The sequence below is a fragment of the Ancylobacter sonchi genome (genome assembly GCF_018390695.1).
Taxonomy (GTDB): Bacteria; Pseudomonadota; Alphaproteobacteria; order Rhizobiales; family Xanthobacteraceae; genus Ancylobacter; species Ancylobacter sonchi.
This window is the reverse complement of the sequence record NZ_JAHBGF010000036.1, coordinates 166,813-223,233: the sequence shown is the minus strand read 5'-3', so window position 1 is coordinate 223,233 and position 56,421 is coordinate 166,813. Positions and strand designations below refer to the sequence as shown.

At 68.8% G+C, this 56,421-nt stretch carries 48 protein-coding genes, 1 tRNA gene, 1 pseudogene and 1 riboswitch (2 of these 51 cut by a window edge); of the genes and pseudogenes, 36 read left to right on the top strand and 14 right to left on the bottom strand.

From position 1 onward, the window contains the following. On the bottom strand, positions 1-132 hold the 5' portion of the coding sequence (locus tag KHC28_RS21860) for a DUF3750 domain-containing protein (RefSeq protein ID WP_214010478.1). Its footprint begins 615 nt before the window's first position; 132 of the gene's 747 nt are visible here — the first part of the coding sequence; it begins with the start codon at positions 130-132; its stop codon lies beyond the left edge, outside the window. A 164-nt stretch (positions 133-296) separates the two neighbouring features. On the opposite strand from KHC28_RS21860, the gene KHC28_RS21855 reads away from it, so the two are divergent. The 6 genes from KHC28_RS21855 (at position 297) to KHC28_RS21830 (ending at position 9,589) form a co-directional block, all read left to right on the top strand. Further along, the gene (locus KHC28_RS21855; protein WP_214010477.1) at positions 297-1,631 is read left to right on the top strand and encodes an Nramp family divalent metal transporter; all 1,335 of its coding nucleotides are present in this window, start codon (positions 297-299) and stop codon (positions 1,629-1,631) included. Positions 1,632-1,740: 109 nt separating this feature from the next. Next, positions 1,741-3,123: a malonyl-CoA decarboxylase gene (locus tag KHC28_RS21850; RefSeq protein WP_214010476.1), complete on the top strand. Its 1,383-nt coding sequence runs from the start codon at positions 1,741-1,743 to the stop codon at positions 3,121-3,123. A gap of 114 nt (positions 3,124-3,237) precedes the next feature. After that, positions 3,238-4,461: an SAM-dependent methyltransferase gene (locus KHC28_RS21845; RefSeq protein ID WP_214010475.1), complete on the top strand. Its 1,224-nt coding sequence runs from the start codon at positions 3,238-3,240 to the stop codon at positions 4,459-4,461. 89 nt (positions 4,462-4,550) lie between these two features. After that, positions 4,551-5,105 carry a biliverdin-producing heme oxygenase gene (locus KHC28_RS21840; RefSeq protein WP_214010474.1) on the top strand — a complete coding sequence of 185 codons (555 nt, stop codon included), beginning with the start codon at positions 4,551-4,553 and terminating at the stop codon, positions 5,103-5,105. Then, on the top strand, positions 5,092-7,650 hold the full coding sequence (locus KHC28_RS21835) for an HWE histidine kinase domain-containing protein (protein ID WP_214010473.1): 2,559 nt from the start codon (positions 5,092-5,094) through the stop codon (positions 7,648-7,650). The genes KHC28_RS21840 and KHC28_RS21835 overlap by 14 nt, the downstream gene beginning before the upstream one ends. A 367-nt stretch (positions 7,651-8,017) precedes the next feature. Further along, entirely contained in the window at positions 8,018-9,589 is a 1,572-nt protein-coding gene (locus KHC28_RS21830) for a 2-isopropylmalate synthase (RefSeq protein ID WP_214010472.1), read from the top strand. 98 nt (positions 9,590-9,687) lie between these two features. On the opposite strand, the gene KHC28_RS21825 is transcribed toward KHC28_RS21830, so the two are convergent. Next, complete coding sequence (locus tag KHC28_RS21825; RefSeq protein ID WP_214010471.1) at positions 9,688-11,682, bottom strand: DUF6600 domain-containing protein; 1,995 nt, start codon at positions 11,680-11,682, stop codon at positions 9,688-9,690. Positions 11,683-12,058: 376 nt separating this feature from the next. Here KHC28_RS21825 and KHC28_RS27535 point away from each other — a divergent pair, with 376 nt between their 5' ends. Continuing rightward, entirely contained in the window at positions 12,059-12,862 is an 804-nt protein-coding gene (locus tag KHC28_RS27535; protein WP_246565095.1) for a DUF930 domain-containing protein, read from the top strand. Here the strand turns inward: KHC28_RS27535 and KHC28_RS21815 are convergent. From KHC28_RS21815 to pabB, 3 genes and pseudogenes are all read right to left on the bottom strand, one after another. Continuing rightward, positions 12,840-13,697, bottom strand: coding sequence for an aminotransferase class IV (locus tag KHC28_RS21815; protein WP_312893304.1), 858 nt, complete (start codon positions 13,695-13,697; stop codon positions 12,840-12,842). The genes KHC28_RS27535 and KHC28_RS21815 overlap by 23 nt on opposite strands. Positions 13,698-13,873: 176 nt before the next feature. Further along, positions 13,874-14,443: pseudogene (locus KHC28_RS21810) on the bottom strand (anthranilate synthase component II); the annotation flags it as partial. Positions 14,444-14,472: 29 nt separating this feature from the next. Continuing rightward, positions 14,473-15,885, bottom strand: a complete 1,413-nt coding sequence (pabB, locus tag KHC28_RS21805) for an aminodeoxychorismate synthase component I (protein ID WP_214010469.1) — start codon at positions 15,883-15,885, stop codon at positions 14,473-14,475. 238 nt (positions 15,886-16,123) lie between these two features. Here pabB and KHC28_RS21800 point away from each other — a divergent pair, with 238 nt between their 5' ends. The 6 genes from KHC28_RS21800 (at position 16,124) to KHC28_RS21775 (ending at position 21,088) form a co-directional block, all read left to right on the top strand. Beyond that, on the top strand, positions 16,124-17,107 hold the full coding sequence (locus KHC28_RS21800) for a tripartite tricarboxylate transporter substrate binding protein BugD (protein WP_214010468.1): 984 nt from the start codon (positions 16,124-16,126) through the stop codon (positions 17,105-17,107). A 92-nt stretch (positions 17,108-17,199) separates the two neighbouring features. Next, positions 17,200-17,685, top strand: coding sequence for a tripartite tricarboxylate transporter TctB family protein (locus tag KHC28_RS21795; RefSeq protein ID WP_214010467.1), 486 nt, complete (start codon positions 17,200-17,202; stop codon positions 17,683-17,685). Between the two features lie 16 nt (positions 17,686-17,701). Next, complete coding sequence (locus tag KHC28_RS21790) at positions 17,702-19,201, top strand: tripartite tricarboxylate transporter permease (protein WP_214010466.1); 1,500 nt, start codon at positions 17,702-17,704, stop codon at positions 19,199-19,201. Between the two features lie 88 nt (positions 19,202-19,289). Continuing rightward, a tRNA-Lys gene (locus KHC28_RS21785) sits at positions 19,290-19,365 on the top strand. A 453-nt stretch (positions 19,366-19,818) separates the two neighbouring features. Beyond that, positions 19,819-20,094, top strand: coding sequence for a hypothetical protein (locus KHC28_RS21780; protein WP_214010465.1), 276 nt, complete (start codon positions 19,819-19,821; stop codon positions 20,092-20,094). Between the two features lie 25 nt (positions 20,095-20,119). Continuing rightward, complete coding sequence (locus tag KHC28_RS21775) at positions 20,120-21,088, top strand: transglutaminase family protein (protein ID WP_214010464.1); 969 nt, start codon at positions 20,120-20,122, stop codon at positions 21,086-21,088. Between the two features lie 75 nt (positions 21,089-21,163). Here the strand turns inward: KHC28_RS21775 and KHC28_RS21770 are convergent, their stop codons facing one another. Continuing rightward, positions 21,164-22,255: an alkene reductase gene (locus KHC28_RS21770; protein WP_214010463.1), complete on the bottom strand. Its 1,092-nt coding sequence runs from the start codon at positions 22,253-22,255 to the stop codon at positions 21,164-21,166. Positions 22,256-22,416: 161 nt separating this feature from the next. Between KHC28_RS21770 and KHC28_RS21765 the strand changes: the two genes are divergently transcribed. The 11 genes from KHC28_RS21765 (at position 22,417) to KHC28_RS21715 (ending at position 38,071) form a co-directional block, all read left to right on the top strand. Continuing rightward, on the top strand, positions 22,417-22,884 hold the full coding sequence (locus KHC28_RS21765) for a MarR family winged helix-turn-helix transcriptional regulator (protein WP_214010462.1): 468 nt from the start codon (positions 22,417-22,419) through the stop codon (positions 22,882-22,884). 9 nt (positions 22,885-22,893) lie between these two features. Beyond that, positions 22,894-24,027 carry an HlyD family secretion protein gene (locus tag KHC28_RS21760; RefSeq protein ID WP_214010461.1) on the top strand — a complete coding sequence of 378 codons (1,134 nt, stop codon included), beginning with the start codon at positions 22,894-22,896 and terminating at the stop codon, positions 24,025-24,027. Between the two features lie 128 nt (positions 24,028-24,155). Continuing rightward, positions 24,156-25,712 carry a DHA2 family efflux MFS transporter permease subunit gene (locus tag KHC28_RS21755; RefSeq protein WP_214010460.1) on the top strand — a complete coding sequence of 519 codons (1,557 nt, stop codon included), beginning with the start codon at positions 24,156-24,158 and terminating at the stop codon, positions 25,710-25,712. A gap of 194 nt (positions 25,713-25,906) precedes the next feature. Then, entirely contained in the window at positions 25,907-27,199 is a 1,293-nt protein-coding gene (gene pncB / locus KHC28_RS21750) for a nicotinate phosphoribosyltransferase (protein WP_214010459.1), read from the top strand. A gap of 386 nt (positions 27,200-27,585) precedes the next feature. After that, positions 27,586-28,842 carry an SH3 domain-containing protein gene (locus KHC28_RS21745; RefSeq protein WP_214010458.1) on the top strand — a complete coding sequence of 419 codons (1,257 nt, stop codon included), beginning with the start codon at positions 27,586-27,588 and terminating at the stop codon, positions 28,840-28,842. Positions 28,843-28,965: 123 nt separating this feature from the next. After that, positions 28,966-29,964 (top strand): Gfo/Idh/MocA family protein, encoded by a 999-nt coding sequence (locus KHC28_RS21740; RefSeq protein ID WP_214010457.1) that lies wholly within the window; start codon positions 28,966-28,968, stop codon positions 29,962-29,964. A 13-nt stretch (positions 29,965-29,977) separates the two neighbouring features. Further along, entirely contained in the window at positions 29,978-31,132 is a 1,155-nt protein-coding gene (locus KHC28_RS21735; RefSeq protein ID WP_214010456.1) for a DegT/DnrJ/EryC1/StrS family aminotransferase, read from the top strand. Between the two features lie 207 nt (positions 31,133-31,339). Next, complete coding sequence (locus KHC28_RS21730; RefSeq protein WP_214010455.1) at positions 31,340-31,933, top strand: Uma2 family endonuclease; 594 nt, start codon at positions 31,340-31,342, stop codon at positions 31,931-31,933. Between the two features lie 33 nt (positions 31,934-31,966). Beyond that, the gene (gene murJ, locus KHC28_RS21725) at positions 31,967-33,496 is read left to right on the top strand and encodes a murein biosynthesis integral membrane protein MurJ (protein WP_214010454.1); all 1,530 of its coding nucleotides are present in this window, start codon (positions 31,967-31,969) and stop codon (positions 33,494-33,496) included. Positions 33,497-33,656: 160 nt separating this feature from the next. Beyond that, the gene (locus tag KHC28_RS21720; RefSeq protein ID WP_214010453.1) at positions 33,657-34,877 is read left to right on the top strand and encodes an efflux RND transporter periplasmic adaptor subunit; all 1,221 of its coding nucleotides are present in this window, start codon (positions 33,657-33,659) and stop codon (positions 34,875-34,877) included. 17 nt (positions 34,878-34,894) lie between these two features. Beyond that, positions 34,895-38,071, top strand: a complete 3,177-nt coding sequence (locus tag KHC28_RS21715) for an efflux RND transporter permease subunit (RefSeq protein ID WP_214010452.1) — start codon at positions 34,895-34,897, stop codon at positions 38,069-38,071. A gap of 87 nt (positions 38,072-38,158) precedes the next feature. Here the strand turns inward: KHC28_RS21715 and KHC28_RS21710 are convergent, their stop codons facing one another. Continuing rightward, positions 38,159-38,779 carry a helix-turn-helix domain-containing protein gene (locus KHC28_RS21710; RefSeq protein ID WP_214010451.1) on the bottom strand — a complete coding sequence of 207 codons (621 nt, stop codon included), beginning with the start codon at positions 38,777-38,779 and terminating at the stop codon, positions 38,159-38,161. A gap of 160 nt (positions 38,780-38,939) precedes the next feature. Here KHC28_RS21710 and KHC28_RS21705 point away from each other — a divergent pair, with 160 nt between their 5' ends. Further along, the gene (locus KHC28_RS21705) at positions 38,940-39,941 is read left to right on the top strand and encodes a threonine ammonia-lyase (RefSeq protein ID WP_214010450.1); all 1,002 of its coding nucleotides are present in this window, start codon (positions 38,940-38,942) and stop codon (positions 39,939-39,941) included. Between the two features lie 199 nt (positions 39,942-40,140). On the opposite strand, the gene KHC28_RS21700 is transcribed toward KHC28_RS21705, so the two are convergent. The 3 genes from KHC28_RS21700 to KHC28_RS21690 all read right to left on the bottom strand — a co-directional run bounded on the left by KHC28_RS21700 (position 40,141) and on the right by KHC28_RS21690 (position 42,733). Continuing rightward, positions 40,141-41,214, bottom strand: a complete 1,074-nt coding sequence (locus KHC28_RS21700; RefSeq protein ID WP_281419143.1) for a glycosyltransferase family 4 protein — start codon at positions 41,212-41,214, stop codon at positions 40,141-40,143. Next, positions 41,214-42,020 carry a UDP-2,3-diacylglucosamine diphosphatase gene (locus KHC28_RS21695; RefSeq protein WP_214010449.1) on the bottom strand — a complete coding sequence of 269 codons (807 nt, stop codon included), beginning with the start codon at positions 42,018-42,020 and terminating at the stop codon, positions 41,214-41,216. Before KHC28_RS21695 ends, KHC28_RS21700 begins: the two co-directional genes overlap by 1 nt. Positions 42,021-42,139: 119 nt before the next feature. Then, positions 42,140-42,733 carry a LysE family translocator gene (locus KHC28_RS21690; RefSeq protein ID WP_312893302.1) on the bottom strand — a complete coding sequence of 198 codons (594 nt, stop codon included), beginning with the start codon at positions 42,731-42,733 and terminating at the stop codon, positions 42,140-42,142. Between the two features lie 170 nt (positions 42,734-42,903). Between KHC28_RS21690 and KHC28_RS21685 the strand changes: the two genes are divergently transcribed. Continuing rightward, complete coding sequence (locus KHC28_RS21685; RefSeq protein ID WP_214010448.1) at positions 42,904-43,752, top strand: fumarylacetoacetate hydrolase family protein; 849 nt, start codon at positions 42,904-42,906, stop codon at positions 43,750-43,752. Between the two features lie 102 nt (positions 43,753-43,854). Here KHC28_RS21685 and KHC28_RS21680 read toward each other — a convergent pair whose 3' ends face one another. After that, positions 43,855-44,667 carry a universal stress protein gene (locus KHC28_RS21680; protein ID WP_214010447.1) on the bottom strand — a complete coding sequence of 271 codons (813 nt, stop codon included), beginning with the start codon at positions 44,665-44,667 and terminating at the stop codon, positions 43,855-43,857. A 252-nt stretch (positions 44,668-44,919) separates the two neighbouring features. On the opposite strand from KHC28_RS21680, the gene KHC28_RS21675 reads away from it, so the two are divergent. The 3 genes from KHC28_RS21675 to KHC28_RS21665 are packed head-to-tail and all read left to right on the top strand — an operon-like array spanning position 44,920 to position 47,114. Beyond that, the gene (locus KHC28_RS21675; protein WP_246565094.1) at positions 44,920-45,360 is read left to right on the top strand and encodes a c-type cytochrome; all 441 of its coding nucleotides are present in this window, start codon (positions 44,920-44,922) and stop codon (positions 45,358-45,360) included. 2 nt (positions 45,361-45,362) lie between these two features. Beyond that, positions 45,363-46,127, top strand: coding sequence for a cytochrome b/b6 domain-containing protein (locus tag KHC28_RS21670; RefSeq protein WP_246565093.1), 765 nt, complete (start codon positions 45,363-45,365; stop codon positions 46,125-46,127). Between the two features lie 54 nt (positions 46,128-46,181). Beyond that, complete coding sequence (locus tag KHC28_RS21665) at positions 46,182-47,114, top strand: DMT family transporter (protein ID WP_312893301.1); 933 nt, start codon at positions 46,182-46,184, stop codon at positions 47,112-47,114. Between the two features lie 85 nt (positions 47,115-47,199). Here the strand turns inward: KHC28_RS21665 and KHC28_RS21660 are convergent, their stop codons facing one another. Beyond that, positions 47,200-47,436, bottom strand: a complete 237-nt coding sequence (locus tag KHC28_RS21660) for an Lrp/AsnC ligand binding domain-containing protein (RefSeq protein ID WP_214010446.1) — start codon at positions 47,434-47,436, stop codon at positions 47,200-47,202. A gap of 171 nt (positions 47,437-47,607) precedes the next feature. Beyond that, positions 47,608-47,731, top strand: a riboswitch (TPP riboswitch). A gap of 55 nt (positions 47,732-47,786) precedes the next feature. Here KHC28_RS21660 and thiD point away from each other — a divergent pair. After that, positions 47,787-48,647 (top strand): bifunctional hydroxymethylpyrimidine kinase/phosphomethylpyrimidine kinase, encoded by an 861-nt coding sequence (thiD, locus tag KHC28_RS21655; protein ID WP_214010445.1) that lies wholly within the window; start codon positions 47,787-47,789, stop codon positions 48,645-48,647. A 102-nt stretch (positions 48,648-48,749) separates the two neighbouring features. Beyond that, positions 48,750-49,883, top strand: coding sequence for an MFS transporter (locus KHC28_RS21650; protein ID WP_214010444.1), 1,134 nt, complete (start codon positions 48,750-48,752; stop codon positions 49,881-49,883). A gap of 16 nt (positions 49,884-49,899) precedes the next feature. Here the strand turns inward: KHC28_RS21650 and dgcA are convergent, their stop codons facing one another. Continuing rightward, a complete protein-coding gene (dgcA, locus tag KHC28_RS21645) occupies positions 49,900-50,877 on the bottom strand; it encodes an N-acetyl-D-Glu racemase DgcA (protein WP_214010443.1) in 978 nt (325 codons plus the stop codon). A 289-nt stretch (positions 50,878-51,166) separates the two neighbouring features. Here dgcA and KHC28_RS21640 point away from each other — a divergent pair, with 289 nt between their 5' ends. The 5 genes from KHC28_RS21640 to KHC28_RS21620 all read left to right on the top strand — a co-directional run bounded on the left by KHC28_RS21640 (position 51,167) and on the right by KHC28_RS21620 (position 55,524). Further along, positions 51,167-52,315, top strand: coding sequence for an MlaE family ABC transporter permease (locus tag KHC28_RS21640; RefSeq protein ID WP_214010442.1), 1,149 nt, complete (start codon positions 51,167-51,169; stop codon positions 52,313-52,315). A 9-nt stretch (positions 52,316-52,324) separates the two neighbouring features. Beyond that, positions 52,325-53,167 carry an ABC transporter ATP-binding protein gene (locus KHC28_RS21635; protein ID WP_214010441.1) on the top strand — a complete coding sequence of 281 codons (843 nt, stop codon included), beginning with the start codon at positions 52,325-52,327 and terminating at the stop codon, positions 53,165-53,167. An 8-nt stretch (positions 53,168-53,175) separates the two neighbouring features. Beyond that, complete coding sequence (locus KHC28_RS21630; RefSeq protein ID WP_214010440.1) at positions 53,176-54,222, top strand: MlaD family protein; 1,047 nt, start codon at positions 53,176-53,178, stop codon at positions 54,220-54,222. Positions 54,223-54,263: 41 nt separating this feature from the next. Next, positions 54,264-54,878 (top strand): ABC-type transport auxiliary lipoprotein family protein, encoded by a 615-nt coding sequence (locus KHC28_RS21625; RefSeq protein WP_312893300.1) that lies wholly within the window; start codon positions 54,264-54,266, stop codon positions 54,876-54,878. Between the two features lie 82 nt (positions 54,879-54,960). Beyond that, positions 54,961-55,524: a hypothetical protein gene (locus KHC28_RS21620; protein ID WP_214010438.1), complete on the top strand. Its 564-nt coding sequence runs from the start codon at positions 54,961-54,963 to the stop codon at positions 55,522-55,524. A gap of 113 nt (positions 55,525-55,637) precedes the next feature. On the opposite strand, the gene KHC28_RS21615 is transcribed toward KHC28_RS21620, so the two are convergent. Further along, positions 55,638-56,421, bottom strand: partial view of an apolipoprotein A-IV repeat region-like domain-containing protein gene (locus KHC28_RS21615; RefSeq protein WP_214010437.1) — the final stretch only. The gene runs 5,318 nt beyond the window's last position; the window shows 784 of its 6,102 coding nt (coding positions 5,319-6,102); its start codon lies off the right edge, out of view — the gene reads right to left on this strand; it ends in the stop codon at positions 55,638-55,640.

Genomic DNA, 56,421 nt, shown 5'->3' with positions numbered 1-56,421 from the left:
GCTCGACCAGTCGGCCGAGCGCCAGTTCATCGAGAGGTCGCTGGTCTGCCAGGTCACCAGTGCGTGGGCGGCGAGCGGCAGGGCGAAGAAGAAGAGAAGGCCGAGGCGGACAAGACGGGTGGCGCGCAGCATCGGCGCAGCATGTCCGTCCCGCCGCCGCAAATCCAGCGCCGGCGGACCGGCTGGCGAAATCGTGTTCGCACGGCGAGATGATGCAGCCCCGTTGACATAGTTGCGAACGGATCGCATCTTTCTTGCGACTGAGTTGCAAGAGCGGATGGGGCGCGGGCGAAATCATGTTGGACAGCATCTCCTCGGGCGGATGGCGGCGGACGCGTGGGGATCCCGCTCTCTCCGAGGTGCACGGATCCATCGCCGTGCCCAAGCGCACCGGCATCCGGCGCTTCCTTGCCTTCATCGGGCCGGGCTATCTGGTGGCGACCGGCTACATGGATCCAGGTAACTGGGCGACCTCGCTCGCCGGCGGCTCCAAGTTCGGCTACGCGCTGCTCACCGTCGCGCTCCTGTCCAACATGATCGCCATCCTGTTGCAGGCGCTGTGCTCCCGGCTCGGCGTCGCATCGGGGCGCGATCTCGCCCAGGCCTGCCGCGACGCCTTTCCCCGCCCGGTGTCCTTCGTCCTGTGGCTGCTCGCGGAGGCGGCGATCTGCGCCACCGACCTCGCCGAGGTGATCGGCACCGCCATCGGCCTCAATCTTTTGTTCGGCCTGCCGCTGGAGATCGGTGTGGTCCTTACCGCGCTCGACGTGTTCCTGATCCTGTGGCTGCAGACTCTCGGCTTCCGCTGGGTGGAGGCGATGGTGATCGGCCTGCTGGCGGTGATCGCCACCTGCTTCGGCGTGCAGATCGCGCTGGCCGATCCGAACTGGGGCGAGGTGATCCGCGGCTTCGCGCCGACCACGCAGATCGTCACCAACCCGGACATGCTCTATCTCGCGCTCGGCATCCTCGGCGCGACGGTGATGCCGCACAATCTCTACCTGCACTCGGCCATCGTGCAGACCCGGCGGCACGACAACACGCTGGAGGGCAAGCGCGAGGCGATCAGATACGCCACCTGGGATTCCACCTTCGCGCTGATGTTCGCGCTGACCATCAACGCCTCGATCCTGATCCTCGCCGCCTCCGCCTTCCACACCGGCGGAGTGGGGGAGGTGGCCGACCTCGGCAAGGCGCACGAACTGCTCAACCCGCTGCTCGGCAGCGCGCTCGCCCCGACGCTGTTCGCGATCGCGCTCCTGTGTTGCGGTCTCAACTCAACGGTGACGGCGACCATCGCCGGCCAGGCGGTGATGGAGGGATTCCTCAATTTCCGCCTCGCACCGTGGCTGCGGCGGCTGATCACCCGTGCCATCGCCATCGTGCCGGCCTCGGTCGTCACCATCGCCTATGGCGAGCAGGGCGCGGGCTCGCTGCTCATCCTCAGCCAGGTCGTCCTCAGCCTGCAATTGCCCTTCGCGGTGGTGCCGCTGATCATGTTCACCGCCGACAAGCGCAAGATGGGCACGCTGGTGGCGCCGCGCTGGCAGACCGTGCTGGCGGCGCTGGCGGCGGCGCTGATCATCACGCTCAACATGAAGCTCGTCTTCGACTTCGTGACGGGCTCGTGATCGCGGCTCGCCGAACGGCCGTCTTGCGTCCGTCGTGACGAGGGCGTCTCATATCCGGTGATTTGCCGGTCCCGTCCCCGGTCGGGACGGGAGGTGGCGGGGGACGGTCATGAGCGACACGACGAGCTTCTTCGGCGATTTGCTCGGCACCATTGCCGAGCGCGGGCGGGCACTGCTCGATCTCGGGCGCGAGCGACGCCCGGCCGGCGCGGTGAAGGCCGCGAGCCTCGTCGCCTTGTGCGAGCGATTGCTGTCCGGGCGCGGCGAGGCGTCGGGCGTGGCGCTGGCCAGCGAGATCCTTCTCGCCTATGGCGCGCTGAAGAGCGCCGAGCGGATCGCCTTCTTCGAGGCGCTGCTCGGCACGTTCGGGCCGGACCTCACGCGGCTCGACAAGGCTGCCGCCGCCTATGCCGCTAAGCCGTCCGCGGGCACGGCCAGCGAGCTGCACCAGGCGAGCGAGCCGCGCCGGCAGGAGCTGATCCGCCGGCTCAACCTCGCACCCGGCGCCACGGCGCGCCTCGTCGGCATGCGGGCGGACCTGCTCGCCAGCCTGCCGCGCCGCCGCGATCTCGCCGAAGTGGACCGCGACTTTACCCATCTCTTCGCATCCTGGTTCAATCGGGGGTTTCTCGTGCTGCGCCGGATCGACTGGTCGACACCCGCCAATGTCCTCGAAAAGATCATCCGCTACGAGGCGGTGCACGAGATCCGCGACTGGAACGATCTGCGTGCCCGCGTCGACAGCCCGGACCGGCGTTGCTACGCCTTCTTCCATCCCACGCTGGTCGACGAGCCGCTGATCTTCGTCGAGGTGGCGCTGATGAAGGACATCCCGGGGGCGATCGCGCCGGTGCTGGCCGAGAAGCGCGCCCATCTCGATCCCACCAAGGCCAGCGTGGCGGTGTTCTACTCCATCTCCAACACCCAGACCGGGCTCGGCGGCGTGAGCTTCGGCAATTTCCTCATCAAGCAGGTGGTGGAGGAGATCTCGCGCGAGCTGCCCAATCTCAAGACCTTCGTCACCCTCTCGCCGGTGCCGACCTTCCGCGGCTGGCTGGAGGCCGAGCGCGCGGCCGAACACTCCGTCGTGCTCACCGCCGAGGACCGGACGGCACTGGCGGCGCTCGACGCGCCCGGCCTGGCGGAGGACGAGGCGCGCCAGGCGGTGCTGCGGCCGGTGCTGACGGCGCTCGCCGCGCATTATTTCCTGATCGCCCGCTCACCGAAGGGGCGCCCGCTCGACCCGGTGGCGCGTTTCCACCTCGGCAACGGCGCGCGGCTGGAGCGCATCGATCCGTTCGGCGACCTCTCGGCCAAGGGGCTGAAGCAGGCGGCCGGGCTGATGGTGAACTACCGCTACATTACCGAGGACATCGAGGCCAACCACGAGGCCTTCTTCGACAAGGCGCAGGTCGTGGCGAGCCCGGCGGTGCGCCGGCTACTGCGCGCCGAGAGCCAGCAGAAGGCGCTGGTCGTCGGCACGGCCGGTTAGATTTCCCGGCCGCTGCCTGCGGTCGAGCGGCTGCATGGCGGGCGCCTCGCTTGACAGAGCGGGTCCTGCCATGCCCGATGCCGCCGGTTTTCTCCGGTCCGGGTCGTCTCGCGCATGTTCCTCCTTCCGCATCTCCTCAAGCGTTTCGTCGACAAGGGTCGGCTCGTCGTCATCGACGAGACGGGCAAGGAACACGCTTTCGGCTCGGGGAAGGACGGACCGAGCGTCACCATGCGGCTGCACGACGGCAAGCTCGACCGTGAGCTGTTCCTCAATCCCGAGCTGGTGATGGCCGAGGCCTATATGGATGGCCGGCTCACCTTCGAGAACGGCTCGACCGTCTATGATTTCCTCTATCTGTTCTCGATCAACCGCAAGGGACTGGCCTCGCACCCGGTGCAGCAGGCGCTGCGCCGCTCGTGGCGGTCGCTGAAGCGCTGGCACCAGGCCAACGCGCTCGGCAAGGCGGCGAAGAACGCCCAGAGCCATTACGACAATCCGCCGGATTTCTACCGGCTCTGGCTCGACAGCCAGATGATCTATTCCTGCGCCTATTTCCCGACGCCCGAGGCGTCGCTGGAGGAGGCGCAATGGGCCAAGCTGCGCCACATCGCCGCCAAGCTGCAATTGAAGCCCGGCATGCGGGTGGCGGAGATCGGCTCGGGCTGGGGGGCGCTCGCCATCTATCTGGCGAAGCAGGGCGCCCATGTCACCGCCATCAACGTCGCTACCGAGCAGCTGGCCGAATCGAAGAAGCGCGCCGCCGAGGCGGGCGTGCTCGACCGCATCACCTTCTTCGAGCGCGACTATCGCGAGCTCACCGGCACCTTCGACCGCGTGGTGTCGGTCGGCATGATGGAGCATGTCGGCGTCAATCATTTCGACGACTATTTCAACACCATCAAGCGTCTGCTGGTGCCCGGCGGCTGGGCGATGATCCACGCCATCGGCCGCATGTCGCCGCCCGGCTCCACCGCGCCGTTCATCCGCAAATACATCTTCCCCGGCGGCTATGTGCCGGCGATGTCCGAGGTGTTCGCCTCGCTGGAGCGCACCGGCATGTGGGTGGGCGACTGCGAGATGCTGCGCCTGCACTATTACTGGACCATCCACCATTGGCGGCTGAACTTCGAGGCCAAGCGCCCGGAAGTGGTGGCCATGATGGGCGAGCGCTTCGCCCGCATGTGGGAGTTCTACCTCGTCGCCGTCGAGCTCGGCTTCCTGCACGGCTCGAACATGGTCTACCAGCTGCTGCTGGCCAATGAGCGCGACGCGGTGCCGGTGATCCGCGACTTCATCACCGATGACGAGCGCGCGCTGGCCAAATCGGAAATTTAGTTGGTGGTCGGGGAACGCTTCAGCGGCTAGATCGTTTTTACGGGTATTCCACGCCGGGCGGTTCCGGCGGCCCCAATTTGTGTCTGCCGATGCACCACGATTCCCGGCGCCATGCCCTGCGCGCCCTGACGAAAGACGCTCACGCCGAACTCGACGCCAGTGTCGGCGGCTTTGACAGCCGGCTCGACTATGTCCGCTATCTCAAGGGACAATATGTGTTCCGCCACGCGGCGGAAGCCGGACTCGACCGGGTGACCTGGCCCGCCGAGTTCGGCGACTGGCGGCCGAAGCCGCTGACCGCGCTGCTGCGCGCCGATCTCGATGATCTCGACGTCGAGCTGCCGCCCGCCCCGCCGGCCCTCGACATCGCGCCGGCCGATCTGCTCGGCGTCCTCTATGTGCTGGAGGGCTCGGGCCTAGGTGCCCGCGTGCTGCATCGCCGCGCTGCCGAGATCGGCTTCGACGAAGCGACCGGCGCCCGCCACCTCGCGGCGCAGGCGGGGGATCGCGATAGCTGGCCCACCTTCCTCACCCAGCTCGAGGCGGCCGAGCCGTTCGACATGGACCGCACGGTCGGGGCCGCGCTCGCCACGTTCGCCGCCGCCGGGGCGGCGTTCGAAAGGCCGGTCGATGCCGTCGGCTGAGGTCGTCGACCTCACCAATTGCGACCGCGAGCCGATCCACATTCCCGGCAGTACCCAGCCCCATGGCTGCCTGCTGGTCAGCGCCCTCGATGACGGCCGGCTGCTGCGCTGGTCGTCCAACGCACCGGCCTTCCTCGGCTCCGACGAGGCGATGCAGGGCCGCAGCCTGGCCGATCTCGTCGGCGCGAAGGCTGCGGCCCGCATTGGCGCCGTGCTGGCCGACACGCAGGAGGGCATGCCGCCGCGCCTGATCTTCGGCGTCGCCGCCGAATCGGGCGCCAGCTTCGACGTCGCCGTGCACCGCTCCGGCGGGGCCGGCATCGTCGAGTTCGAGCCGCACTGCGACGAGCACGGGCCGGCGCTCGACATCGCCCGCACCATGATCGCCCGCATCGCCCGGGAAATCTCGGTCGACGAGTTGCTTACCCAGACCCCGCGCGTGGTGCGCGAGGCGCTCGGCTATGACCGGGTGATGGTCTACCGCTTCTCGCAGGACGGCGCCGGGCAGGTGGTCGGCGAGGACAAGCTGCCGGAGCTGGAAAGCTTTATCGGCCAGTGGTTTCCTGCCGGCGACATCCCCCGGCAGGCCCGCGAGCTCTACATCCGCAACATCATCCGCGTCATCGGCGACGCGCGGGGCGAGCGCTGCGGCCTCGTGCCGGAGCTCGACGATTTCGGCCGGCCGCTCGACCTGTCGCACGCGCATCTGCGTGCGGTCTCGCCGATCCACCTCGAATATCTGAAGAACATGGGGGTCGCCGCCTCCATGTCGATCTCGGTTCTGGTCGACGGCGTGCTGTGGGGGTTGATCGCCTGCCACCACTATTCGCCGCGCGCGCTGCCGATGGCGCAGCGCGCGGCGGTGGAGATGTTCGGCGCGTTCTTCTCGTTGCACCTGCACGCGCTGAAGCAGAAGCGCACGCTGGCGGTCGCCACCGCCGCCCGTGCCAGCCTCGACCGCTTCCTGCGCCGCGCTTCGCAGCATGCCGATGTCGGCGAGCTGCTGCGCGGCAATATCGAGGAGTTCGCCAGCCTGATGCCCTGCGACGGCGTCGGCCTGTGGCTCGGCGGTCAATGGACCGCGCATGGCGTCACCCCGCCGGCCTCGGCGATACCGGAGCTGGCGGCCTTCATCGGCACGCAGGCGCAGGGCCGGGTCTGGTCGGTGGATTCGCTGGTCGAGGTCTGGCCGGCCGCCGAGGCGTTCTGGGAATCGGCCGCCGGCGTGCTCGTCCTGCCGCTGTCGCAGCTGCCGCGCGACTACCTGCTGTTCTTCCGCCGCGAGATCGTGCAGACGCTGGCCTGGGCCGGCCGGCCGGAAAAGCACTATGAGACCGGACCGCATGGCGATCGGCTCACCCCGCGCAAGAGCTTCGCGATCTGGAAGGAGACGGTGCGCCGCCGCGCCAGCCCGTGGACCGACGCCGACCGCGAGATCGCCGAGGCGGCGCGCTCCGCGCTGGTCGAGATCGTGCTGCGCCACAACGAGATCATGGCGGAGGAGCGGGAGCAGGCCGACACCCGCCAGCGCCTGCTCAACGAGGAACTGAACCACCGGGTGAAGAACATCCTGGCGGTGATCAAGTCGCTGGTCGAGCATTCCGCGCAGGACGGGCGCACCGTCGAGGACTACGTCGCCTCGCTGCGCGGGCGCATCCAGGCGCTGGCGCTGGCCCATGACCAGGTGGTGCGCGGCGCCGGCGGCGGGGCGCTGATCGACCTCCTGCGCGCCGAGCTGTCGCCCTATGGCGGCGGCGCCGCGCGCACCAGCCTGCGCGGGCCGGCGGTGTGGCTCGATGCGCGCGCCTTCTCGGTTATGGCGCTGGTGCTGCACGAGCTCGCCACCAATGCCGCCAAATATGGTGCGCTGTCACGGCCGGGCGGCCAGGTCGAGGTGCATTGGAGCGTCGATGCCGGCGGCGACGCCGAGATGTTCTGGCGCGAGCGCGGCGGCCCGCTTGTGCGCCGGCCGGGACGCAACGGCTTCGGTACCGCGCTGATCGAGCGCAGCATTCCCTACGATCTCGGCGGTGACAGCGAGATGCGCTACGAGCCGGAGGGGTTCTCCGCACGGCTGCGGCTGCCGGCCCGCCACATCGCCACCGGCGATGTCGGCGAGGATGACGGGGCGGGTGGTGCCGACGCGGCGTCGGCGGAGCCGGTATCGCTCGCCGAGGCCTCGGTGCTGCTGGTCGAGGACCAGATGATCATCGCCATGGACGTCGAGTTCATGATGGGCGAGGCCGGCATCTCCCGCATCACCACCGCCGCCTCGGCGGCCGACGCGCTGCGCAAGCTGAGCGACTACACGCCAGACATCGCGGTGCTCGACGTCAATCTCGGCTCCGGCACCTCGGCATCGGTGGCGGAGGAGCTGAACCGCCGCGGCGTGCCCTTCGTCTTCGCCACCGGCTATGGCGACCGCTCGATGATCCCGGCCGATAGCGGCCATGTCCGCGTGCTGGCCAAGCCCTATGACCGCGACGTGCTCATCGCGGCGCTGCGCGAGCTCTATGGCGTGCGCCCGCTGCCGGCGGCCGGTTGATCCGTCGGCGGCGCGGGCGGGTGCGCGGGCGGGCGTTTGCGAGAGGGGGATCCGAGAGGGGGATCCGAGAGGGCTTGCCAGCCCCGGCCTGTTTCCATTATGACGAAGCCAGAGAGCAACCTCGCGAGAGCCGAGCCGTGACGAATTCGTCCGCCCGCTGCACTTCCGCGACCCCGACCGCCAAGCGGTTTGCGGGGAACGCTCTCCTTCTGTCCGGCCTGCTTCTTCTTAGCCGCCCCTGAGGGCCGGCCGGGCTGCGTGCCTGGGCGCTCAGGGGATGACGCCCGCACCGCTTCAGATACCCAGATCCGAGCCGATGAGAGACCCCAAGCGGGGCGCCGGCTGCGTGACAGAAGGAAGAACGCCAATGTCCAACGATATCGCCCATGACCGCGTGGTGATCTTCGACACCACCTTGCGCGATGGCGAGCAGTGCCCCGGCGCCTCGATGACCTTCGAGGAGAAGCTGGACGTCGCCGAGCTGCTCGACACGATGGGCGTCGACGTCATCGAGGCCGGCTTCCCGATCGCCTCCAATGGCGATTTCGAGAGCGTCGCCGAGATCGCGCGGCGCACCGAGCGTGCGGTGGTCGCGGGTCTCGCCCGCGCCATTCCCGGCGACATCGCCCGCGCCGGCGAGGCCGTCCGGCACGCGCGCCGTGGACGCATCCACACCTTCGTCTCCACCTCGCCGATCCATCTGGAGCACCAGATGCGCAAGACGCAGGAGCAGGTGATCGACATCATCACCGCCACGGTGACGCAGGCCCGCAACCTCGTCGCGGATGTCGAGTGGTCGGCGATGGACGCCACCCGCACCCCGATCGACTATCTGTCGCGCTGCGTCGAGACGGCGGTGAAGGCCGGCGCCACCACCATCAACCTGCCCGACACCGTCGGCTACGCGACGCCGTCGGAATATGAGGCGATGTTCCGCCAGGTGCGCGCCTATCTGATGGACCGGGTGCCCGGCGGCGACAAGATCGTGTTCTCCGCCCATTGCCATGACGACCTCGGCCTGGCGGTCGCCAACTCGCTGGCGGCGTTGGCCGGCGGCGCGCGGCAGATCGAATGCACCATCAACGGCCTCGGCGAGCGCGCCGGCAATGCGGCGCTGGAAGAGATCGTCATGGCGATTCGCACCCGCGCGGACGTGCTGCCCTTCGCCACCGGCATCGAGGCCGGCATGCTGACGCGCGCCTCCAAGATGGTGTCGGCGGTGACCTCGTTCCCGGTGCAGTACAACAAGGCGATCGTCGGCCGGAACGCCTTCGCGCATGAGAGCGGCATCCATCAGGACGGCATGCTGAAGAACAACACCACCTACGAGATCATGACGCCGGAAAGCGTCGGCGTGACCAAGACCTCGCTGGTGATGGGCAAGCATTCCGGCCGCGCCGCCTTCCGCGACAAGCTGAAGGCGCTCGGCTACGAATTGGGCGAGAACGCGCTGAACGACGCCTTTACCCGCTTCAAGGATTTGGCCGACCGCAAGAAGGTCGTCTACGACGAGGACATCGAGGCACTGGTCGATCAGGGCATCGCGGTGGCGCATGACCGGATGAAGCTGGTGTCGCTGTCGGTGATCGCCGGCAGCCACGGCCCGCAGCGCTCCACCATGAAGATGGAAGTCGACGGCGTCCGCTTCACCGTCGAGGAAGAGGGGAACGGCCCGGTGGATGCGGTGTTCAACTGCATCAAGGCCATTGTGCCGCATGCGGCGAAGCTGGCGCTCTACCAGGTGCACGCCGTCACCGAGGGCACCGACGCGCAGGCCGAGGTGTCGGTGCGGCTGGAGGAGGACGACAAGGCGGTCACCGGCCGCGGTTCGGATCCCGATACGCTCGTCGCCTCGGCGCAGGCCTATATCATCGCGCTCAACAAGCTGCAGGCGAAGCGCCAGAGCCTCAATGCTCAGGCGAGCCCGGCGGCGGAGTGAGCCTCCGGCCCATCCGATAAGCGAAACCCCGGCCCGTGAGGGCCGGGGTTTTTGTTTGTGCGGGGTTTGGTCTGGTCGATTGCGGCGCGCGCCGGCGCCTACTGGTCTTGCTGCTGCGGCGGCAGCGGCCTCGGCCGGCCACCCCCGCCGCCGTCGTTGCCGCCGCCCTGCTGCGGCGGCGGCCCGCGCCGCTGCTCCTGCTGCTGGCGTTGCTGATCGGCCTGCTGACGGCGTTGCTCCATCTGCTGGCGGCGCTGGTCCTGCTGCTGCTGACGCTGCTGGTCGGCCTGCTGGCGACGCTGCTCCTGTTGCTGGCGCTGTTGGTCGGCCTGCTGGCGGCGCTGGTCCTGTTGCTGGCGCTGCTGGTCAGCCTGCTGGCGCCGCTGCTCCTGTTGCTGGCGCTGCTGGTCAGCCTGCTGGCGCCGCTGCTCCTGTTGCTGGCGCTGCTGGTCAGCCTGCTGGCGCCGCTGCTCCTGCTGCTGGCGCTGCTGGTCAGCTTGCTCCCGCCGCCGCTGTTCCAACTGTTGCCGCTGCTGGTCCTGCTGCTGCCGTTGCTGGTCAGCCTGCTGGCGGCGTTGGTCCTGCTGCTGGCGCTGCTGATCGGCCTGCTGCCGCCGTTGCTCCATCTGCTGCCGCTGCTGGTCCTGCTGCTGACGCTGCTGGTCGGCCTGCTGGCGGCGCTGTTCCATCTGCTGGCGCTGCTGGTCCTGCTCGACGCGGCGGCGTTCGATGTCCTGCTGCTGATTGGCGCGCAGCTGGTCCGGGCGTGGGCCCGGCGGCTGGCCGGGGCGAGGCGCTCCCGCATCGGGGCCGGCGCCCGGCGGCAGGCCGGGCCGGGGCGCGGGCATATCCGGGCGGGCGTCGGGACGCGCCCCCGGCGGCATGCCCGGGCGCGGGCCGGGCACGGCGTCCGGGCGGGCATTCACCCGCTCCGCCCGCGTGCGCTGCTCGTCGCGGATGCGGTCCATCTGCTGGCGGCGCTGCTCCACCGCCTGCCGGCGTTCGCGCTCCAGCGTGTCGGAGCGCGAATCGGCCTCGCGGCGCAGCTGGCGGATGCGGTCGGCACGGTCGCGCTCGATGCGGTCGAGGTCGCGGCGGTAGCCGTCCGGGTCGCCATAGCGGCGCTCGCGCAGTTCGCGCCGCTGATCCGGCTCCAGCGCGCCCAGGAGCGCCGCCGAAGGCGCGAACAGGCCGGCCGGGCCGCCCATGTTGCGGTCCTCGCGGACATATTGCCGGATGAGCGGGCGGCGGCCGGGATCGATCTGGCGCTCATAGCGCGGCGGCGGCGCGTAGCGGTCGCCGAAGGCGATGAACGGCGCGAAGATCGCCAGCGTACCGGCGTTGTAGAACAGCTCGTCCTGGCGATCGACATAGACCACATCGCGCGAGACCATGCGCTCGCGGATCGGCGGGCCGTAGACATCGGCGCCGAAGCCGCGATTGACGTAGTAGCCGTCGTTCCAGCTCGGCTCGTAATAGTCGGGCGCCGCCCGCAGATAGGTGCCGATGGCCGGGATCGGCGCGACATAGGGCGAGAGGTCCTCCTCGCCCATGTAGCGATCCTCGACGAACACCCAGCTTTCCGCCACCGGCGGCGCATAGGCGACGGGGCGGCCGACGGCATAGCCGGCGCGGTCGGGGCCGATCGGCGCCCAGCCGGTGCGCCCGCCGCCGCGGCGCCAGGTCACCCAGGCCGGCGCCCAGGTGTCGCCCGGCACCCAGAACCAGCCATAGGCCGGGTCATAGCCCCAGCGGCCGTAATGATAGGTCGCCCAGCCGAACGGCTCGTAGGATTCCCAGTACCAGCCATAGGCATCCGTCCACACCCAGCGCCCTTCCTGATAGGGCCGCCAGCCCGGCCCGACATTGGAGGGCACGAACACGTACTGGTAGTCGGGGTGCTGGACCCAGGAGCCGTAGTCGCCGAGCTGGTCGTAGAACACGTTGACGTCGAGGCTGGCGCCTCCCTGTGGCGGCCCGGCCTGAGCCAGCCGCACTGGCGCGTTCTGGGCGGCGGCCGGTAGAGCCGCGGCGGTGGCGAGCAGGCTCGCGGTCAAGCCCATGGCGAGCAGCGGGCGGTTGAGGCGAAGCATGTACGTACCTCGTAGTAACGGACGCGAAGTGCAAGATAACGTCGTCGGGTCGGGAAAGTTGCAGAGGGAAATTGTCAGGAGAGTTTTTGGTAGGAATAGTCTTGTAGGTCGAAGGATAATGTCGAAATCATGACTTCGAAGTCCCGGCGAATTTTTACGGTATCCGAGCGATTCATCTGGGGTTGCTAGGTGTCGAATGGGTCGGAAATACGGAGCACCGCGCGACCGCTCCCGTGATCTGCTGCGTGCTCTTGCCGCGCCGCTGTCGGTCCGAGGCTTTGCCGGCACGCGGTTGGACGGCCTCCGCCATAATCCTGCCCGCCCGGTCGGGAATGGCTGGGGCGGTATCGGAGACCCCTCGAATGGCGCCGCCCGCATGATGGCTGCCCCCACGGTCGCCCCCGTGGCTGCCGCCATCGCTGCCCCGCGCGTCGAGCTCGGCGCGCTCGATGTGCCGTTCCCGCCTTCCGCCCATGCGCGGCGGGGCGTGGAGGCGGCGCGGCTCGCCGGGGCGCTGGCGCTGCATCTGGCCGCGCTGCTGCTGGTGCTGCGGATGACGGTGATGCCGTCGCCGGAGCCGGTGGAGGGACCGGCGGTGGAGACCGAGGTGATCAGCGCCCACGACTTCGACCGCCTGCGCGGCGTCGCGCCGGCATCTCCCGCGCCCGACGCTTCCGCCTCTGAACCTTCCGCCTCTGAACCTTCCGCCCCCGCACCTTCCGCTTCGACGCCCAGCACCCCGGAGCCCGTGCCGGCCACGCCGTCGCCCGCCACCCCCGCGAACCGGCCGGACGACATGATCCGCCCGACCCGCATGCTGTCGGAACAGGCGCTGGCCGATCCGCGAAGCCGGGCGACGCGCCGGGCGCTGGCCACGCTGGCGGAGGAGGAGCGTATCGCCCAGCTCTGCGACCTCGAGGCGATGGAGCAGATCCACGTCTGGCAGCCCGGCTACCAGCCCGACCGCCTGGTCGACTACGCCCGCGCCGACACGCGCATGCGCGGCAACAGCCTCATCGCCGGCGGCGGCGCCTTCCGCAGCCATCTGAAATGGTACGAGGTGTCGTTTTCCTGCGATCTCGACGCCGGGCTGCGCCGGGTGGTCGGCTTCGCCTTCAAGGTCGGCGCGCCGATCCCGCGTCAGGACTGGACGTCGCTCAACCTGCCGGCGGTGCACTGATCGCGGGCGCCAGCGCCACGCCGCATTCGGCGGCGACCCGCCGCCCCAGCTCGGCCATCAGCGCGTCGATCGCCCGCCGGTCGGTGCCGAGCGGCCGGCCGTCGAGCGCGGTGGCCGGGCGCAGGAAGCGCACGCTGTTGGTGAGGAACACCGCGTCGGCGCGGCCGAGTTCGTCCGGGTCGAGCGGGCGCTCCTCCACCGTCAGGCCGAGCGCCGGGGCGGTCTCGCAGACCAGCCCGCGCAAAATGCCCGGCAGGCAGCCCTCGGTGAGGGGCGGCGTCGCCAGCCGGTCGCCGCTCACCGCGAACACATTGGCGATGGTGGTGCAGGCGACCCGCCCGCGCGTGTTGAGGATCAGCGCGTCGTCCGCTCCCGCCTCGGCGGCCTGCCGGGCGGCGAGGATGGCGTCGAGATAGCCGAGCGTCTTGAGGTTGGCGGTCGGCGAGAACTCGTTGCGCCGCCCGGCGGCGGTGACGAGGCGCGCCGGCTGGCCGAGCAATGCCGGGCTCCACGGCGCCGCCGTCACCACCAGCGTGGGTTCACCGACGCTGGCCGGCCACAGGCCGCGCGCGGCGGTCCCGCGCGTCACCGTGGTGCGCAGGATGGCGGGAGCCGGCGTCAACGCCGCGTCGATCGCCGCCTCCAGCCGCTGGCGTTCGAGGACGATGCCGATGGCGGCGCAGGCGGCGAGCAGCCGCTGGACATGCGGCGCGCGGGCGAACACCACGCCGCCCAGCGCCAGCGCGGTGTCGAATATCCCGTCGCCCAGAGTGAAGCCGCGATCCTCGACGCTGACCGTCGTGTTCATGCGTATCGCGTCGGTCGTCGCGTTCACGCGTGTCGATTCGATTGTCGCGTTCACGCGAACTGGTTCATCCGTCGCGCTCACGCGACATGCCCCCCGCGCCAGCCTTCGGTCTGCGGCAGCACCAGCGGGGCGGCGGGCGAGGGCACGGGCGCCTCGGTCCATCCGGTCGGCGACAGCCGGGTGCCGGGCACCGCATGCGGGGTCCTCACGCGCGCCAGCTTGAGGAAGTTCTCCATCAGCCGGTAGCCGTGCTCGGTCAGCACCGATTCCGGGTGGAACTGCACGCCATAGGTCGGGTGCTCGCGATGGGCGAGGCCCATGATCTCGCCATCGGCGCTCCAGGCGGTCGCCTCCAGCGGCCCGGCCGGATCGAGATCCACCGCCAGCGAATGGTAGCGCCCGGCGGCGAAGGGAGAGGGCAGGCCGGCGAACACGTCGCTGCCGCGATGGGTGACGGCGGAGGGACGCCCGTGCATCGGCTCCTTCGCCCGCCGCACCCGCCCGCCCAGCGCCTGGGCGATGCACTGGTGGCCGAGGCAGATGCCGAGGATCGGCACGGTGCCGGACAATTGCCGGATCGCCTCCAGCGAGACGCCGGCCTCATCGGGCGCGCAGGGGCCGGGCGAGATGACCAGCGCCTCCGGCTGTCGCGCCGCCAGCGCAGCAGTGCTCACCGCATCGTTGCGCAGCACCTCTACCTCGGCACCGAGCTCGACGAGGTAGCGTGCCACGTTGAAGGCGAAGCTGTCGTAATTGTCGATGAGGACGATCATGCCATCGCTCCCATGTTACGGCTCCCGCCTCATCGCCCGTCCGGCCGGAAGGCGCGGAACAGGCGCTCGGCCTTGGTCAGGCTCTCGCGATATTCTGCCGCCGGGTCGGAGAGCAGGGTGATGCCGCCGCCGACCCCGAAGCGGGCCTCGCCCTTTTCCAGCGTCACGGTGCGGATGGCGATGTTGAGGTCGGCGCTGCCGTCGAAGCCGAGATAGCCGATGGCGCCGCAATAGACGCCGCGCGGCATGCCCTCCAACTCGCGGATGATCTCCATGGCGCGGATCTTCGGCGCCCCGGTGATCGAGCCGCCGGGGAAGGAGGCGGCGATCAGGTCGAGCCCGTCGCAGCCCGGCTCCAGCGTGCCGGTCACCACCGAGACGAGGTGATGCACATTGGCATAGGTCTCCAGCCCGCACAGCCGCGGCACCTTCACCGTGCCGGGGCGGCACACCCGCGAGAGATCGTTGCGCAGGAGGTCGACGATCATCACGTTCTCGGCGCGGTCCTTCTCGCTGGCGACCAGCTCGCGGCCACGAAAGGCGTCGAGCGTCGGCTCCACCGAGCGCGGCTGCGTGCCCTTGATCGGGCGGGTCTCGACCTCCAGCCCGTCCCCGCCGGCGCGGAGCGTCAGGAAGCGCTCGGGCGAGGAGGAGGCGATGGCGCGTCCCTCGCTGAGGATCAACGCGGCGAAGGTGGCGGGGTTGGCGTTGCGCAGCCGCTCATAGATGGTGAGCGGGTCGACATTGCCGAGCCGGGCGCGGAACTGCTGGGTGAAGTTGGCCTGGAAGATGTCGCCGGCGCGGATATAGGCGATCACCTGCGCCACCGCCGCCTCATAGCTCGGGGCGTCGAAATTCGACGTCCAGTCGACCGCCGGCAGCGCGGTGTCGAGCGGCGGCAGCGGGGCCTTGAGCACCGCGCTCATCTGCGCCATGCGCTCGCGGGCACGGGCGAGCCGCGCCTGCGGCTCGGTCTCCGGCCAGCCGGTGGAGATGAGGTAGGTGCGCCGGCCGACGAGGTCGAAGGCCAGCACGACGTCGTAGAAGCCGAGATCGATCTCCGGCCCTTCGCCCGGCTCGGGGCGGGGCGTCGGGAAGCGGTCGAACAGCCGGCCGGCCTCATAGGCGAAGGTGCCGATGGCGCCGCCCTGGAAGGGGGCGTCGCAGGGCAGGGGTCCCTGGGCATAGAGCGCCATCCGGCGGCGCAGCGCCTCCAGGGGCGCGCCGTCCTCGGGCACGCCGTTCCAGCTGGCGATGCCGCCCTTGACGCGGAAGCGACCGAACGGATCGGCCGCCACGAAGGACCACCGTCCCAGCTGCGGATGCGCCATGGCGCTGTCGAGGAAGGCCAGCCCGTCAAACGTCGCCGCCAGCCGCCGGGCGGTGTGCCAGGGGTCGGCATGGTCGATCGAGACGACGAGTGGGGGCGGCTCCTGAATCATGCGCGGAATATGGGGCCTTGCCGGCGCAGTTCCTAGCCGCCGCGTGCGGGGAGGCCTATTGGTCGCAAGTGGTGTTCTAATGCATCAGTGACGCAAACATCCTGAGAATAGGCCCAAAAGGCAGCTTGACGGTGAGGCAGCCGAATGATGGCCTAGCCGGAACAAAAAGGCGCTGCCGGGCAGGGACGGCGCCAGCGACAATAACGCGACCCAATAATCGTTCTGGAGGAACGCCAAGATGAAATGGAAGACCGTCGCCGCGGGTCTCGCGGCTCTCGCTCTCGGGCTGACCCCGCTCGCCGGCGCCCAGGCGCAGGACTACCCTAGCCGCGCCATTTCGATGATCGTGCCGTTCGCGGCCGGCGGCCCGACCGACACCGTCGCCCGGCTGATCGCCGAATCCATGTCGCGCAGCCTCGGCCAGCAGATCGTGGTGGAGAATGTCGGCGGCGCCGGCGGCACCCGCGGCGCCGGCCAGGTCGCCAAGGCGACGCCGGACGGCTACACGGTCCTGCTGCATCATATCGGCCAGGCCACCTCGGCGACGCTCTACCGTAAGCTGCCCTACAACGTGCTGACCGACTTCGAGGAAGTCGGCCTCGTCACCGACGTGCCGATGACCATGATCGCCAAGTCCTCGCTGGAGCCGAAGGACATCGGCGCCCTGGTCGCCTATGTGAAGGCGAACAAGGACAAGGTGATCTACGGCAATGCCGGCGTCGGCTCCGCCTCGCATCTGTGCGGCATGCTTTTCATGTCGGCGCTGGGCACCCCGATGACCACGGTGCCGTATCAGGGCACGGGTCCGGCGATGAACGACCTCGTCGGCGGCCAGATCGACCTGATGTGCGACCAGACCACCAACACCACCGGGCAGATCAAGGCTGGCAAGGTGAAGGCTTATGCCGTCACCACCAAGGAACGCCTCAAGGCGCTGCCGGACATCCCCACCATGCAGGAAGGCGGGGTGAAGGACTTCGAGATCGCCGTCTGGCACGGCATGTACGCGCCGAAGGGCACGCCCCCCGCGGTGGTCGCCAAGCTGAACGCGGCGCTGAAGCAGGCGCTCCAGGATCCCAAGGTGATCGCCCGCTTCGCCGACCTCGGCACCGAGCCGGTCTCGCAGGACCGTGCCACGCCAGAGGTGCACAAGGCCTTCGTCGCCTCCGAGGTCGCCAAGTGGAAGCCGGTCATCGAGCAGGCCGGCGTCTTCGCCGACTGATCCCGCTTTCCCGATTGTCATCCCCGTCCGTCCATCTTCCCTTGGGGTAGGTGGCCGGACGGGTGTCGCCTCTTTTCTCCGCGAGGTTCCGCATGGGTCGCTTTGTCCGAAGCCCGAAGGACGTCGTCACCGGGTTGCTGCTCATCTTCCTGGGCGCCTGGTTCGCCTGGCTCGGCTCCGATCTGCCGATCGGTCGGGCGATCCGGATGGGGCCGGGCTACTTCCCGCTCGTCCTGTGCGGGATTCTGGCCGCACTTGGTCTCATCGTCCTCCTCACCGGCCTCGATTTCGGCGGTGATGCGGAGGCCGACGAGGATGCCCGGCAGATCGCCATACCCTGGCAGGGGCTGGCCCTCATCACCCTGTCGGTGGTGGTGTTCGGCCTCGCGGTGCGGCCGCTGGGGCTCGGCCCGGCGATGGGCCTCGCGGTGTTCATCTCCGCGGCGGCGAGCCGGCGATTCTCGCTGAAGGGTGGCGCGATCATGGCGGCCGTCATGGTCGCCTTCGCCTGGGCGGTGTTCATCAAGGGCCTCGGCCTGCCGCTCCCCATGCTCGGCCCGTGGCTCGGCGGCTATTGATCGGAGAGTTAAGTCCATGGAAATCTTCGATCATCTGGCGCTGGGCTTCTCGGTCGCCTTCACCTTCCAGAACCTGTTCTACTGCTTCATCGGCGTGCTGTTGGGCACGTTGATCGGCGTCCTGCCGGGCCTCGGCCCGGTGCCGACCATCGCCATGCTGCTGCCGATCACCTTCGGCCTGCCGCCGGTCTCGGCGCTGATCATGCTCGCCGGCATCTATTACGGCGCGCAATATGGCGGTTCGACCACCGCCATCCTGATCAACCTGCCCGGCGAGAGCTCGTCGGTGGTCACCGCCATCGACGGCTACCAGATGGCACGGCAGGGCAGGGCGGGCGCGGCGCTCGCCACGGCGGCGCTGGGATCCTTCTTCGCCGGCTCGGTCGCCACTTTCCTGCTCGCCGTCTTCGCCCCGCCGCTCGCCGAGATCGCGCTGAAATTCGGGCCGCCGGAATATTTTTCCCTGATGGTTCTGGGACTTGTCGCCTCAGTGTCGCTGGCCTCGGGCTCGGTGATCAAGGCGCTGGCGATGGTGGTGCTGGGCATCCTGCTCGGGCTGTCCGGGCAGGACGTCTATACCGGCACGCCGCGTTTCACCTTCGACATCGTGGAACTAGCCGATGGCATCGAGTTCGTGGCGCTGGCCATGGGCCTGTTCGGCCTGGTGGAAATCATCCGCAACCTTGAGGACGAGCACACCCGCACCGTGATGGTGCAGAAGGTGCAGGGCCTCATGCTGTCGAAGGACGACTTCAAGCGCATCATCGCCCCGGTGCTGCGCGGCACGATTCTCGGCTCCTTCCTCGGCATCCTGCCGGGCGGCGGCGCGATGCTCTCCTCCTTCGCCTCCTATTCGATCGAGAAGCGCGTCTCCAAAAACCCGCAGCAGTTCGGCAAGGGCGCGATCGAGGGCGTGGCCGGACCGGAGAGCGCCAACAATGCCGGCGCGCAGACCTCCTTCATCCCGATGCTGACGCTGGGCATTCCGTCCAACCCGGTGATGGCGCTGATGATCGGCGCGCTGATCATCCAGGGCATCGTGCCGGGTCCCAACGTGGTGAACGAGCAGCCGAATCTGTTCTGGGGCATCATCGCCTCCATGTGGATCGGCAATTTCATGCTGGTGGTGCTGAACCTGCCGCTGATCGGCATCTGGGTGCGGCTGCTCACGGTGCCCTACCACATCCTGTTCCCGCTGATCATCGGCTTCTGCTGCATCGGCGTCTACAGCGTGAACAACAACGTCTACGACGTCTACGCCATGGCCGCCTTCGGCGTGTTCGGCTACCTGCTGGTCAAGCTCGATTGCGAGCCGGCGCCGCTGCTGCTCGGCTTCATCATCGGGCCGATGCTGGAGGAGTATCTGCGCCGCGCCATGCTGATCTCGCGCGGCGATCCCAGCGTGTTCGTCACCCGCCCGCTTTCGGCGGTCATGCTGGCGATCGCGGTGCTGGCTTTGACGCTGGTGCTGCTGCCTTCTGTGCGTAAGAAGCGCGAAGAGGCATTTAAAGAGTAAAAAATTGCCCGGGCCGGTAGACAGGCCCGGGCTGCTTTGGTACACGACCGCCGTTCGCGAGGAAACGCCTCGCTGAAACAACCCGGTCGGGCGCATAGCTCAGTTGGTAGAGCAGCTGACTCTTAATCAGCGGGTCCTAGGTTCGAGCCCTAGTGCGCCCACCACTCTTAGAGAGTGGTACTACCCGGCCGGTTTTCTGCCTCGTTTGCAGATTAAACTGTTTCCCCTTATGCCGTAGCAAGCGTGGTTATTACCACTGCGGTCATGTTGATCGCTGCTGGACGCTTCATGCGGCTATCAGGGCGGCCTTGAATGCCGTCGGCCAATTCCGGGGAGAATCAGCCATTCACGACACCGGCACCCTCTGCGCCCGTTGCCTGCGTTGCGGGCGGCGATCCATTCTCGGCCGCAGCGAGCAGCTGAACGCGCTCCCTGATGCTTCGGGTACCACGCGCGCCCAGCTGCGCTGCGACATTTGCGGTGGCCGGCGCATCGAGCTCGTGCACGCGCAGGGGCCGACCGAAGTGGTGGCGTTCATCTCCGGGCGCCGCTGACGGCGAACCAAACGCCTTCGCGCGCGTTGAGCTGTCGAACCGGTTCAGCACGGGAGAGCGGCGATGGCGAAGAGCAACACCTCGAACATGTCCGATGCGGACGCGAAGCAGGCGCCTCTGCGACCGCCGCGTTCCCGCGCCGCGCCGGCCCGGGCGCCGCGCATAGCCGATGATCTCGTGTCTATGCTGCCGGATGTGCCGATCCCGGACGAAGCGGGCCTCGAGCCGCCCGTGCGCGGCCGCGCCGCCATCGGGATGCCCGACCGAAAATACTCCTTCAATGCCCTGGTCGCTGTCGGCATCGCCGGTTTCCTCGTCGGTCGTTTGCTGTCACGCTGATCGCCGATCCGCAAGGAATCTCCGTATGCAAACGCTCACCGTGCGTCACGTTACGCACTACACCTACGCCAACCCGGTGGTGTTCCAGCCGCACCGGCTGATGTTGCGCCCGCGCGACAGCCATGACCTGCGGTTGGTCGGCGCCGAGCTGACGCTGTGGCCACACGGCCATGTCCGCTGGATGCATGACGTGTTCGGCAATTCCGTCGCGGTGGTGGACTTCATCGAGCCGTCCAACGAGCTGAAGATCGAGAGCGTGCTCACCATCGAGCGTTTCGGCATCGGCACGCCGATCTTCGAGGTCGAGGAGGGCGCGGCCACTTATCCGTTCGTCTATTCGACCGACGACCGCACCGATCTCGGCCGCATGCTCGAATGCCACTATCCCGATCCCAATGGCGAGCTCGAAGCCTGGGCCAAGGGCTTTATCGCCAGCCGGCCGACCGACACGATGGCGCTGCTGTCGGACATCAATGCCGGCATCCACACCGGCTTCGCCTATCAGGTGCGGCACGAGCAGGGCACCCAGCCGCCGCTGGAGACGCTGCGGCTCGGCTCGGGCTCATGTCGGGATTTCGCGCTGCTGCTGATCGAGGCGGTGCGCGCGCTGGGTTTCGGCGCACGGTTCGTCACCGGCTATCTCTACGATCCGGCGCTCGATGGCGAGAATGCCGGTATCGTCGGCGCCGGCGCCACCCATGCCTGGGCCGACATCTATCTGCCGGGCGCCGGCTGGATCGAGTTCGACCCGACCAACGGGTCGATCGCCGCGGACAATCTCATCCGGGTGGCGGTGACACGCGATCCCGCCCAGGCGGTGCCGGTCGCTGGCGGCTTTACCGGGTTGGTGGGCGATTATCTCGGCATGACCGTCGATGTCTCCGTGCGTTCGCCGCAGCCGGAGGCTGATGCGGCGGAGCTGGTCGCCTCCGAGCTGGCCGAAGGGCAGTCCGAGGCGGCCGAGGGTACACCGTCGGAGACGGCGGCGGCCTGAAACAGGCGGGCCGCATCAAATGAAAGGGCCGCCTCTCGGCGGCCCTTTGCTTGTGTCGGATCGTATGCCGGCGGATCAGGCGCCGGCGGCTTCCAGCGTCGGATAGTCGGTGTAGCCCTTCTCGCCGCCGCCATAGAGGTGGTCGCGGTCGAGCTCGTTGAAGGGCAGGTCCTTCTTCAGCCGTTCCACCGTGTCGGGCGAGGAGATGAACACCTTGCCGAAGGCGACCAGATCCGCTTTGCCGGCCGTCACCACCTGTTCGGCCATCGCCTTGTCGTAGCCGTTATTGACCATCCAGGTGCGGCTGAAACGCTTGTGCAGCGCCTCGAAGTCGAAGCCGGGCACGATGTCGCGCGGGCCGCCCGTGGCGCCCTCAATCATGTGCACATAGACCGGCCCGAGCTTCTCCAGCACGTCGACCACATGGGTGAACAGCGCGGCCGGGTCGCTGTCGGTGAGGCCATTGGCCGGCGTCACCGGGGAGATGCGGATGCCGGTGCGGTCGGCGCCGATCTCGCTGATCACCGCTTCCGTCACTTCCTTGAGGAAGCGGACGCGGTTCTCGATCGAGCCGCCATACTGGTCCGTGCGCTGGTTGGCGCCGTCGCGCAGGAACTGGTCGATGAGATAGCCGTTGGCGGCGTGGATCTCGACGCCGTCGAAGCCGGCGGCGATGGCATTGGCGGCCGCCTTGCGGAAGTCGTCGACGATGCCGGGGATCTCATGGGTTTCGAGCGCGCGGGGCGTGTCGACGTCGGTGAACTGGTTGTTCACGAAGGTCTTGGTCTCGGCGCGAATGGCGGAGGGAGCCAGCGGCGGCGCGCTGCCGGGCTGCAGCGAGCGGTGCGAGACGCGTCCGACATGCCAGAGCTGCACGAAGATGCGGCCGCCCTTGGCGTGAACGGCTTCGGTGATCGGCTTCCAGCCCTCGATCTGCGCGGCGGTGTGGAGGCCGGGCGTGTCCTGGTAGCCCTGGGCCGTGTCGGACACCTGGGTGGCCTCGGTCACGATGAGGCCGGCGCTGGCGCGCTGGGCATAATACTTCACGGACAACGGGTTAGGCACATTGCCGGCGACCGCGCGGTTGCGGGTGAGCGGAGCCATGACAATGCGGTTGGCGAGCGTGATGTCGCCGAGGCGGTAGGGTTCGAAAAGCGAGGTAGTCATTCGGAAATGTCCTCGAATGGGGGAGCTTTCCCGTTTCAGATAGACACCGTTGTGCGTCGCACCAGATATGCCGAAGCTTCGGAGTGGTACTACTTTAGTCGTGCACGTGTCGTGTTGTGCGTGATGATAACGCACGTTATATTATGCTGCGTAGGTGAGAAATGAGCGTCCAATCCGATTACGATTTCCTGTCGCTGCTGCACGAGCTGGCGCATCTGATGCGCACCAAGTTCGACCAGCGGGCGCGCGCCCATGACATGACGCGGGCGCAATGGGTGATCCTGGTCAAGCTGCAGCGTTCGCCGGGCCTGACGCAGAACGAGCTGGCGCAGCTTGTCGAGGTCGAGCCGATCACCGTCGCCCGGCTGGTGGATCGCCTGCAACTGCGCGGCTTCGTCGAGCGGCGGCACGACCCGCATGACCGGCGGGTCTGGCGGCTGCATCTGCTGCCGGCCGCCGGGCCGATCATCGACGAGATCGCCGAGGCCCGCAGACAGATAGTGGCCCAGCTTCTCGGAACCGATGTGACGCCGGAGGCGGTTGCCGAGATGGAAGCCACCCTCGGCCTGATGAAGGCCAATCTGAACAGCGAGAGCCGTGCGTCCAACCCGCCGGAGTCCGCCGCGTGAGATCGTCCCATGCTTGACCGCACCAAAAAATCCACGGCCGCCGACGCCGACGCCGACGACAAGCTCGCTCCGGCGGTGCCGGTTGCCGCGCCGAGGCGCCGAGCCCGCCTGCGGGCACCCTTGATGCTCGGCGGTGTCGCCGTGGTGGCGGTCGGCGCCGGCTATTTCTGGCTGACCGGCGGGCGTTACGTCTCCACCGACGACGCCTATGTGCGGGCCGGCAAGCTGATGGTGTCCACCGACGTGTCCGGCCTCGTCACCGATGTCGATGTCAAGGAAGGCCAGCAGGTCGCGGCCGGCGACGTGTTGTTCCGTGTCGATCCGCGCCAGTACGAGATCGCGGCGCACAACGCGCAGGCCAATCTCGACCAGACGCGGCTGACGCTGGAATCGATGAAGGTGGACTACCAGCGCATGGCGAGCGATATCGCCGCCGCCGCTGCCACGGTGCAGAACGATCAGGCGATTTTCGATCGCTACGAGGTACTGGTGAAGGACACCGCCGCGGTGTCGCGTGCGGCGTATGATCAGGCTCGTTTCACGCTGGAGACCGACCGGGCCAAGCACGATTCGATCAAGCAGCAGGCGGCGGTGCTGCTCGCCAAGCTGGGCGGGCACCCCGACCTCGCGGTCGAGCAGCATCCGCTCTACCTCCAGGCCAAGGCGACCCTCGACGAGGCGCAGCGCCAGCTCGACCACGCGGTGGTGCGGGCGCCTTTCGCCGGCACCGTGACCGAGGTCGACAGCCTCCAGCCCGGCCTCTATCTGGTCGCGGCCACTGCGGCGCTCACCAACCAGGGCGCGGTGGGGTTGATCTCCGCCGACGACATGTGGGTCGAGGCCAATATCAAGGAGACCGACCTTTCCCATCTGAAGGCCGGCGACAAGGTCGATGTCAGCATCGACGCCTATCCGGGCCACAGCTGGACCGGCGTGGTCGACAGCATCGCCCCGGCGAGCGGCGCCGAGTTCTCCGTGCTGCCGGCGCAGAACGCCAGCGGCAACTGGGTGAAGGTGGTGCAGCGCGTGCCGGTGCGCATCCGCGTCGAGCACAAGGCCGACGATCCGGTGCTGCGTGCCGGCATGAGCGCCTTCGTCGATATCGATACCGGGCATTCGCGCAGGCTGCGCGACATTCTGTGATTTCCCCATCGGCTGCTTCCGCCCCCCAAAGCAGCCGGTCGAGACGGGTGGGGTTCGGCCTTGTCGGCCGGTGATCCCGCCCGTCTCATCGTTCCTCCGGCCATGGGCCGGTCCATGAGGCATGGAACATGTCCGTCGCCGCTCCCGCCGCCGATGCCGCGCGTCCTGCCGGTGCCACCCGCGCGATCATCACCGTCTGCGCGATGACGGCGACGCTGATGCAGGCCCTCGACGGCACCATCGCCAATGTGGCGCTGCCCTACATGCAGGGCTCGCTGTCGGCCACCGCCGACCAGATCACCTGGGTGCTGACCTCCTACATCGTCGCCGCCGCCATCATGACGGCGCCGGTCGGCTGGCTCTCCGCGCGCTTCGGCCGTAAGAGCGTGTTCCTCGCCAGCCTGATCGGCTTCACCGTCGCCTCCATGCTGTGCGGCGTGGCGCAGTCGCTGACGCAGATGGTGATCTTCCGCCTGGCGCAGGGCGTGTTCGGCGCGGCGCTGGTGCCGCTGTCGCAGGCAACGATGATGGACATCTACCCCGCCCACCAGCGCGGCCAGGCGATGGCGATCTGGGGCATGGGCGTCATGCTCGGCCCGATCCTCGGCCCGACGCTCGGCGGCTGGCTGACCGATGCCTATAACTGGCGCTGGGTGTTCTATGTGAACCTGCCCTTCGGCCTGCTCGCTCTGGCCGGGCTGGTCGTCTTCATGCAGGACGAAGGCCGCAACAACGCGCTGCGCTTCGACTGGACCGGCTTCGGCGTGCTGGCGCTCGGCATCGGTGCCTTGCAGATGATGCTCGACCGCGGCGAGCAGCTCGACTGGTTCGGCTCCACCGAGGTGGTGGTGGAGGCGGTGCTGGCCGGGCTCGGCCTCTATCTCTTCGCCGTGCACATGATGACGCACGACAAGCCGTTCCTGAGCCCGCGCCTGTTCCGCGACCGCAACTTCGCTGCCGGGCTCGTCATCATGTTCGCCATCGGCCTGGTGCTGCTCGCCACCTCGGCGCTGCTCGCGCCCTATCTGCAGCGGCTCAGCGGCTATCCGGTGCAGACCGCCGGCCTGCTGATGGCGCCGCGCGGCTTCGGCACCATGGTCGCGATGATGATCGCCGGGCGGCTGGTGTCGCGCACGGACCCGCGGGTCGTCATGTTCGGCGGCCTCGCCATGATCGCCTGGAGCCTGTGGGACATGACCGGCTGGACGCCGGACATCGACACCCACTCGATGATCCTCAACAGCATCGCCCAGGGCGCGGGCCTCGGCTTCGTGTTCACGCCGCTTACCGTCGTCGCTTTCGCCACGCTGGCACCGGAACTGCGCACCGACGGCACCGCGCTGTTCAGCCTGGTGCGAAATGTCGGCAGTGCCATCGGCGTGTCGATCACCTCGTTCCTGCTGGCGCAGAACACCCAGATCATGCACGCGCAGATCGCCGAGCATGTGACGCCGTTCAATTCCGCGGTGCAGAGCGGCGGCGCCTACCAGTTCTGGAACATCGCCAATCCCTCGACACTGGCCGCCCTCAACGCCGAGATCACCCGACAGGCCACCGCCATCGCCTATGTCGACGACTTCAAGCTGATGATGCTGGTGACGCTGCCGACCGCGCTGCTGCTGTTGTTGATGAAGACACCGTCGCGGGCTCCCACCGCCGATGGCCATGTCGAGGTGCTCGACTGATTTCGGGTCTTCTCGGGCGGTCGAGACACGCGCTCGGGGCGTTCGGCCGGAGCTCTCCACGGGGCCAGTCGTCTCGGTCGCGATGTTGGAATAGCTCCAACGTCAAGGGCTTGAGCCGATTGTTGCCGTCGAGGTCATTTCGGTCTGCCCGGAATATGTTCTAGAAGAGGCTCGCCGGAACCGGGCTGGGCTTCATGATCGACATCGCATCGCGCGTCTACAATCACACCTGGAAGATCGATCCGATCGTCCGCTCCGTGCTCGACACGGACTTCTACAAGCTCCTGATGGCGCAGACGATCTATCGTCGTCATTTCCATACCCGCGTCACCTTCGGCATCATCAACCGCACCCGGCACGTGCGCATCGCCGACTTCGTCGACGAGAGCGAATTGCGCGAGCAGCTCGACCATGTGCGCACGCTCAGCCTGACGCGCGGCGAATCCACATGGCTGCGCGGCAACATGTTCTACGGCAAGCGCCAGATGTTCTCGCCGGACTTCATCGCCTGGCTCGAGAGCTTCCGCTTCCCGCCCTACCACCTCGAAAAGCGCGACGGCCAGTTCGAGCTGACCTTCGAGGGGCCGTGGATCGAGACCACCATGTGGGAGATCCCGGCGCTCGCCATCATCAACGAGCTGCGCTCGCGGGCGGTGCTGCGCGGCATGGGGCGCTTCGAGCTGCAGGTGCTGTACGCTCGCGCCATGACCCGCGTGTGGGAGAAGGTGGAGCGGCTGCGGGCGCTCGAAGGGGTGAACGTCGCCGATTTCGGCACGCGGCGGCGGCATGGCTTCCTGTGGCAGGACTGGTGCGTGCAGGCGATGATCGAGGGGCTCGGCGAGAGCTTCCTCGGCACCTCCAACTGCCTGATCGCGCTCCGGCGCGAGGTGGAGGCGACCGGTACCAACGCGCATGAGCTGCCGATGGTCTATGCCGCGCTGGCCGATACCGACGCAGAGCTCGCCCAGGCACCCTACCGGGTGCTGCTCGACTGGCAGCAGGATTACGAGGGCAATCTCCGCGTCATCCTGCCCGACACGTTCGGCACCACCGGCTTCCTCGCCGATGCTCCGGACTGGGTGGACCAGTGGACCGGCATCCGCATCGACAGCAAGGAGCCGATCGCCGGCGGCGAGGAAGCCATCGCCTGGTGGCGCGCCCGCGGCCAGGACCCGACGCAGAAGCTGGCCATCTTTTCCGATGCGCTCGACGTCGACGACATCGTCCGCATCCATCGGCACTTTCATGGCCGCATGAAGCTCGGCTTCGGCTGGGGAACCTTGCTCACCAACGATTTCCGCGGCTTCGTCGCCGATGGCGGGCTCGACCCGATCTCGATCGTCTGCAAGGTGATTTCGGCCGACGGGCGCCCCACCGTAAAACTCTCCGACAACCCGACCAAGGCGATGGGGCCGGCCGATGAGATCGCCCGCTACAAGCGGGTTTTCCATGTCGCGGAGCAGGCGGAGCGGGAGATCATGGTGTGAGCGGGGCTGAGGATAACTTGCCCGTCACGGGTATCGAGGTAGCGCCGGCCGAGCAGGCACAGAAAGCTTGGCCAAGAGTTGCCGCAATCCGCCTCCATGGTGAAAATTGAGTCGTGTGTCTTTCTTGCATCAAGATACCTTCTGCCCGTACTGTGCGGCCGGCTGAAGAATCGACGCAGGGTGGACGAGTCAGTGCGGGGTGTGTGACCTCGCCGGAAAGAGTTGGGCGTAACGCATGATGGACGGATTTGACCGCGGGTTCCGGCGGAAGGGCACATTGGCCGCAAACGGCTATAGTGATGTTGGTCTTTCTGATTCGCCTTGCTGTTTTCCGTCCCAGGCCTCCGTTCTACGTGTCCTGCGTCGGTTGAAGGGCTGAAGTCGTCATGACGACCAATGCGCAGGGACGGTCCGCCTCCGAACTCTCCTCCTCGCTGGTGCGTGACTATCGCGCCATGATCAATTCGCTGGAGCACACCAAGCCCGAAGGGCCGACGCTCCCGCCCCAGGCGGCGGAGACCTCGTCTTCCGTGCCGGCCTCCTCTTCCCAGGCGTCCTCGCTCAAGACGTCGTCGTCCAAGGCGGCGGTTGCGGCCGAGCGAAAATCCGCCGAGCCGATGATCCGTTCGCTGCGCTCCGCCGCGCCGGAGAGCGAGGTGCGCGCGACGCCTTTGGGCTTTGCCGAGCTGCGCAGCAAGCTCTCGGCGCTCACCGATACCCGCGGCATGATCTCGCCGCGCCGTCCGGCTGATGTGGCGGCCGCGCCGGCCGTCGAGGCCTCCGCCAGCCCCGCGGAAGCGGCGGCCGAGGCGCAGTCCGCCCGCCGGCGCATGTTCGGCGGCGCCACGCGCACCGAGAGCGAGCCGGCCGCCCGCCGTCGCCGTCCGGCGTCCTCCCGCGAGGCCTTTACCTGGCAGCGACTGGGTCTCCTGACCGTGTGCATCGTCGCCCTTGGCGGGGCGGCGGTGGCGCTGCAGTCCGTCGTCGGGCGTGACGAGGCGCGGGTGGCACCGGAAGTCATCGGCAATGCCGCCATTGCGGCGGTCGCGCCTTCGGCGCCCGCGCTGGCGGTTGCCGCGCCGGCGGCCGAGCCGGCCCGCGTCGCCGTGGTCGAGCCGGCGGCTCCGCCCGCACCGATCCTCCGTGCCATCGAGCCGGCCTCGCCGTCGCCGGTGATGCCGTCGATCTCCGCTCGTACCCTTCTGGCGCCCGAGCCGACCGAGCCCGGTCCGGCCGTGCGCGGCCTGACGGCGTTCGCCGCCCCCGAGCCGTCGCCGCTGGCGGCGCCGGTCGCCGCGTTGCCGCGTCAGGCGCCGCTGCCGCCGCGCCGCGCGGTCGTCGCCGCGGTGTCGGCGCCGGCTGCCGCTGCGCAGGCCGATGAGGTGGCCGGTGCGGCCAATGCCTCGGAGACGAGCGGCGCCGAGCCGACCGGAGGCGCGACGATCCGCTCGCCGGTGACCATGCGCACCGGCCCCAACAAGGGCGCGTCGGCGATGCAGACGCTGAGGAGCGGCCAGCAGGTCGAGCTGGTGGCCTGCGACAGCTGGTGCGAGATCGTCGCCGACGGCAAGCGCGGCTTCGTCTACAAGAGCTTCGTCAGCGCCGGTGCCCCGAAGGAAGCGGACGCTTCCACCACCGAATGAGGGCGGCTTGGCGGTAACACGCTGAAGCAAAGAGTGAAGCGCCGGCCACGGGTCGGCGCCTCGCCAGCCCGCCGGGCGCATGTTAGACGGCGCTGGTCACGCTGGCAGTCAAGGAATCTTCGCATGTCGAACAGCCTGAAAGAGGCGCCCCGCCCGGTTCGTGTCGGTGTGGTGGGCGTCGGGGTGATGGGCGCGAACCATGCCCGCGTGCTGGCCGACCTGCCGGGTGCCGAACTGGTCGGCATCGCCGATCCCGACGCCGCCCAAGCCGGGAAGGTCGCGGGGTTGCTCGGCTGCGCCGCGGTCGCCGATATCGAGGCGCTCACCGCGCTCGGCGTCGACGCGGTGGTGGTTGCCGCTCCCACCCATCTGCACCACGACGTGGCGCTGGCCGCCATCGGTGCCGGCGCGCATGTGCTGGTCGAGAAGCCGATCGCGCCGAGCGTCGCGGAAGGCGAGGCCATCGTCGCCGCCGCCAAGGCGCGCGGCGTCGCGCTGATGGTCGGCCATGTCGAGCGCTTCAATCCGGCCGTCGAGGCGGTGAAGAAGGCGATCGAGGGCGAGGAGATCCTCTCCATCGGCATCACCCGCGTCGGGCCGTTCCCGCCGCGCATGTCGAATGTCGGCGTGGTGATCGACCTCGCGGTGCACGACATCGACCTGATCTGCCATTTCACCGGCTCGGAGATCGCCGAGATCCAGCCGCAGGTGAAGGCGGCGGTGGCCGAGCGCGAGGACATCGCGCTCTTGCAGTTCCGCACCGCCAACGGCGTGCTGGCGCACATCAACACCAACTGGCTGACGCCGTTCAAGGCGCGCACGGTGCATGTCGCCACCCGCAAGAAATACGTCATCGGCGACCTGCTCACCCGGCAGGTGACCGAGTGCTTCGACTACAAGCCCGACGGCAGCTACTCCATGCGCCATTTGCCCGTCGCCTATGCCGAGCCGCTCCGGGTCGAGCTGTCGCGCTTCCTCGCCGCCGTGCGCGGGGAGGCGGCCCCGCCGGTGACCGGCGAGGACGGCGTCGCCAGCATCGCCACCGCCATCCGTTGCCTGGAAGGTCCCGAGGCCACGCGCCCGGCTTCCGTGCCGTCCGCGCGCATTCGCGCCGCCGTCTAGTCCGAGGACAGACATGAACAACCATGTGACAGCCAACGCCGCGCCGCTTCCCTTCATCGATGTCGGTGCGCAGCGCGCCCGGCTCGGCACCCGCATCGACGAGGCGGTGACGCGCGTGCTCAACCACTGCCGCTTCGTCAACGGACCGGAAGTCATCGAGCTGGAGAAGCAGCTGGCGGAGTTCGCCGGCGCCAAGCACGCGATTTCCTGCTCCAGCGGCACCGATGCGCTGGCCATGCTGCTGATGGCCTGGGGCGTCGGGCCGGGCGATGCGGTGTTCTGCCCCTCCTTCACCTTCTGCGCCACCGCAGAGGTGGTGCCGTGGGTCGGGGCGACGCCGGTCTTCGTCGACGTGCTCGCGGACACCTTCAACATGGACCCCGCCAGCCTCGAAGCCGCCATCGCGGTCGCCGTGCGGCAGGGGCTGAAGCCCCGCGTGGTGATCCCGGTCGACCTGTTCGGCCAGCCGGCCGATCTCGACGCCATCCTCGCTATCGCCAAGGCGCATGAACTGAAGGTGCTGTGCGATACCGCGCAGGGCTTCGGCGCCACCTGGAACGGCAAGCGCACCGGCTCGTTCGGCGACGCCACCGCGACCAGCTTCTTCCCGGCCAAGCCACTCGGCTGCTTCGGCGACGGCGGCGCGATCTTCACCGATGACGACGAACTCGTGTCGGTGCTCAAGAGCGTGCGCGAGCACGGGCAGGGCGTCGACAAATACGAGAACGTCCGCATCGGCATGACCGGCCGGCTCGACACCATCCAGGCGGCGATCCTTTTGGAGAAGCTCTCGATCTTCGAGGACGAGGTCGCCGCCCGCGACCGCGCCGCCAAGCGCTACAACGAGGCGCTGGCCGATGTCTGCATCGTGCCGGTGGTGGACCCGCGCGCGACCTCGGTGTGGGCGCAGTACACGATCCGCCTGCCGCACGGCGTGCGCGACGGGCTTGCCGCGACCTTGCAGAAGGAAGGCGTGCCGACGGCGGTGTATTACCGCATCCCGATGCACAAGCAGCCGGCCTATGCGCAGTACCCGGCCGCCGGCAACGGCCTGCCGGTGAGCGAGGCGCTCTCCGGCGAGGTGATCAGCCTGCCGATGCATGCCTATCTCGACGAGGCCTCGCAGGACCGCATCATCGCCGCCGTGCGCCGTGCGCTGGGGAAATAGGGCAGGGCGCCTGCCTCCGATCTCGATGGACACAATGAAATGCCCGGACCCGCGTCCGGGCATTTTCTTTTATGACGGGGCAGTTGGCGCAAGCGGCGCAGGTGCCGGAAGGGGCGGGGCCTGGTGCCGTCCGCCCGGCGAAACGGAGTCGCCAGCCATTGCGGGCTCTCGTAGACTAGGCCGGTGTTATTGCTGGAGCAGCCTCCGATGGCACCGCCCGCCCTGAAGCGCATGTCGCCCGAAGAATTCTATCGCTGGCCCGGCGAGGAGGGCGTGCGCTACGAACTGGTGGATGGCTTCCCCGTGAAGGCGATGACCGGGGCGAGCCAGCGGCACGATACGATCACGCTGAATGTTCTGGCGACGCTGCGTCGGAAGTTGCGTGGTTCCCCCTGCCACGCGCATACGGCTGATATCGCGGTTGCCACCATGTCCGGCAATATCCGTCGCCCCGATGCGCAGGTCGATTGCGGTACGCGTGCGGACACCGCCTATGAGGCCACCGCTCCCCGTCTCGTCGTCGAGGTGCTGTCGCCTTCGACACGGCACACCGACCTCGTGAACAAGCTCGAGGAATACAAGGCGTTGCCGTCGCTCGCCTATATCCTGCTCGTCGAGCCCGACCTGCCGCGGGCGCTGCTGTGGTGGCGGGTGCCGGGCAGCGCGTGGGAAATCGTCCAGTTCGAGGGTCTCGACGGGATCATCGACCTTTCCGCCATCGGTACCGATCTCGCCATGGCCGAGCTGTACGAAGATGTCGCCTTTCCCGATCCGCTGGCGGGCGAGGGCGGGCTCCGTTAGGTTCCCGCGACGCTCAACGACGCCGGACACTCCATGATTCGCAGCATCTTCTCGGTCGGCGGCTGGACGCTGCTGTCCCGGCTCACCGGCTTCCTGCGCGACATCATGATGGCGGCGGTGCTCGGCGCCGGTCCGGTGGCGGACGCCTTCTACATCGCCTTCCGGCTGCCCAACCATTTCCGCGCCATCTTCGCCGAGGGTGCCTTCAACGCCGCCTTCATCCCCGCCTATGCGCGGGTGAAGACGCAAGAGGGCGATGCCAAGGCGGCGCGCTTCGCCGATGGCGTGCTCTCGGGAGTGGTGGTGGTGCAACTCGCCGTGCTCGCCTTCGCGCTCATCGCCACGCCGCTGGTGGTGGCGACGCTGGCGCCCGGCCTTGCCGGCGACCCGGAGCGCTTCCAGCTGACGGTCGGCTATACCCGCATCACCTTCCCCTATCTCGGGCTGATCGCGGTGGTGACGCTGGTCGGCGGCGTGCTCAACGCCAATGAGCGCTTCTGGGCGGCGGCGGCGGCCTCGATCCTGCTCAACATCGCCATGGTCGGCACGCTCAGCGTCGCCGGCTGGTTCCCGACCGCCGGCGACGCGGCGGCCTGGGGCGTGCTGATCTCCGGTTTCCTGCAGGTGGGGCTGCTGGTGTTCGACGCCGAGCGGCACGGGCTGGGGCCGCGCTTCGAATGGCCGCGCCTCGACCCGGAGACGCGGCGCTTCCTCGTGGCGTTGGGGCCGGCGATCCTTGGGGCGGCCGGCGTGCAACTCGCCATCTTCGCCGACACGCTGATCGCCTCCTTCCTGCCGCAGGGGGCGATCGCGGCGCTGTTCTATGCCGACCGCATCAACCAGCTGCCGATCGGTGTGATCGGCATCGCCGCCGGCATCGTGCTGCTGCCGGAAATGTCGCGCCGTCTTGCCGCCGGCGACGAGGAGGGGGCGCGGCACGCGCAGGCCCGGGCGGTGGAACTGACCATATTGCTCGCCCTGCCGTTCCTCGCCGCCTGCCTCGTCGTGCCCGAAGAGATCATGCGCGGCCTGTTCCTGCGCGGCGCCTTCACCGACGAGGCGGCGCGGGCGGCGGCGCAGACACTGGCGGCCTACACGATCGGCCTCATTCCCTTCGTGGTGCTGCGCGCCTTCATGGCGCCGTTCTACGCGCGCGGCGACACCCGCACGCCGGTGATCGCCACGCTGGGGGCGGCGGCGGTGAACATCGCGCTGAAGGTGTGGCTGATGCACGACTTCGCGCAGGTGGGCCTCGCCTTCGCCACCTCGGTTGGCGGCTGGATCAGCCTCGTCGTGCTGATCGGCTTCGCGCTGCGCCGCGGCTATGGCTGCGGCGACAGGGCGCTGCTCACACAGCTGCCGCGCCTCGCCGCGATCGGGCTCGGCGTCGCGGCGGTGCTGTATGTCACGGTGCGCTTCGGCGACCCGCTGATCGCCGCGCTTCCGGGCCTGCACGACGAGGCAATGCTGGCGCTGTGCGTTGCGGCGGCAGGCGCCGCCTATGTGGCGCTGGTGGGGCTTCTGGTGGGGCGGCGACGGCTGAAAATGCTGTTGAAACCGTGACCGGCGAAATCGATAGGATCGATTTTTATTGCTTACGCAGTGCAGCAAAACTGTGGTACCAGCCTAGCCAGAATGCCGGTCGACGAGGGATGGCGGCCCCGTCGGACGGCCCGACGTGTTTGTTGCGCGCGTCGGAGGTACACGTTCCGGAGTCGAGCTCATGACGTTTCCCGCGCTTCGCCGCTTTGCCCCCGTTTTCGTCCTCGCCGGCCTTGGGCTCGGCCTCGCCGCCTGCTCGGAGCAGAAGCCGCAGGGGAGCGCGCCGCAGGCGGCGCCGGTGACGGTCGCCAAGCCGCAGGTGAAGCAGATCACCGACTATGACGAATATGTCGGGCGCTTCACCGCCGTGGACCTCGTCAACGTCTATGCGCGCGTCTCCGGCTATCTCGACAGCATCAACTTCACCGACGGCCAGCTGGTGAAGAAGGGCGACCTGCTGTTCTCCATCGACCAGCGGCCGTTCAAGGTCGCGCTCGACCAGGCCAAGGCGAACCTGCAGAAGGCGCAGGCGGATGTCGATTTCGCCGCCTCCGACTTGCAGCGCGCCCAGACGCTGATCGAGGACCGTACCTCGACCGCCATCTCCAAGCAGACCTTCGACCAGCGCCTGCAGACCGAGCGCTCGGCGCGCGCCACGGCGACGGCGGCGCAGGCGGCGGTCGATGCGGCGCAGCTCGACCTCGACTTCACCCAGCTGCATTCGCCGGTCACCGGGCGCATCGGCGACCGCAAGGTGTCGGTCGGCAACCTCGTCACCGGCGGCACGGGCGGCACCAACACCAACACGCTGCTCGCCACCATCGTCTCGATGGACCCGATCTATTTCGAGTTCACCTATGACGAGGCCTCCTATCTGCGCTACCAGCGCCTCGCCAAGGAGATGGGGGCCGACAACAAGCCGATCACCGTCTATCTGGCGCTGATCGACGACAAGGGCTTCCCGCACCAGGGCACGCTGAACTTCGTCGACAACCGCATCAGTGAGACCACCGGCACCATTCGTGGCCGCGCGGTGTTCGCCAATCCCGATGGCACCTTCACGCCGGGCATGTTCGGCCGCGTGCGCGTGCCGGCTGCCGAGCCGCATGACGCGGTGCTGGTGCCGGACGTCGCCATCGGCACCGAGCAGACCCGCAAGTTCGTCTATGTGATGCAGCCGGGCAGCGAGCCGCAGGTGCCGCAGATCAAGTACGTCACCCTCGGCCGCCAGGAAGACGGCCTGCGCGTCATCACCTCGGGCCTCAACAAGGATGACCTCGTGGTCGTCAACGGGCTGGTGCGCATCCGTCCCGGCGCGAAGGTGATCGGCAAGCCGGAAGAGCCCAAGCCGGCGGCCACCGCCCCGGCGGGCGAAGGCACCGCCGCCAAGCCCGCCAACTGAGCGCGGGAGCCCCGATCATGAAATTCTCGCACTTCTTCATCGATCGCCCGATCTTCGCCTCGGTGGTGTCCATCGTGGTGATGATCCTCGGCGCTGTCGCCTATATCTCGCTTCCCGTCGCGCAATATCCCGACATCGCCCCGCCGGTGGTGAACGTCACCGGCCAGTTTCCCGGCGCCTCGGCCGAGACGGTGGCCGACACCGTCGTGTCGCCGATCGAGCAGCAGATCAACGGCGTGGAGGGGATGCTCTACGTCTCCTCCAACTCCACCGCCGATGGCCGTTTCTCCATCGCGGTGACATTCGACATCGGCACCGACCTCGACATCGCACAGGTGCAGGTGCAGAACCGCGTCGCGGTCGCCACGCCGCGCCTGCCGCAGGAAGTGCAGCAGATCGGCGTCACCGTCGCCAAGTCCTCGCCGGACATCCTGATGGTGGTGAGCCTGTTCTCGCCGGATGACTCGCGCGACAGCCTGTTCATCTCCAACTACGCCAACCTGCAGATCAAGGACCAGCTGCAACGCGTGCCGGGCGTCGGCTCGATCACCGTGTTCGGCTCGCGCGACTATGCGATGCAGGTCTGGCTTGACCCGCAGAAGCTGCAGGCGCTGGGCCTCGCCCCGACCGACATCACCGCCGCGCTGCAGGCGCAGAACGTGCAGGTCGCCTCCGGCGTGCTGAACGCGCCGCCGGTGGAGAAGCAGCTCGCCTTCCAGGTGGCGGTGCGCACGCTCGGCCGCCTGTCGACGCCGGAGGAGTTCGGCAACATCGTGGTGCGCCAGACCGGCGACGCGGTGGTGCGGCTGCGTGACGTGGCGCGTATCGGCATCGAGGGGCAGGATAATTCCTCGATCTCCTACTTCGATTCCAAGCCCTCGGTGGCGCTCGGCATCTTCCAGCTGCCCGGCTCCAACGCGCTGTCCACCGGCCAGGCGATCGAGGCGGAAATCAAGCGCATCGCCCAGAGCTTCCCGGCCGGCATCGCCTATTCGACTGCCTACAACCCGACGCAGTTCATCGCCGAATCGGTGAAGGCGGTGGAGCACACCATCTTCGAGGCGATCATCCTGGTCGTCATCGTGGTGGTGCTGTTCCTGCAGTCCTGGCGGGCGGCGATCATCCCGATCCTCGCCATTCCGGTGTCGCTGATCGGCACCTTCTTCATCATGAGCCTGTTCGGCTTCTCGCTGAACAATCTGTCGCTGTTCGGCCTCGTGCTGGCCATCGGCATCGTGGTGGACGACGCCATCGTGGTGGTGGAAAGCGTCGAGCATAATATCTCGACAGGACTTTCCCCGCGCGATGCCGCCTACAAGACCATGGACGAGGTGGGCGGCGCGCTGGTGGCGATCTCGCTGGTGCTCGCCTCGGTGTTCATTCCCTCGGCGTTCATCACCGGCATTTCCGGCGAGTTCTACCGCCAGTTCGCGCTGACCATCGCGGGCTCGACGCTGATCTCGCTGCTGGTGTCGCTGACGCTGTCGCCGGCGATGTGCGCGCTGCTGCTGAAGTCGCACGATCCCGACTACAAGCCGGCCTGGTACGCCCGGCCGATCACCGGCTTCTTCCACTACTTCAACAAGGGCTTCAACGGCCTGTCGCGCGGCTATGGCTGGCTCACCAGCAAGCTGGTGCGCCTCGCGGTGGTGGTGCTGATCGTCTATGTCGCCATCCTCGCCGGCGGCCTCGAACTGTTCCGCTCGACGCCGCAGGGCTTCATCCCGGCGCAGGACCGCGGCTACCTGATCGTCGCCTCGCAGCTGCCGGGCGGTGCCTCGCTCACGCGCACCAACGAGGTGATGACGCTGGCGGCGCAGAAGGTGCTGGCGACGCCGGGCGTCGCCCATGTGGTGAACATCGTCGGCTTCTCCGGCGCCACCTTCACCAATGCGCCGAATGCCGGCGCCATGTTCGTCATCCTCGGCCCGGCCGACGAGCGCGCCAAGCATCCCGAGCAGTCGGCGACGGCGATCCAGGGCGCCCTGTTCGGCAAGCTCGCCTCCATCGAGGAGGCGTTCATGATCGTCGTGCAGCCGCCGCCGGTGAACGGCATCGGCAATGCCGGCGGCTACCGGATGATGATCGAGGATCGCGGCGGGCGCGGCTACGAAGCGCTGCAGGGCGCGGTCTATGCCATGATGGCGCGGGCCAACCAGACGCCGGGTCTCAAGCAGGTCTATTCGCTGTTCGAGACCTCGACGCCGCAGCTGTTCCTCGACATCGACCGCACCAAGGCGCAGATGCTCGGCATCAACATGGCCGACGCCTTCTCGACGCTGCAGACCTATATCGGCTCGACCTATGTCAACGACTTCAACCTGTTCGGCCGTACCTACCGCGTGCAGGCGCAGGCCGACGCGCCCTTCCGCCTGACGCCGGAAGACCTTTTGAGGCTGCGGGTGAAGAACGCCAGCGGCGAGACGGTGCCGTTCGGCTCCTTCGCCACGGTGCGCGACATTTCCGGTCCCTACCGCGTGCCGCGCTACAACCTCTATCCGGCGGCCGAACTCGACGGCGACGTCGCCGGCATCTCGCAGGGCCAGGCGATCCAGCTGATGCAGCAGATCGCCGCCGAGACGCTGCCGGACGGCTTCTCCTACGAGTGGACGACGCTGGCCTTCCAGCAGCAGCGGGCGGGCAACACGGCGATCTTCGCCTTCGGGCTCGGCGTGGTGTTCGTCTTCCTGGTGCTGGCAGCGCAATATGAAAGCCTGACATTGCCACTAGCGGTCATCCTCATCGTGCCGATGTGTCTGATCGCGGCGGTGACGGGCATTCTGCTGCGCGGCCAGGACAACAACATCCTGAGCCAGGTGGGCTTCATCGTGCTGATCGGCCTCGCGGCGAAAAACGCGATCCTCATCGTGGAGTTCGCCAAGCAGCTGGAGGACCAGGGCTCGAACCGCTTCGAGGCGGCGACCCAGGCGGCCCAGCTGCGCCTGCGCCCGATCATCATGACCTCGCTGGCCTTCATCCTCGGCGTGGTGCCGCTGGTGATCGCCACCGGCGCCGGCTCGGAACTGCGCCAGGCGCTGGGCACGGCGGTGTTCTCCGGCATGATCGGCGTGACCTTCTTCGGCCTGCTGTTCACCCCGACCTTCTATGTGGTGTGCCGCTGGCTGGCGAGCTTCGGCGAGAAGCGCCGGGCCCGCAAGAACGCGGAAAAGGCCGCGGCGAGCGGCGCCCACTAAGGCGCCCCGCCTCCAACAGAAAAGGCCCCGCTGCCGACGGCAGCGGGGCCTTTTTCATGTGCCGGCCGGCCGGCGGGCCGATGCGGCTCAGTCCAGCACGGCGGCCTTCAGCAGGCAGACCATGGTGGCGTGCGCCGTCTGGGTGCCGGTGTTGCGGATCACGTGGCGGCGGTCGCAGCGATAGCGCAGCGTCTCGCCGGCGCGGGCGAGCTCGGTAGTGTCGGCGCATTCCACCTCGAGCTCGCCGGACAGCACCGACAGGCATTCGATGGAGCCGCGCTGGTGGCCGTCCGACACCAGCTCGCCGCCGGGCTCGGCGACGAAGTCGAACCATTGCAGCCATTCCACCGTCTTGATCCAGCCGGTGATGGTGAGGCGGCACTTGCCGTCCTCGGAGACGAGGATCGGCGTGTCGGCGCGGGTAAGGTGCTCGACGAAGGGCTCGTCATCGGTGGCGGCGAGGAAGCGCTCGATGGAGACGTCCAGCGCCTGCGACAGCCGCCAGACGGTGGCGAGCGTCGGGTTGGTCTCGTTGCGCTCGATCTGGCTGATGATCGACTTCGCCACGCCCGACTGCTCGGAGAGCTCGGACAGCGACAGGTTGTAGGTCTTGCGCAGCCGCTGGATGGTGCGACCGAGCTGGCCGGTGATGGCCAGGGCGCCGGCTTCCATGCCGCCACGATCCATGCTGCGCGTGCGGCCGGACATGCTGTCTCCTTCCTCGATGAAGGCGAATTTTAGGGTGCCGCCCCCCATGGGCGCAAGCGCCGGGGCGGCCGGGGCGGCGGACACGAACAATGTTGTGCTCACCCGATGGTGCAACGACAAGGGTCGTGCGGAATCGCTCCTCCGGCGCTAGATTGCCGGCATGACCGAGCCTCTCCTCCCCAATTTCGACGATGTCGTCTCCGCCGCCGACCGCCTGCACGGCGTGGCGGTGCGTACCCCGCTCATCAGTTCGCCGCGCCTCGACGCGCTCACCGGCGGGCGGGTATTCCTCAAGGCCGAGCCGTTGCAGCGCACCGGCTCGTTCAAGTTCCGCGGCGCCTATAATCGTATCTCCCGCCTGCCGGAGAGCCAGAAGATCGGCGGCGTGGTCGCCTGCTCCTCCGGCAATCACGCGCAGGGCGTGGCGGCGGCAGCGACGCTGATGGGCATGCCCTCGGTGATCGTGATGCCGAAGGACGCGCCGGCGATGAAGAAGGCGCGCACCATCGCCTTCGGCGCCGAGGTGGTGGAGTACGACCGCGAGACCGAGGATCGCGACGCCATCGCCAACGCCATCGCCGCCGAGCGCGGCGCGGTGTTCGTGCCGCCCTATGACGATTTCTACATCATCGCCGGGCAGGGCACGGTGGGGCTGGAGATCGTGCGCGACCTGTCCGGGCGCGACCTCGCGCCGGATGTGGTGATCTCCAATGCGTCCGGCGGCGGGCTGGTGTCCGGCATCGCGCTGGCGGTGAAGGAGATGTTCCCCGATGCGCGGGTGCTGACCGCCGAGCCGGCCGGCTTCGACGATCATGCGCGCTCGTTCAGCTCCGGCGGGCGCGAGCGCAACAACCGCGTCTCCGGCTCGATCTGCGACGCACTGCTGGCGCAGACGCCGGGGCAGCTGACCTTCCAGATCTCCTCGCAACTGGTCGGCGACGGCGTCTCCGCCACCGACGAGGAGGTGATGCGCGCGGTCGCCTTCGCCTTCGAGGAGCTGAAGCTGGTAGTGGAGCCGGGCGGCGCGGTGGCGCTGGCTGCGGTGCTGGCCGGCAAGCTCGACCTTACCGGCAAGGTGGCGGCGGTGGTGCTGTCCGGCGGCAATGTCGATGCCGCCATGTTCGAGCGCTGCCTCGACTTCGCGGCGAGCCAGCCGGCCTGAGGCGGCGTGCGGGCCGGATCGGCGGGAGGCCTTCGAAGGAAGGTCCTCCTCGCGTCCGCTCGCGAACCGGGAGGGGGCGTGCCGCCGGGCGCGGCTGTCTCATGCCGGGGTGCGCATCGGCATCGAATAGCGGGGCGTGCCGGGCAGGAGCGGTGGGATGTCGCCGGCGTCGAGCCCGATGGCGTCGGCGAGGCGGCGATCAGCCGGCCAGGGCCCGGGCGCGTTCGGCGCTGGTTTGCGCCTGTTCGACATTGTCGAGGAACTGCCGGGTGCAGGCGCGCCAGCTGTGGCGCAGCGCGAAGGTGCGTGGCGCCTCCCGGCCGATCTCCAGCGCGGCGAGGGCGGCGCGGCGCAGATCGTTGTCGAGCACGCCGACGGGTGCGTCGGCCGGCGCCGAGCCGATGACATCCAGCGGGCCGGCGACCGGGAAGGCGGCGACCGGCAGGCCGCTGGCGAGGGCTTCCAGGAGCACGATGCCGAAGGTGTCGGTGAGGCTCGGGAACATGAAGACGTCCGCCGCCGCATAGGCGCGGGCGAGCGCCTCGCCCTCGCGCAGGCCGAGGAAGCGGGCTTTGGGGTGCTTCGCCTGCAATTCGGCGCGGGCCGGGCCGTCGCCGACCACCAGCTTGCTGCCGGGCAGATCTAGGTCGAGGAAGGCGCCGATGTTCTTCTCCACCGCCACCCGGCCGACATACAGGAAGATCGGGCGGGGCAGGTCGAGCAGCGGGTCGATCTGCCGGTCGGCGGCGCGCTCGGCCTCGTCGCGCGGGCGGAACAATTCGGAATCGACGCCGCGCGACCAGTGCATCAGCCGCAGGAAGCCACGCTTCTTCAGTTCCGCCTCGATGGTGGCGGTGGCGACCATGATGCCGGCGCCGGCATTGTGGAAGCGCCGCAGCCACGCATAGGAGAGCGCGCGCGGCACCGGGGCGCGCGCGGCGAGATATTCCGGGAAGCGGGTGTGGTAGCTGGTGGTGAACACCCGGCCGCGCGACAGGCAGACGCGGCGGGCCAGCACGCCGATCGGCCCCTCGGTGGCGATGTGCACGAAATCGGCGCCGATATCGTCCATCCGCCGCGCCACCATGGCGCGGGTGGCCAGCGCGAGCCGTACCTCGGGATAGGTCGGCATCGGCACGGTGCGGAAATCCTGCGGCGTCAGGAAGGAGACGCGCGCGCCGAAGCTGGAGGCCTCGCGAGCGGTGTGCTCAAGCGAGCGGACCACGCCGTTCACCTGTGGCGCCCAGGCATCGGAGGCGATGAGGATGTGCATCAGGCGGCGACTTTCGGAGCGGGGAGCGCGAGCGGCACATCGATCCCTTCGCGGGAGCGGCGGGCCCAGTCTATCATCTCGAAGCGCCCGTCGGGATGCTCGACGATGGCGGTGCAGCTCTCCACCCAGTCGCCGCAATTGAGATAGTCGACGCCGAAGCGGTCATGCATCACGGCGTGGTGGATGTGGCCGCAGATGACGCCGTCCACCTTGTGCCGGCGCGCTTCGTTCGCCACCGCTTCCTCGAAGCGGCCGATGAAGCTCACCGCGTTCTTCACCTTCAGCTTGGCCCACTGGCTCAGCGACCAGTAGGGGAAGCCGAGCTTGCGGCGGATCCAGTTGAGGTAGGTGTTGATGCCGAGCGCGGCGGTGTAGGCTCCGTCGCCGAGGAAGGCGAGCCACTTGGCATGGCGGACCACGACGTCGAACACGTCGCCATGGATGACGAGGAAGCGCCGGCCGTCGGCCGCCTCGTGGATGGCGGTCTCCACCACTTCGATGCCGCCGAAATGGCTGCCGTAATAGTCGCGCAGGAACTCGTCGTGATTGCCCGGCAGGTAAACGATGCGCGCGCCCTTGCGGCCCTTGCGCAGCAGCTTCTGCACCACGTCATTGTGCGCCTGCGGCCAGTACCAGCCCGAGCGCAGTCGCCAGCCGTCGACGATGTCGCCGACGAGATAGATGGTGTCGGCCTCGTGCCAGCGCAGAAAATCCAGCAGCATGTCCGCCTGGCAGCCTTTGGTGCCGAGATGGACATCCGACAGGAAGATCGAGCGGTAGTGCTGCGCGTCGGGTGCGTCATTCACCGCGAGGGACCTCCCCGTCAACGCGCCGCAGCAGAACGGTTCGGCGCTTCCATAGGGTCATGGCGGCAGATAGCCCGACTCGGATCACGCTTTTATGACAGTTATGCCGCAGTGCGGAATCAGACGAACAGCGTCACGACGCTCAGCGCCACCAGCCCGCCCATCACGATGTTGAGGATGCGATGCTGGCGCGGGGTCGAAAGCAGGCGGCCGATCAGCACGCCGAAGCCGGCCCAGACCGCGAGGCAGGGCAGGCTGAGTACGCCGAGCACCGCGGCGATCAGCAGCACCTCACCGAGGAGATCGCCACCCGGCGTGGTGAAGGCCGGGATGACGCTGAGCGCGAAGGCCCAGGCCTTGGGGTTCACCCACTGGAACAGCGCCGATTGCAGGAGGGTCGGCGGCCGCTCGATGGCGGTGGCGCCCATGCCGCCGGCGGCGCTGGCGATCTTCCAGGCGAGGAACAGGAGATAGGCTCCGCCGACCAGCTTCAAGAGCCAGTGCAATTGCGGCACGGCGACGAACAGCCCGCCGAGCCCCAGCCCGACCGCCACCACCATGATGGCGAAGCCGATGGCGACGCCCAAGATCTGCGGCAAGGTGCGGCGGAAGCCGAAGGCGGCGCCGGTGCCGGCGGAGATCATGTTGTTCGGTCCCGGCGTGATGCCGCCGGCGAGGCCGAACAGGATGAGCGAGAGGATCGGCACGTTCACAAGGATCACCGCTTGCACGCCGCCCGGTGGCGGGCGTCGCCAGAGCTAGTGGCGCAAAGGCCGCGCCGCAACCCGGAATCGACATGTGAATCGACATGACGAAGCGGGTTGCCTCGCGCCGACGGCGGGACGATGATCCGCGCCCGCCCGATCAGCATGAGGATGACGGAATGAGACTGGTGCGTTTTGGCGCTCCCGGAGAGGAGAAGCCCGGCCTGCTCGACACCAACGACGTGGTGCGCGACCTGAGCGGGATCGTTGCGGATATTGGCGGGGCGGCCCTGACGCCCGAGGGGCTGGCGCGGCTGCGCGCGATCGAGCCGGCCTCGCTGCCGGCGGCGGCGCCCGGCGTGCGGCTCGGCGCCTGCGTGGCGCGGCCCGGCCATTTCGTGGCGGTCGGTCTCAACTATGCCGACCATGCCGAGGAAGCCGGCATGGCGATCCCGTCCGAGCCGGTGCTGTTCTCCAAGGCGCCGAACTGCATTGTCGGGCCGAATGACGACGTGATCCAGCCCAAGGGCTCGACCAAGCTCGACTGGGAAGTGGAGCTCGGCATCGTCATCGGCACGCGCGCCCGCTATGTCGAGGAGAAGGACGCCCGCGCGCATATCGCCGGCTTCTGCCTCGCCAACGACGTCTCCGAGCGCGCCTTCCAGATCGAGCGCGGCGGCCAATGGATTAAGGGCAAGAGCTGCGAGACCTTCGGGCCGCTTGGGCCGTTCCTCGCGACGCCGGACGAGATCGACGACGTCGGCAAGCTCGCCATGTGGTGCGACGTGAATGGCGAGCGGCGCCAGCGCGGCTCCACCGCGACGATGATCTTCAGCGTCGACTTCCTGGTGTCCTATATCAGCCAGTTCATGGTGCTCGACGTCGGCGACGTGATCATCACCGGCACGCCGCCGGGCGTCGGGCTCGGCATGAAGCCGCCGCTCTATCTGAAGCCGGGCGACGTGATGACCCTCGGCATCGAGGGGCTGGGCGAGCAGCGCCAGAAGGTCGTGCCCTTCGAGGGATGAGGCGGCCAGCCGGGCGCGAGGCGCCCGGCCTTTCCTTGAGACCGGGCGGCGTTGCCGCCCGGTCTCCGACGAATCCCGGGCGGCGTTGTCGCCCGGTCGCCATCAATGCGCGCAGAGCAGCGGCAGCGGCGGATTGGCGATCAGCGAGGCGGTGACGCCGCCCAGCACCAGCTCGGTGAGGCGCGCCCGGCTATAGGCGCCCATCACCAGGAGATCGGCGCCGAAGGCCGCGCTTTCCGTCGTGATCGCCTTGGTCGGGTCGCCTTCCACATGCTTGTGCTCGGCATTGACGCCGTGTGCCTTGAGGAAGCCCGTGAGTTGCGCGCCGCTCTCCGAGGGCGCCCCGCCATCCTCGCTGACGGTCAGCACCAGCACCTGGTCGGCTGCGGCGAGCAGCGGCAAAGCAAGGCGCACCGCGTGGCCGGCCTCGCGCGAGGGCTTCCACGCCACCACCACGCGGCCGATGCGGGCCGGCACCTTCTTGGTGGTGGGCACCACCAGGACGGGACCGGAGGAGGTGAGGGCGAGATGCTCGGGCAGGATGGCGGCGAGCTCGTCGTCGCTGGTGCCGGACACGGTTTCGCTGACCACGGTGACATCCGCGAAATCGGAGGCCTTGCGCAGCTCGGAGGTCACCTCGCCATCCACCACGCTCCAGTCGGCGGTGATGCCGGCCGCGGCGATCGCAGCGTCGAAGCGGGCGCGGGTCTCGGCCTCCTTCTCGCGCGCCTCGCGCTTCAGCTCGTTCACATAGATCGACAGCGCGCGCCCCACGCGCGGCACGCCGGCCGGATACAGCGTGTAGAGCGCCACCAGCCGGGCGCCGGACTGTTTGGTCAGCGCCACGGCGCAGGCGAGCCGGTCGTCGAAGCCGCTGTCGGGGGCGGCGTGGAGGAGAACGATGCGTACGGACATGATTCCACTTTCTTTCGGTCGGCGTTTCCCAGGGGAGGCGCGATAACGCTACGTCACGTCGGCGGCTGGAAATATTAGGTAAATCACGGCCGGTGGAAACCTGTTTTGCTGTAGCCGGCTACGGAGAGTGCCGGATCGGCGGCGATCACGAGCGCGCGATGCGCTGGGTATTGCATTGCAGCAGATTGGAGCGTCACTAATCTGACGCGCGCCGGGATACCCATTTCGCCCGGTGTTGCAGGGAGCGCATTCATGATGAGCCGTAAGGCGGCCTTTGCCGTCGCCGCCGCGATTTCCGCCGTCGCCGCCACCAGTGTCCTCGCCCAGGATCCGATTGCCGAGCGCGAGAAGCTGATGAAGGAGTGGGGCCAGGTGACGCGCCCGGTCGGCGCGATGCTGAAGGGCAGCCAGCCCTTCGACCTCGCCACGGTGCAGACGGCTCTCGACAGCTATGCCACGCACGCCGCCACCATGCCCGCGCTGTTCCCCGAGGGCTCCGGCGGCGGCAAGACCGAGGCGCTGCCGGCGGTGTGGACGCAGAACGCCGAGTTCAAGGCGCTGTTCGTCAAGTTCGGCGCCGACGCCACCGCCGCCAAGGCGGCGATCACCGACGAGGCGAGCTTCAAGGCGAATTTCCCCGACGTGGTCCGCACCTGCGGCACCTGCCACCAGACCTTCCGCGCCAAGAGCTGACGATGAGCGAGGCGGGTTGGAGCCAGGCCGAGATGAGCGGGGCCGGAATCGCTCGGGTCGATCTGCGGTCGGGCGTGGATACCAGGCCAGCCACCGTGCTGGCCTGGGACCTGCCGACGCGGCTGGCGAAATGGTCGCTGGCGGCGCTGGTCGGGCTCGCCTTCGCCAGCAAATATTACGGCGATGTCGGGCTGGTCTGGCACATGTGGAACGGCCTCGCCATCCTCACCGTGCTGGTGTTCCGGTTGCTGTGGGGGCTGGTCGGCGGCAGCACCGCGCGCTTCACCGGCTTCCTGCGTGGGCCGTTCGCCGCGCTGGCCTATCTGCGCGGGCTGGTGACGGGCCGCAAGGTCGCCTATCTCGGCCACAACCCGCTGGGAGGATGGATGACCATCGCCCTCCTGGCGGCGGTGGCGGCGCAGGCGGTGGCGGGGCTCTACACCACCGACGACATCATGGTCGACGGGCCGATGGTGGCGGCGGCGAGCTCGGAGGCGATCTCGCTCGGCTCCATGTTGCACCAGCAGATCTATCCGATCCTGCTGGGGCTGATCGGCCTGCATGTGGTCGCCAATCTCGCCTATTCGCTGTTCGGCGGCGACAATCTCGTCAAGGCGATGGTGACCGGCCGCAAGCCGACCCGCGCCTATGCCGACCGCGCGGCGGCGACGCCGGGTTCGATCCTGGCGGCGCTGGGCTGCCTCGTCCTGGCGGCGGGAATCGTGTTCGGCGGTATCGCGCTGGCGGGCGGAAATCCCTTTCCCTGAACGCATTCCCGCCCTGCGGAAGATCATCTTGCCGCAGGGCGGGACTCATGCTCCATGGCGCGCATGAATGCGCTCAAGGGGATCGCGCTGCAGATCGGCGCGACCTTCATCTTCACCATCATGGCCGCCATGGTCCGCATCGTCTCGGAACGGATTCCGACCGGTGAGGTGGTGTTCGCGCGTTCGTTCTTCGCGCTGTTTCCGCTGCTGGCGCTGCTCACCCTGCGCAACGAGATCAGCGCGGCGGTGCGCACCGCCAACCCGCTCGGGCATGTGCTGCGCGGCATCATCGGCGTGATCGCCATGAGCCTGTCATTCTCGGCGCTGGCCTTCCTGCCGCTGGCCGACGCCACTGCCATCGGCTTCACCGCGCCGCTGATCACCGTGGCGCTGGCGGCGGTGATGCTGGGCGAGCGGGTGCAGCTCTATCGCTGGGCGGCGGTCGCGGTCGGCCTCGGCGGCGTGGTGGTGATGCTGTGGCCGCATATGAATGGCGGCTTCGAGACGCGCGAGAGCGCCATCGGCGCCACCTGCGCGCTGGTCGGCGCCTTCTGCACGGCCGGCGCCATGGTGCAGGTGCGGCGCCTGACCGCCAGCGAGACCACGGCGGCGATCGTGTTCTATTTCCAGTCGCTGGCGGCGGTCGCCGGCCTCGCCACCGCCGCCTGGGGCTGGGTGCTGCCGGGCTGGGGCGATGCCGTGCTGTTGGTCGCCATCGGCCTGTTCGGCGGGGTGGGGCAGATCCTGCTCACCGAGAGCTACCGCTTCGCGCCGGCTTCCGTCGTGGCGCCGTTCAACTATTCGGCGATGCTGTGGTCGCTGCTGCTCGGCTTCCTGCTGTTCGGCGAAATTCCGCCGCTGCTGGTGGTGGCCGGGGCACTGATCGTCATCGGCGCCGGGCTGTTCGTCATCCTGCGCGAGCGCCGGCCGAACCGGGCCCGCGAAGAGGATGCCGCGGCCGGACCGCCCGGCGGTCCGGCGACTTGAGGTGATGTGCGGGCCGCTGGGCGGCCCCGCCACCTGATGGGACTTGCGGACCGCCGGGCGGTCCGGCCCTCGCGGAGCGCGCGGCTCAGAACGCCTTGAAGGTGATGATGGTGCGGGTGTCCTGGATGCCGGGGATCACCTGCACGCGCTGGTTCACGAAATGGCCGATATCGGTGTCCGTCGGCACGTAGAACTTCACCAGCAGGTCGAAATCCCCCGCCGTCGAATAGATCTCCGACGCGATCTCGGCGTCGGCGATGGCGTTCGCCACCTCGTAGGAGCGGCCGAGATGGCATTTGATCTGCATGAAGAAGGGGACCATGGCGGGATTCCGGTAGCACTGAACAAGTGCCGCCACAGGATCAGAAGGCCATGGTCGGCGCAACCCCCGGAGCGCCGACATGCGATGCGCGACGCGCGGCCGAATGCGGCGCCAGATCCACGGCCACGCCCCGCCTTGCGCCGGGCGCGTGCATCGCTTAACTCATTGGCGACGATCGCGTTGGGGTGTCCCGTGGCTGTGCTACGGGGCTGAGAGGCGAAGCCGGTTCGTGCCGGCGCCAACCCACGAACCTGATCCGGGTCATGCCGGCGGAGGAAACGGGTCGCGCGCAACGGGGCGTCCGCGCCCCGCTACGGACGCGCCCGGCCTTCACCGGCCAGGAGGCGCCGATGAGCGAGCAGACGACCACCGCCGACACCAAGGGGACTGGCACCAAGGGGACCGCCATCGCGGTGACCATCGCCGGATCGGATTCCGGTGGCGGCGCCGGAATCCAGGCCGATCTCAAGACCTTCTCCGCGCTCGGCGTCTACGGCGCCAGCGTCATCACCGCCCTGACGGCGCAGAACACGCTCGGCGTGACCGGCATCCACGACGTGCCGCCGGCTTTCATCGCCGCGCAGATGGATGCGGTGTTCTCCGATCTCAAAGTCGATGCGGTGAAGATCGGCATGCTCTCGCGCCCGGAGGCGATCGAGGCGGTGGCGGCCGGGCTCGACCGGCATCGTCTCGCCGCCGTGGTGCTCGATCCGGTGATGATCGCCGCCTCCGGCGACCGGCTGCTGGTGCCCGAGGCCATAGACGGCCTGCGCCGCCAGCTGCTGCCGCGCGCGCTTTTGATCACCCCGAACCTGCCCGAGGCGGCGGCGCTGCTCGACGAGGCGCCGGCGACCGATATTGCCGCCACGCGCCGCCAAGCGGAGAAGCTGCGTGCGCTCGGCGCCCGCGCGGTGCTGATCAAGGGCGGCCACGGCGAGGGGCCGGACAGCGTCGACGTGCTGCTCGACGAGGCCGGCTTCATGGAATTGTCGGCACCGCGCCTCGCCACCCGCAACACCCACGGCACCGGCTGCACGCTGTCTTCCGCCATTGCCGCCGGGCTCGCGCGCGGGCTGGCGCTGCGGCCGGCCGTCGAGGCGGCGAAGGCCTATCTCACCCGCGCCATCGGCGCCGCCGACCAGCTGGAGATCGGGCGCGGCCACGGGCCGGTGCATCATTTCCACGCCTGGTGGGGCGAAGGCGGCAAATAGGCCGTAGCGGCAACTCGGCCGTTCGCACCGGCGACGGGCGGTGCTATCGCAGCACCGGCCGCGCATCCCGCGCGAGTCGTTTTGCCGCGCGTCGTGCCGTCCGTGATCGCCCAGCGCCATATCATCGCCAGCGTCTATGTCGGGCTGTTCTTCGGCATCGGCATCTATCTGCCGTTCTTTCCGGTCTGGCTGGCCGGACGCGGCTATGACGCGGCGTTCATCGCGGTGGCGCTGTCGGTGCCGCTGCTGGCGCGGCTGTGCACCCAGCCGCTGGGCGGCCTCGTCGCCGACCGAACCGGCCGGCCGCGGCTGACGGTGATCCTCTATTCGCTCGCCTCGGCGCTGTGCTTCCTCGCCGTGCTGGCGGCGCCGGGGCCGTGGACGATGCTGGCGGCTCTCGGCCTCGCCTCGGTGTTCTGGCAGCCGACCCTGCCGGTGCTCGACGCCTATACGGTGGCGCGGCGGCGCGCCATCGGGCTCGACTATGGCCGCACCCGGCTGTGGGGTTCGGTCAGCTTCATCGGGGGCAGCATCGCCGGCGGGGCGATGCTCGGCGCGTTTCCCGGCGACGGCGTGCTCTGGCTGATCGTGGCGGGATGCCTCGCCTGCGCCCTGCTGGCACTGCCGCTGGAGGAAGCCGCCACGCCGGGTACCCGACGGGAGACCGTCGGCGGTCGCATCCCGGCGGTGCTGCTGGTCGGCCTCGGCGCGGCGGCGCTGGTGCAGGGCTCGCATGGCGTGCTCTACGCCTTCTCCTCGCTGCACTGGCAGGCCAAGGGGCTGAGCGGCGGCGCCATCGGCGCGCTGTGGGCGGTGGGGGTGGCGGCCGAGGTGGCGCTGTTCCATGTCGGCACCCGGCTGACGCGGCGGCTGGGGCCGCCGCTGCTGATCGCGCTGGGCGGGGCCTGCGCCGTCATCCGCTTCGCCGCCATGGGGCTCGATCCGCCGGCGGCGCTGCTGCCGCTCCTGCAGATGCTGCATGCCGGCACCTTCGCCTGCACCTATCTCGGCATGGTGGAACTGGTGGCGCGCCATGCGCCGGCCGGTCGCGGCGCCAGCCTGCAGGCGCTGGCGACCTGGGGCGTGACCATCGGGGTGGCGCTGTGCACGCTGGTGGCCGGGCCGCTATGGGGGCGGATCGGCGCTGGCACCTTCTTCCTGTCGGCGGGGCTGGGGGCGGCGGGTGTGTTGCTGGCGCTTATTACCCACCGGCTGCGGGAGCGCGAGCCGGGGTGAGCCGGCCGGGGCTTGGTCAGCCCCAGAGTTCCGGCTCCGGCGGGTGGACGAGGCTGCCTTCGTAGCGCAGCGCCGGCTCGCGGTCGCGGGCGAGCAGCAGCGGACCGTCGAGATCGACGATGCGCGCGAGGCCGGCGACCAGCAGGGCCGGCGCCATGGCGAGCGAGGTCGCTACCATGCAGCCGACCATGACATCGAGCCCGCTGGCGCGGGCCTCCCGTGCCAGCGCGAGCGCCTCGGTCAGCCCGCCGGTCTTGTCGAGCTTGACGTTGATCGCGTCGTAGCGGCCGACCAGCCCGGCGAGGCTGTCGCGGCCATGCACGCTTTCGTCGGCGCAGACCGGCACCGTCCGGGCGATGTCGGCGAGCGCGGCGTCGGCACCGGCCGGCAGGGGTTGCTCGATCAAGGTGACGCCGGCGGCGGCGCAGGCGGCGAAATGCGCCGGCAGGTCCTCGGCGCGCCAGCCTTCATTGGCGTCGACGATCAGTTCGCTCGCGGGCACCGCCGCGCGGATGGCGGCCAGCCTTTCGGCATCGCCGGGCGCACCGAGCTTGAGCTTGAGCAGCGGCCGGTCGGCGAGGCGGGCGGCCTGCGCCATCGCTTCCGGCGTGTCGAGGCTGATCGTGTAGGCGGTGACGGCCGGGCGCGGTTCCGGCAGGCCGGCGAGCTCGAAGGCGCGGCGGCCGCTTCGCTTGGCCTCGAGATCCCACAGGGCGCAGTCGAGCGCGTTGCGGGCGGCGCCCGGCGGCAGTTTTTCCTGCAGCGCGGCGCGGTCGAGGCCGGCGGCGACGGCGTCGGCGAGCGCTTCCAGCGTCGCGACGGTCGCCTCGACGCTTTCGCCATAGCGCGGATAGGGCACGCATTCGCCACGCCCGACATGCGGACCGTCATGCAGCTCGGCCACGACGACGGCCGCCTCGGTCTTGGAGCCGCGGGCGATGGTGAAGCGGCCGGCAATGGGGAAGCGTTCGGCGCGGATGATAAGCTGGGGCATGGACCGATAGGGGACGTGAACGGGAGGGGACGGGCGCGAATCCGTACAGGGCGAAGCGAGGCGACAAGTGTGCCGGTAAATGTGGCGCCAGGGCGTCACAGGGAAAGCACAGTGATCGGCCGACCACTAGGTGCGCATATCTAGATACCTCTATCGTGTGGGCGCCGATGTGCGCGCCCTCGACAGCGGGACCGCTGCGCGGATAAGAGGTTAAGCGGGATTCTGCGGCTGCGGCCCGGATTCGTCGTCGCCGTTTTGCATGCGCCGCGTGGAATGAGGGGAGCCGGAATTGGGAGCTGCCGAAGCACCGCTGCTCGCCACGGCCCGCAACGGGCGTGAGCTGGTGGTCGTGGGGAACGGCCGCTGGGTCGCCACGCAAAGCGCCGCCCTTGAAGGGGCGGTGGATGCGGCGCTGGCCGAGGCCGGGGCCGGCGCCACCGAGACGGCACGGCTCGACCTTTCCGGCGTGCGCAGCCTCGACACGGTCGGCGCGGTGATGGTGGACCGGCTGGTGCGTCGCCTCGGCGAGGCCGGGGCGAAAGTCAGCGTCGTCGGGCTCGAACGCCGCTTCCAGCCGCTGATGAAGGAGATCACGCAGGGCTGCCACGAGGTGCCGCCGGCGCGTCATCACCTCAACCCGATCGCGGGCGGCCTCGACGTCATCGGCCGCACGGTGGTGAACACCGGTAAGGACGCCATGCTGTTCCTCTCCTTCATCGGAGCGGTGACGGCGGCGTTCCTGCGGGTGATGCTGCGGCCGCAGACCTTCCGCTGGACGTCGATGGTCTTCCATCTGGAGCGTACCGGCCTGCGCGCGGTGCCGATCGTCGCGCTGATGACGTTCCTGATCGGCTGCATCATCGCCCAGCAGGGCATCTTCCATTTCCGCCGCTTCGGCGCGACCACCTATGTGGTCGACATGGTGGGCATCCTCACCCTGCGCGAGCTCGGCGTGCTGATCGTCTCGATCATGGTGGCCGGCCGCTCGGGCAGCGCCTTTACCGCCGAGCTCGGCGCGATGCGGATGCGCGAGGAGGTCGACGCGCTGCGGGTGATGGGCTTCGATCCCAACGAGGTATTGGTGCTGCCGCGCCTGGTGGCGCTGGTCATCGCGGTGCCGCTGCTCACCTTCATCGGCTCGATGTGCGCGCTGTTCGGCGGCGGGCTGGTGACCTGGCTCTATGGTGGCATCTCGCCGGAGATCTTCATCAACCGGCTGCGCGAGGCGATCTCGCTGAACACCTTCGAGGTCGGGATGATCAAGGCGCCGTTCATGGCGGCGATCATCGGCCTGATCGCCTGCATGGAGGGCATGCGGGTCGGCGGTTCGTCGGAATCGCTGGGTACGCACACCACGGCCTCGGTGGTGAAGGCGATCTTCCTGGTGATCGTGGTGGACGGCCTGTTCGCCATGTTCTTCGCCGCGATCGACATGTAGGGGCCGGCGATGCAACTCGATGCCGACCTCAGCCATCCGCAGGCCGAACCGACCGACGAGCCGATCATCCATGTCAGCGACCTGGTGGTCGCGTTCGGCGATCGCAAGATCCTGAAGGGCCTGTCGCTCGATGTGCGGCGCGGCGAGATCCTCGGCTTCGTCGGCGCGTCGGGCGGCGGCAAGTCGGTGCTGACCCGCACCATTCTCGGTCTGGTGCCGAAAGTGTCCGGCACGGTTCAGGTGTTCGGACAGGACCTCGACGCGCTCGACTTCGAGGAGCGCCGCAAGCTGGAGCAGCGCTGGGGCGTGCTGTTCCAGCAGGGAGCGCTGTTCTCCTCGCTGACGGTGAAGCAGAACATCCAGTTCCCGATGCGCGAATTCCTCACCATGTCGCAGCAGCTGATGGACGAGGTGGCGCTCGCCAAGGTCGAGATGGTGGGGCTGCCACCCGACGTCCTGGAGAAGATGCCGTCCGAACTCTCCGGCGGCATGATCAAGCGCGTGGCGCTGGCGAGGGCGCTGGCGCTCGATCCGGAAATCCTGTTCCTCGACGAGCCGACCTCGGGTCTCGACCCGATCGGCGCCGGCGAGTTCGACGACCTGATCGCCACGCTGCAGCAGACTTTGGGGCTGACCGTATTCATGGTAACGCACGATCTCGACAGCCTGCACAGCGTCTGCGACCGAATCGCCGCCCTTGCCGATGGCAAGGTGATCGCGGTGGGGCCGATCGAGGCGATGCTGAAATCCGATCATCCCTGGGTGCACGCCTATTTCCACGGCAAGCGGGCGCGGGCGGCCGGTATCGGCCCTCAGGACGGCCGTAGCGCCGGCTATGACGAAGGACGGTAGACCGGACGATGGAAACGCGTGCCAATTATACGATCATCGGCCTGTTTACCCTTCTGGTCGTCGCGGCCGGCTTCGCCTTTGTCTGGTGGTTCAACGGCTCGGCCTCGCGCGGGCCGCGCACCTTCTACGACGTGGTGTTCAACGGCGCGGTGAGCGGGTTGCAGACCGGCTCCGGCGTCACCTTCAACGGCATCCCGGTCGGTGAGGTGACGGCGCTGCGGCTGGATGCGCAGGATCCGCGCCGGGTGGTGGCGACCATCGCGGTGCAGCCCTCGACGCCGGTGAAGAGCGATACCCGCGCCCAGCTGAACGCGCAGGTCCTGACCGGCCTCGCCTCGGTAGGCCTCGTCGGCGGCCAGCCGAACGCCCAGCCGCTGCGCGAGCCGGACGAGGGGCAGCTGCCGCGCATTCAGGCCGATGCCAGCGCGATGCAGGACCTCGTGGAGGGCGCCAAGCAGATCATGGGTCGGGTCGACGACGTGGTGCGCCGGGTCGACGACCTGCTGCGCGCCAATGAAGGCAAGATCGGCACGGTGATCGACAATGTCGACAAGTTCACCGCCGTGCTGGGCAACAATGCCGATAACATCAACGGGCTGATCACCGATGTCGGCGCCGCGGCGCGGCGGATCGACGTGCTGGCGGCCAATCTCGACAAGACGGTGCAGGCGGTCGATCCGGAGAAGGTGCGCACGACGGTGAACGACATCAACGCCTTCACCGCGCGGCTCGGCACCATGTCGGACAAGGTCGACAGCATCCTCGACAATGTGAACGGGCTGACCTCCGGCAAGGACGGCCAGGGCATGTTCACCGAGATCACCGCCGCCGCCGCCGAGGTGCGCAAGCTGGCGGCCAATCTCGACGTGCGGACCGCCGAACTGACCAAGAACCTCAACCAGTTCACCGGTCCGGGCCTGAGGCAATATGAGGCGCTGGCCGCCGACGGGCGCCGCACGCTTTCCGAGATCGAACGGGTTTTCCGCAATCTCGAACGCAACCCTCGCCAGTTCATCTTTGGCGGGTCGTCGGTTCCCAGCTACACTGGACGGTAATGATGGCTGGGCGTGAATCAAAAACGGGTGGGGACCTACGCGTGGGAGTTCTGAACGGACGGCGCCGTCGACTGGGCGGCGTCGCGGCGGCGTTGGCCGTTTCGCTGGCGCTGGGTGGCTGTGCGTCCCTGCTCGGCAGCAAGCCGATCCCGACCTTCGACCTCTCGGCGCCGAGCGGCTTCACCGCGCCGCGCTCCATGCCGGGCGTGCTGGCGGTAAGCACGCCGGCGGCGCTGCAGGTGCTGGATACCCAGCAGATCGTCGTCGAGCCCCGGCCCGGACAGATCACCTATCTCGGCGACGCGCAGTGGAGCGACCGGCTGCCGGCGCTGCTCCAGGCGCGGCTGATCGAGACCTTCGAGAACGGCGCCGGCGGGCGCTGGGTGGTGCGGGCCGGCGACGGCGTCTCCTCCGACTACCAGCTGCTCACCGATATCCGCTCCTTCGGGCTGCGGACCCATGACGGCGTCGAGGCGGTGGTGGAGATCTCCGCCCGCATCGTCGCCGGCACCAGCGGTCGCATCGTCGCGGCACGGGTGTTCACCGGCCGCGCGCCGGCGGCCGGCACCAGCGGGCCGGAAGCGACGCGGGCGCTGGACGAAGCCTCCGACCAGGTGCTGATCGAGCTGGTGACCTGGGCCTCGGGCCGGCGCTGAGCGGGTCGACCCTGGAGCCCCGCGCCGGGTAGAGGCTCTGTCGTCGCCTTCGATGTGGTGCCGTTCCTGCGGGCAGGCCGCGATGACGTCGATCCCGGCGGTGATCACCCATAATTTCGATCCGGCGCGCGGCGCCGGACGCAATCTCTGCGACCTGCCGCCCGTCGAGGCTGAGCGCGTCCTCGACGAGATCCGCGCCTCGTGCGCAAGGAGCATTCGGGCGAACTATCTGGCCCGGCGGCTCGCGGTCGAGGAGTGGCTGATCGCGGAGCGCCGCCGCAAGCTTGGCGCCACGCCGCTGGAGCGGCCTATCTACTTCTTCCTCGGCGATTTCGCCGACGGTCGCGATCCGTCCCGGCCGGCCTCGCTGGTGCTGCCGCTCGACGCGTTCCGGTCGGAGATGCTCACCTTCACCTATCCCGACAGCATGGCCAGCCTGCCGATCGCCACGCGGCCGGACCTCGCCGCTCATCGCAGGCCCTATCATGGGCACGTATTCACCCTGGATGAGTTGAGGGAGGTCGTCGCCCGCTTCGGCATGCCGGGGGAGCGCTGGCGGCACGATCCGGCAAGGCAGCATGACCGCTTCATCGAGGTGCAGGCCTGGGACGCGGTGCCGATCGCGGCCGCGCTGGGCGGGGCCTGAGATCGGCGCGGGGCAGGGAGGAGCCGGCGGGGCGCCTTCGACGCGGCGCGCTCCTCAAACGGCAACGGGCGCCACGAGGGCGCCCGTTCCGTCATCGGTGATGCGGTCGCCGCTCAGTCGAAGCGGCCGGCGGCATGGGCGAGGAGCGTGTACACCTTGCCGGTATCCGAGGTGAGGTAGGTGTTGGTCAGCGCCTGCCCCCGCTCGTCGCGCGAGATCTGCTCGATCAGCCGCTCGAACTCCACGATGTAGCGGTCCACCGTGTCGCGGAACTCGAGGTCGCGGCGGTACTTGCGCCGGATTTCCTCGAAGGTCTGCTGACCCTGCATGGTGTAGAGCCGGCGGGTGAACACGTTGCTCTCGCCGCGCTTGTAGCGCTCCCACAGTTCCACCGCCGCCTCATGGTCGATCATGCGGGCGATGTCGACCGACAGCGAGTCGAGCGACTCGATGGTGTGCTGCACCGGCCGCTCGTTGACCGGCGGCCGCGGCCGCGGCTCTGCGGGACGGGCGGACGCCGGCGCGCGCGTCGCCGGGGCAGAGGCCTCGGTATCGGCACGGGCCAGCAGCTCGGAGAGCCAGCCGCTCTGGGCGTCCGGCGCGGCGGCGGGACGCGCCGCCGGCGGGGTGGGCTGAGCCGGAGCGGGCTGGGTCGTCGCTGCCGGCCGGCGGACCGGCTGGGCGACGGGTGACGGCGCACGGGGCGCGGGTGCCGGCGTCGAGGGGCGCGGCGCCGGCTCGTAGCGCGGGGCCTCGGGGCGGGCTGCCGCCGGACGCGGGGCTTCCACGCGGGCCGGCTCGGTGCGGCGCGGCGGTTCGGCGGCGCGGGCCGGCGCGGGAGCCGGAGCCGGCGCCTGCTGGCGGTTGCGACCGGAGTCGATGTCGAGCGCCCGGCCG

Coding starts and splice junctions, on each gene's coding strand:
- KHC28_RS21670 (WP_246565093.1), top strand. CDS start 45,363: ATGAGCGAGGCGGGTTGGAGCCAGGCCGAGATGAGCGGGGCCGGAATC.
- KHC28_RS21800 (WP_214010468.1), top strand. CDS start 16,124: ATGAAATGGAAGACCGTCGCCGCGGGTCTCGCGGCTCTCGCTCTCGGG.
- pabB (WP_214010469.1), bottom strand. CDS start 15,885: ATGATTCAGGAGCCGCCCCCACTCGTCGTCTCGATCGACCATGCCGAC.
- pncB (WP_214010459.1), top strand. CDS start 25,907: ATGATCGACATCGCATCGCGCGTCTACAATCACACCTGGAAGATCGAT.
- KHC28_RS21720 (WP_214010453.1), top strand. CDS start 33,657: ATGACGTTTCCCGCGCTTCGCCGCTTTGCCCCCGTTTTCGTCCTCGCC.
- dgcA (WP_214010443.1), bottom strand. CDS start 50,877: ATGCCCCAGCTTATCATCCGCGCCGAACGCTTCCCCATTGCCGGCCGC.
- KHC28_RS21760 (WP_214010461.1), top strand. CDS start 22,894: ATGCTTGACCGCACCAAAAAATCCACGGCCGCCGACGCCGACGCCGAC.
- KHC28_RS21830 (WP_214010472.1), top strand. CDS start 8,018: ATGTCCAACGATATCGCCCATGACCGCGTGGTGATCTTCGACACCACC.
- KHC28_RS21660 (WP_214010446.1), bottom strand. CDS start 47,436: ATGGTCCCCTTCTTCATGCAGATCAAATGCCATCTCGGCCGCTCCTAC.
- KHC28_RS21745 (WP_214010458.1), top strand. CDS start 27,586: ATGACGACCAATGCGCAGGGACGGTCCGCCTCCGAACTCTCCTCCTCG.
- KHC28_RS21715 (WP_214010452.1), top strand. CDS start 34,895: ATGAAATTCTCGCACTTCTTCATCGATCGCCCGATCTTCGCCTCGGTG.
- KHC28_RS21630 (WP_214010440.1), top strand. CDS start 53,176: ATGGAAACGCGTGCCAATTATACGATCATCGGCCTGTTTACCCTTCTG.
- KHC28_RS27535 (WP_246565095.1), top strand. CDS start 12,059: ATGATGGCTGCCCCCACGGTCGCCCCCGTGGCTGCCGCCATCGCTGCC.
- KHC28_RS21780 (WP_214010465.1), top strand. CDS start 19,819: ATGGCGAAGAGCAACACCTCGAACATGTCCGATGCGGACGCGAAGCAG.
- KHC28_RS21855 (WP_214010477.1), top strand. CDS start 297: ATGTTGGACAGCATCTCCTCGGGCGGATGGCGGCGGACGCGTGGGGAT.
- KHC28_RS21755 (WP_214010460.1), top strand. CDS start 24,156: ATGTCCGTCGCCGCTCCCGCCGCCGATGCCGCGCGTCCTGCCGGTGCC.
- KHC28_RS21700 (WP_281419143.1), bottom strand. CDS start 41,214: ATGCACATCCTCATCGCCTCCGATGCCTGGGCGCCACAGGTGAACGGC.
- KHC28_RS21795 (WP_214010467.1), top strand. CDS start 17,200: ATGGGTCGCTTTGTCCGAAGCCCGAAGGACGTCGTCACCGGGTTGCTG.
- KHC28_RS21735 (WP_214010456.1), top strand. CDS start 29,978: ATGAACAACCATGTGACAGCCAACGCCGCGCCGCTTCCCTTCATCGAT.
- KHC28_RS21845 (WP_214010475.1), top strand. CDS start 3,238: ATGTTCCTCCTTCCGCATCTCCTCAAGCGTTTCGTCGACAAGGGTCGG.
- KHC28_RS21635 (WP_214010441.1), top strand. CDS start 52,325: ATGCAACTCGATGCCGACCTCAGCCATCCGCAGGCCGAACCGACCGAC.
- KHC28_RS21740 (WP_214010457.1), top strand. CDS start 28,966: ATGTCGAACAGCCTGAAAGAGGCGCCCCGCCCGGTTCGTGTCGGTGTG.
- KHC28_RS21850 (WP_214010476.1), top strand. CDS start 1,741: ATGAGCGACACGACGAGCTTCTTCGGCGATTTGCTCGGCACCATTGCC.
- KHC28_RS21730 (WP_214010455.1), top strand. CDS start 31,340: ATGGCACCGCCCGCCCTGAAGCGCATGTCGCCCGAAGAATTCTATCGC.
- KHC28_RS21665 (WP_312893301.1), top strand. CDS start 46,182: ATGGCGCGCATGAATGCGCTCAAGGGGATCGCGCTGCAGATCGGCGCG.
- KHC28_RS21835 (WP_214010473.1), top strand. CDS start 5,092: ATGCCGTCGGCTGAGGTCGTCGACCTCACCAATTGCGACCGCGAGCCG.
- murJ (WP_214010454.1), top strand. CDS start 31,967: ATGATTCGCAGCATCTTCTCGGTCGGCGGCTGGACGCTGCTGTCCCGG.
- KHC28_RS21680 (WP_214010447.1), bottom strand. CDS start 44,667: ATGTCCGTACGCATCGTTCTCCTCCACGCCGCCCCCGACAGCGGCTTC.
- KHC28_RS21710 (WP_214010451.1), bottom strand. CDS start 38,779: ATGTCCGGCCGCACGCGCAGCATGGATCGTGGCGGCATGGAAGCCGGC.
- KHC28_RS21765 (WP_214010462.1), top strand. CDS start 22,417: ATGAGCGTCCAATCCGATTACGATTTCCTGTCGCTGCTGCACGAGCTG.
- KHC28_RS21620 (WP_214010438.1), top strand. CDS start 54,961: ATGACGTCGATCCCGGCGGTGATCACCCATAATTTCGATCCGGCGCGC.
- thiD (WP_214010445.1), top strand. CDS start 47,787: ATGAGCGAGCAGACGACCACCGCCGACACCAAGGGGACTGGCACCAAG.
- KHC28_RS21675 (WP_246565094.1), top strand. CDS start 44,920: ATGATGAGCCGTAAGGCGGCCTTTGCCGTCGCCGCCGCGATTTCCGCC.
- KHC28_RS21705 (WP_214010450.1), top strand. CDS start 38,940: ATGACCGAGCCTCTCCTCCCCAATTTCGACGATGTCGTCTCCGCCGCC.
- KHC28_RS21685 (WP_214010448.1), top strand. CDS start 42,904: ATGAGACTGGTGCGTTTTGGCGCTCCCGGAGAGGAGAAGCCCGGCCTG.
- KHC28_RS21775 (WP_214010464.1), top strand. CDS start 20,120: ATGCAAACGCTCACCGTGCGTCACGTTACGCACTACACCTACGCCAAC.
- KHC28_RS21770 (WP_214010463.1), bottom strand. CDS start 22,255: ATGACTACCTCGCTTTTCGAACCCTACCGCCTCGGCGACATCACGCTC.
- KHC28_RS21825 (WP_214010471.1), bottom strand. CDS start 11,682: ATGCTTCGCCTCAACCGCCCGCTGCTCGCCATGGGCTTGACCGCGAGC.
- KHC28_RS21790 (WP_214010466.1), top strand. CDS start 17,702: ATGGAAATCTTCGATCATCTGGCGCTGGGCTTCTCGGTCGCCTTCACC.
- KHC28_RS21840 (WP_214010474.1), top strand. CDS start 4,551: ATGCACCACGATTCCCGGCGCCATGCCCTGCGCGCCCTGACGAAAGAC.